The sequence below is a fragment of the Mesobacillus sp. MER 48 genome, assembly GCF_023714225.1.
GTDB lineage: Bacteria > Bacillota > Bacilli > Bacillales > Cytobacillaceae > Mesobacillus > Mesobacillus oceanisediminis_A.
Genome location: NZ_JAMAUR010000002.1, coordinates 806811 through 864481, shown reverse-complemented (window position 1 = coordinate 864481; position 57671 = coordinate 806811). Strand labels below are relative to the sequence as shown.

Genomic DNA, 57671 nt, shown 5'->3' with positions numbered 1-57671 from the left:
TGGACAGTTCCGCCTCGCCATGGATGATGAGTCATTTTTCCAACCAGCTTGGCAATACGGTCGGAGTCCCCTTTACAATTGGAGAGGAGGACTATGGGTTGTACCTGAGGCCCAATAACAAATTGTTATTCTCCGATGTGCATGTCATTTTCGCCTGGTTTTTTGTCGCAGTTTCCATCGTGAGTATTACCGGGGTAATCTGGTTTGCCAAACATTTGATCCAGCCAATCACCAAGCTGACAGAGGCAACCAGGGAAATCACCAGGGAAAACTTCAACTTCCCATTGAACATCCATCGCAAGGATGAAATCGGCCAGCTTGCCGAGAGCTTCAGCACGATGCAGGTTCAATTGCAGCATAATGATGAAGCAAGAAAATCCTTTATCAATAACGTGTCCCATGATTTTCAATCACCGCTGATGAATATCCAGGGATACGCGGAGCTGTTAAAAACGCAGGCGCTCGACGACGAGCATCGTGAATATGTTGAAATCATCGACCAGGAATCCAAGCGGCTGTCCAACTTGACGAAACAATTGCTGCTTCTTACCTCGCTTGATCAAAAATCGTATCCGATGAAACGTGGAATTACAAGGATTGACACGCAAATTAAGGAAACTGTCAGAAGGCATCAATGGCGATTGGAGGAAAAGGAGATCGAAATCTCTTACCACCTCCCCCCTGCCACGATTCTTGCTGATCCCGAACTATTGATGACGGTATGGGACAACCTTTTAACAAATGCGATTAAATACAATCAACCTGAAGGCAGCATTTTTATCCAGCTTGCGCAAACCGATGAAGCCATCAACATCACATTCAAGGATAGCGGAATCGGAATGAGCCTGGATCAGGCCTCGAAGATTTTCGAACGATTTTACCGTGTCGATGCCGCACGCAAAAAAGATGGAACCGGTTTGGGCCTGTCGATTGTCAAACATATTATTGAATTGCACAACGGAAAAATTGAAGTGGAGAGCGAGCTTCAAAAAGGTACGACTTTTACAATAAAGCTCCCTATAGAAAAACAGACGGAGGAATAAAAAATGGAACAAACTTGGAGTATTCGACTAATACGATTCGCAGCGATCTTTGGACTGATTGGAACTTTCATGGGCTCACATATGGCGGGTGCCGGCGACTATGCCATGCGCCCAATCCACGCCCATATTCTGCTTGTCGGCTGGCTATCCGTATTCGCCTGGGGTATTTTTTACAAAAACTATCAAATCAAATATAAAAAACTCGTATCCATCCACAGCATTACCGGTATGGTCGGTGCACTAGGACTCACTGTCGGAATGTGGATGTACAACCTCAACCCATTCAATCTGGGCGAAACATTCGTAATGGTCCTTTTCATCGTCGGCGGATCATTGCTGTTGCTGGCCTTTATCCTGTTTGTCGTCGTTACGTTTTTTATTGAGAAGAACTAGGATAATGTAAGCTGGCAAATTCGCTAATCTGGGACTGCATTGAATAAGAAATGACCCACTAAATTAGAGAAACAGGTTCGGTTTTAAATACGTTTAAACAGTATTCTTCTCATATAGCTTGCAAATAACTATATTTCCAAAGAAACTCAGAGGCTTAATAGCCCTGAGTTTTTTTATTTTACCAGATCAGTCACCTATTGAGTTTTTTGCTCTCCTAAGGAGATGCGTAGGTGAAACTCAGCGAGCAAGAACTGATTAAGCTTTACCTTAAGCGCTAAAGATGGACACTAGTCGGCGCGGGCTCATGAGCTCTTGAATATATTGTTAAATGACTATATTGAGAGAAGGTGATATCATGAAAACTTTCATCCAATGCTGTATAGGAGCTGGGCTGGCTTTATTGGGTTTTATAGGAATAGGCTATGGTCTTGGGGTTGCAGGCGCTGCAGCTTTAGAAGGAATAGCGAGGCAGCCTGAGGCAACAGATAGGATCGCGAATGTTCTGTTCTTTTTAGTTGTGATTCCTGAATTGATTTTGGCTTTTTTATTAGCAAAGGTTGCATTAAGGATTCATAATTGTGGAGATCATAAAGATTGAGTCAGAGAGTAGTGGTTTTACGCCACTACTTTTTGCAGTCTGGGGATGACCAATGAATATGAAGAAGCACGCAGATACTTTATAAATATTCTTCAATCACTTTTTTCTTCTTTTACAATATAGCTCCCTCAATAAAAGAATCGAAAACCCTGGAATGTCCTTTAACATCTTCTCTTCATTAAATTCATATTGCTTTTTACCAATACTGAATAGATTACAAAAAGGAGCAGAAACCTTCATGAGTTCACTGTTCCTATCCAATCAATAATTATTCGTTTCCTGTAGTCTCACTTTTGAAAGCACGCCAGAAAGAAAAGGTAGTAATGCAACTAACCCAATTGCCCAATTGACCCCTAAAATATCTGCAATGATACCAGCCATTAATGCACCGAATGCATAGCCGCTATCACGCCAGAAACGGTAGACTCCCATTGAGGAAGCCCTCCATTCTGGTCCAGCAACGTCGCTTATCGCAGCCTGCAATGTTGGATAAACCATTGCAGTTCCCAGCCCCAGTAACATTGCCCCTGCAATCCACAACCAATATTGATCAGCAGCGAGAATTAACCATAATGCAGCAGCTTGTGTCCACATGCCGTATGTTATTAGTACTTTTCTGCCAATCTTATCGCTTAATGTCCCAGTGAATAATTGAAAGATTCCCCAGGCAGCCGGATATACAGCTACAATCGTACCTATTTGCCCGACAGTTAACCCAGCGGCAGTGAAATAGATCGGAAATAGACCCCAGGCCATTCCATCCTTCAAATTCGTGGATAATCCAGCAAAGCTGATGCTTGATAGACTTTTATCCTTCCAAGTTGTTTGCGCAAATACTTCTTTTGCTGATTTAGTCAGCTCAGAAGTTCCTGCTCCATTTCTTAAGATTTGAAGCTTTAAATGCTCTCCTGTATCCTTAACAATTAATGATAGCAGAATCCCTACCACTACAATGGCGATTCCAACATAGAATGGCTCTGGCCTTAATGAATAAGATGAGGCAATATATCCTGAAACAGCAGCCATAATCGCCACACCAGAATAACCAGCAAACTCATTCAAACCTACTGCGGTACCGCGCTGGTTTGTCTTTGATATATCAATTTTCATATTCACCGTCATCGACCATGCCAGTCCCTGGTTAATCCCGAGCAGGATATTCGCTACAATGATGACCCACCATGCATGTGCAAATATAATGAGGATTGGCACGAAAAGACCTACAGACCAACCGAGTAATAATACTTTCTTACGTCCAAGCCGGTCCGCAATTTGTCCTGCGAAATAGTTTACAATGGCTTTAGAAAATCCAAAGCTGATTATGAAGGATAATGCAGCACTGGCAGATGCCAGACCGAACTGTTCCTCTCCCAGCAAAGGAAGAACTGTCCGTTCAATCCCGACCATCGAACCAACAAACAGGTTGGTTACAACTAATAAGACGAACTGAAGGATGTTTTCCTTAATTCCGATTTTAGGTTGCATCAATATAACCCTCCATGAAGAAAGCTTTAAAAAATCAGGCTTTTAATTATTACCTTCCTTGATTCTCTTTTCTCATTTCCTTGAAATTCTCTGGCTGTGGCAGAACATTTTCCGTCATGAACCGGGCAAATCCATTTACAAGCACTCCGCGGAAAGACTTGCGCAGCCAAACTAATATGATGCTGGAACGGATTCATTTTAATATTGACGAAATAACATTTTTCTTGCTCCTATGATTTAATGTTGGATCTGCTTCCACTCATTTATTCCCGCATCAAGTAAGGTGGCACGAAAACCCTTTGACTTTAAAAGTTCTACCGCTTCAGTCGCATAAACACAATATGGTCCGCGACAGTATGCCACAATTTCTTTATCCTTTGGCAATGAGTCAAGGTGGTCTTCAAGTTCCGAAATAGGGACTGATAAGGCATGAGGCAAATGATCGTGCTTATATTCTTCAACTGGCCTTACATCCAATAAGGTAATTACATTCCTATTCAATTTTTCATCTAATTCCTCAAGCGAGATAGAACTTAGTGAATTTTCTCTTAGAATGTGGCCTTCCCTAACTTTATTTACATCTGATATGCGGTCCTCCGCTGTCCCTCTTAAAGCCAAAACAAACATTAACACCTGTTCACTTGCCAGTCGATAGATCACATAGTTTTTATCCTTTGAGTATGTGACGACCTTCGCATCAAGCAAGGTTTGCAAATGTTTGGATGTATTAGCTATGCTCATTTGAGTATCCGCTGCTAAAGCTTCCACTGTTTTTGGCCCTTGAGTTAGCAGGTCAAGCAGTTCAATTCTCTTTGGGCTGGAAATCGCTTTTCCAATCCGGGCGAACTCTCCGTATACGAAATCTTTAAATTCCCGAGCTTCTATATAGACCACCTCCAAAATCCATTCGACTATTCAACTGATTGGTTGAATAGTATCACGTGAATTTATTTTTGTAAATGCGTTTAATTTCCAACATTAATAAAACCATGCCATAGTTTTACCTTTTGGCATGGTTTTAGTATTTAAGTTTTTTATTTTCATCAGTTTACTACTTAATCGATTTCTTCTTAGGTTAAAAAAAGCTGTCTAAACGACAGCTCCAATTTCGATTTTAATTTTTCCTTTGATATTCAATTTGCACCAAATAACAAAAAGCGGAAATATAAATTGCTCCTAATATCCCTCCGACCTCTTGACCGTTTTACCATATAAAATGAAAATGGCTAAGCAACGTCAACACTACTTCTACGTCCTAGGATGAATAACAGGCATTGATTATGGCTCTTTAGGACCAATCAACGCCACCCCAAGAGGATTGCAACTTTCGCAACAGAACAATTTGGCCGAGATGATACGTATCGTGCATCATGATATTGCTAAGTAAACGCTCAATGGAGTATCTGTCAGCTGCATAAGGAGCTTTTAACTTTTCATCGTCCAGGTCCGCAATGACCGTTTTTAATTCATTCATAACTTCATTAAGGCGCTGCACTGTCCTAGCCCATTCAATTTCGTCTTCTGGATTCCCTGGATTTCCAAAGGTTGTTTCATTTTCTTCTGCCTTTTGTGGATTCTCTGTACCATTAATTCGATGGATTACGTCTTCATTCCAAAATATCAAGTGGTTAACAATCTGCCAAATCGAATTGCTAATTCCCGAACTTGTCCATGCTGCTTCAGCTGCGACGACTCCATGAAGCGCCTGATCTATTGATGCAAACCATTCGTTCTCGTGGAAATGCATGTCGTGTTGTTCTAAAAATATGTTGGTTACACCTTTCATACTATCAATCTCCTTACTGTTTAATGTAATCTTTAAAACTTAAAGCAGGAAAAAAAATGATTATGGTATAAATTAATGGTCCTAAAAATTAATTGGTTCCTACAATATTTCACACTACTTACTGACCTAGTTCTACTTCTCTCCAACATGGCAGGATAATTCGAAATTTCCGGAGGCAATAACTTCAGTACAAAGTGTCATTCTTTCGCATAAAATAAGATTGTCTCCCATTTAACTAAACAATTTTGTCTCCCTTCTTTTATTTTGAAAATACACATTGATAACTATGACTTATTCGGCTAATCCAGCTTTCATTCCTTCATCACGACAAATAAAGTACTCTATATTGGAAAACTTTTAGCTATCTACTCTAAAGGGTACATTTTATTTTTTCATGCTTTAAGTTAACTTCCTAAACATCCCTTTATCATTTTATTCAGTCCCCCTTGAAGGTAGGCTTAAGATAATTCTCAAACTTCTTATTGAGGCACTTGGCATCGTAACTTGCCTGTTCAAGTAGAATAAAATGAATCCTTCCTAATGGCCAATATTCCCTATATAACCAGTTATTTCATTACCTTCCTCTTATATACAGTATAAATATAGATTGATATATTCTAATTATTCCGAAAATGAAAGGGGTCCCGTATGAAAAATTGGTATAACAAATTTATAGTTTTCTTTATTGCTCTAGTAATGGCTTTGGGGGCGTACGCAGCCCCAATAGATGCTGTTGCTAATTCAGGAAGCCCCGCCGCTGAAAGAGTTTTATCCATTGAGATTGAGGAAGCAACAATATTTGAATTGCAGCATGCTATGCAGAGCGGCAGGTTAACCTCTGAGGAATTGGTTCAATTCTATCTCAATCGGATAGAGGAGTATGATGACAGCATTAACTCAATCATTACGCTTGACGAAAATGTATTAGAAGAAGCGAAACAACTAGATAAAGAGAGAAAAGCGGGAAAAGTTCGCGGAGCCTTGCATGGAATTCCGGTTATATTAAAAGATAACTATGATACATACGATATGCAAACTACTGCAGGATCTCTGTCACTTGAAGGCTCCGTCCCTCTAAATGATGCATATCAAACTAAAAGATTAAGAGATGAAGGTGCAATCATCTTAGGCAAAGCGAATCTGCATGAATTTGCTTTCGGATTCCAAACCATCAGTTCCCTTGGCGGACAAACCTATAATCCATATGATTTAACAAGATACCCAGGAGGATCAAGCGGTGGTACGGCAGCCGCGGTTGCTTCCAACTTTGCCACTGTCGGATTAGGGACAGACACTGGCGGGTCCATCCGAATACCTTCGTCCTTTAATAACCTTGTCGGACTGCGCCCTACTATGGGACTTGCAAGCCGGGATGGAATCATTCCGCTTGCACTATCCCAGGATGTCGGCGGACCGATGGGTCGTACCGTTGAAGATGTGGCTATCGTGCTCGATGCCATTGCTGGCTATGATCCAGCAGATCCTGTTACAGAGGCCAGTAACGGAAACGTTCCCAAAACCTATACTCATTACCTTAAGAAAAATGGATTAAAGAAAGCTCGGATAGGCGTTATTCGCGACCTGTATGGGAAAGATCCTCAAGTCAATAAAGTAATGGATCAAGCGATTGCGGACATGGAAGTACTTGGAGCAGAAGTGTTCGAGGTAACAGTCCCCAATCTTAGTTCAATTCTTTCTTATCCAAGCTTAAGCGGATACGAATTTAAATTTCAGTTAAATGACTATTTGGCTGCCCTTGGACCGGATGCACCTGTAAGAACGTTATCAGATATTATCGAAAGCGGGAAGTTCCATCCAAGTCTGGAAAGTGGCTTGAAATCCCGTAATGAAAGAGAATCATTAGAAAATGATCAGGAATATCAAGACATTATTACAAATCGTCCTAAATTGGCAAGGGAAAGCTTAATGGCAACGTTTAATGAACATGGGCTTGATGCACTGCTCTATCCAACTTCGAGTGCTTTACCGGCACAGGTAGGCAAAAGCCAGGGTGCAGGGAATGCAAATCGCTTAAGTCCTTATTCAGGATTCCCCGCAATCTCGGTTCCTGCTGGCTTCAGTGACAACGGCCTTCCAGTCGGGCTCGAGCTGCTGGGAAAAGAATTCGACGAACCAACATTGATTAAACTAGCCTACGCTTATCAAGAAGCAACCAACCATCGAAAGGCGCCTGAACTTAAATAAGAACCTCCATAGAAAAGAGGTCAGTCCAACCATCCTCGTAAGTTTTTGAAGCAATAAAACCTGTAAAAGTAAGTGTTTTATAATGATGCGATTATTCAATAAGAATAATCGCATCTTCCCTTTTTAGCGGGAGTTACGTGTAAAGAAGTTTTATTAGAATGCTTCAATTTTCAATTACAATTTCTCCTTCACCTACTGGTATTTCAAAACCACTAAGGTAGTCAGTTAATATCTGTTCTGTGATAGTAAAGGCAGCATTTGCATCAAAACGTTGGCTTCGTAACTTAAGTCGTTCACGCAAATCGTTTGGATGGACTTTCAAATAGAATAGTTTCCATTCACCGCCAGCCTCTTCAATTATCTGTTTATATTGGTTCCTTCTTGAACGTTGCCAGAAACTAAAGTCAATTACCACCTGTCGTTTATCCTGAACTAACTCTACTAGTTGATTCCTTAATTTTCTTTCTGCATTTTCCTTGTATTCCTCATAATTTTCAACTGGGTAATCAATGCCATACCGACCATTAGTAGCCCAAATTTCTTCATCGATTGAAAGACGTACAAATCCTTGTTTTTCTATTTGCTGGGCTAATGTAGTTTTACCGGAACCTGCTACCCCACACATCATTATTACTAAAGAGGTATTACCGTCTCGTTCAAGATTTATCAGGCCATCTAAATATAATTTCTTAAACATCGGCGTACTCCCCCTTATTTACAACTTTAATTAAATTTACGCACCCGTTTTAAGCAAACAATAAAATGGCCTTTATAGTAAAATATTAGTACTTTAAAAAAGGAGCTCAACGTATGAATATATTAGTTTTAGGTGCAACTGGTCGAGTTGGAAGTCAGATAGTTTCTTTTGCTCTTCTCGACAGACATCATGTTACTGTATTAGTCCGCACTCCAGAGAAAATCGAAATAAATAATGAAAATTTAACTATTATTCAAGGAAATGTTTTAAATAAAGAAGATATAGTACAGGCAATGCATGGGATTGATGTGGTAATCAGTGCGTTAAATACTGATGGCATATCCACTTTATCAGAAAGTATGCCATTAATTATTGAAGCAATGGAAAACGAAGGTATTAATCGAATAATAACGGTTGGAACTGCAGGTATTCTGCAAAGCAGAATTACCCCAGCAATTCTCCGTTATCAATCAACTGAATCAAAGCGGAAGTCAACTCGTGCTGCCGAAGAACATCATAAAGTTTACGATCTGCTCAAACAATCTAAGCTCGAATGGACTATTGTCTGTCCTACTTACTTGCCAATTGGAGAACGGCTAGGCAAATATCGAATAAGCAGAGACTTTTTGCCAGAGGGTGGAACCGAAATATCTGTACAGGATACAGCAGAATTTACTTATAAGCAAATAAGTACAAACGACTATAAAAAATCGCGAGTAGGAATCGCATATTAGTAATTCTAATACTACTTATCATTGGAAATAATTTCGAAAAAGGAAGCGCAATTTTCTGCTTCCTTTAATACTTTTTTATAAGTAAACTTAATATGGGTATAGCCAAACTTTTTCCGTTAACCTTTTATAACATTTAAAATAATCAGAAATATTTTTTCGTCATTAAATTCCCCTATATTTATCACCTGATGTACTTCGACCTTTTCACCTTCTTTTAAGCTTACTAAATTTATGGCAGATTCTATTGCCTTTGTAAAAGAAAAGTCTTCGTAAACCCTCTTTATTGCCCATTCAATAAATATCTGGTTATTAATCCTCAACTATTATTACCTCATTTCATAAGTTTTAGGTGTAATAGAGGTTTTCGGATTTTAAACTGTGATTCCTTATAGAAAACCTAACTTTGTTCAATTACCCTCTGCCAAGTGATATGGTATTTTATACCCTTCGCATCCCATGATGGTATATTTGTTTCCTTCAAATGAGATATTCTTGCAAATAAAAGTGCTTATCTCACCACTGCCAAACTCATCTCTAGTCGAATCGTTTGTAACTTCTAGTTGCTCTCCGTTATATTTTAAATCAGTTAGAATTGGGTCTCCTTCCTTCGTGTAATTAACTACACGAATATGATCCTTTTGCCCAGTTTCTGTGTTATTAATAAAGTCTTTTAATCTAGTTTCATTAACTAGTCCATCACTGTTTCTATTCACAATGTCAGATTCTGTAGGAACATAGTTTTTCTCTATATCCCCACACCCCACAATCAACAAAAAGATCATACTAATAGCTATAAAAAACAAATATCTTCTCATAAATTTCCCTCCAATCCATCAGCCATTAAAAGAAAGTTCCACTTCTTAATTTACATCCACTTTTACACTTCACTACAACTATACATCTATTACCAACTTAATATTAACATATATATCCATTTATGATTTCAGAAGCATTTATATGTATTCATATTCATCTTAAGTGGGAAGTGAATAAAAAAACTCGTCAAGACTGACGAGTTGATTTCCTTGTTTACTTTGCTATCCGCTTGTTCTTATTTTAGCCACTATTTACATAACACTTAAAAAATATCCCTATGTTCAGGCTCGGAATTCCAGGGGCTTACTCTCCTACCATCCCGTCCTTATCAGCATCGTGCATATATGGGTATAACCAATGATCACTCGTTATTGGCATACTGAAACCTGCTGCTTTGGCTTCTTTAATCGTCACCTGTCCATTACCGTCAGTATCAACACTAGAAACATCATCGTTTGTGTTGGAACTATTTGAATCAGAAGGATCACTGCCTGTTAAACCAAGTGATGCGTTTACTTCATCTGGGTTCACATTATCAAATTTATCAATGATCTTGTTACCCATTAAAGTATAGGTATACTGATAGCTGGAAGGAATCTGGGTTTCCGTATTCGGATATGTGATAATTGCTTCAAAATCAGTGGCTCCACCAGCGCTACGGATCACCTCTTCCATATAAGCTTGATCACCATGTCGGTTGAGAGTAATATCTTGCGGTGTAATATTATAAGCATTCGATACCCCTCCGAGAGAATCAGCAATGATGTGTCCTTCATCTAAAACGTCACTTTCAACACCTGGAACCTTTGCTTCGTCAGAATAGTATCGTCCAGAAGATAATACAGGTTCGTTACGGTCATCTTGTAGAATGATTTCATCAGCAATGACACGCACTAGTTGACCGTATTCATTAGTAAATGCCCAATATTCACGTTCCCCATAACCAATATCAACGACGACATTAGGTTCACGATATCCAGACAAATCACCGCCATCAACTTCAATAAGTTTGTAGCCTGAGAACAGCTCATTATTTTGTTGGGATGGCGTTTCCTCCACATCAACATCCGTAGTGTTAGTTTCTTCTTTTTCACTATTTGTATTAACTGTGGTTACTTCTTGTGGTTCTGTTTCTCGATCCGTATCCGATGCATCTTCTACATTGGTACAACCAACCATAGAGATAATCGTTATAAGTAAGATTAAATAGTTCAATTTCTTTTTCATTTAGGACTCTCCTGTAATTGTTTCCTATAATCATTCTATAACTCTTGGAATGTAAACATACTTAACTTCATAAACCTATTGATTATATTATAATCCAAGATTAACTTAATTACATTAGTGTTCAGTATGAAGAATCACATCAAGGAAATAAATATCTAATCTTTTTATTTGAGAACGAATTATTCATGGATATTTTAAAGTGATAGTTAATTATCTTTCACAAGCAAAATTATCTTTATCTCTATCCATTTTAGGTTGATAGGCTGGATGATCAGCAGGCACACCATTTGGATATTTTTTTCTTAGTTCAGTGCAATTGGCAAAGACCTCTGATCCCCCACTTGAGGCTGCTTCTTCCTTTGCTTTGGCCTCTGCTTCTGCCTTTGCTTTAGCTTCTGCTTCTGCCTTCGCTTTGGCTTCTGCTTCTGCCTTCGCTTTGGCTTCTGCTTCTGCCTTTGCTTTAGCTTCTGCTTCTGCCTTCGCTTTGGCCTCCGCTTCTGCCTTCGCTTTGGCCTCCGCTTCTGTCTTCACTTTGGCCTCCGCTTCTGCCTTCATTTTGGCTTCTGCTTCTGCCATTGCTTTGGTTTCTGACTTTGCTTTATCATCAGAACTTTTCTCCTCACTCTTATCCTCTGCTTTGGAGGCCTTCGAACTTTCAGATGAACAAGCACCTAAACTAAAAATTAAAAATAAAACCAACAAACCTACTAAATACTTTTTCAATTAAATAACCCCCATAATTTTTTTCTATCATTGAATAATAAAGTGAACACCCCTTATTTCGTATATCTGTTCGCATAACTGGAGGCCACAAATGAATCAGGCTTTATTTGTGCTTCGAGCCCGACCGATTCGATACGCTTAATCATTTCATCCACATATATTCTCGTTTTATTTTTTGCCCCCAGGCCCAGATCCAAATGTCCCACCATCTTGAAACTGGCACCTTTTTTAACATATGGAAGCAATAGGTCGATTATTTGTTTTTGTTTTTGCGGAGTGAACATGCAGGCAACTTCTTGCGTGAAGTTTGTTTCCAACGAAATCTTCTCCTGCAAGGCTTCAATTTTTCTTCCTATATCAACTGAACGGTAGCAAGCCCATACACCTTTTCCTTCACGTTGTATGACAACTCCTGTGATGAAACGGGTGTAGTAACCATGCACTTGAGAGTCGGTGCCAATGATTAATCTGTGGTTGCCATTTGGCTGCACTTTGATGAACGACAATATATGCTGGAAGACCTCTTCAAAATCCATATTCCGTTTTGACAAATTCTGAAAACCTTGTTGAAGTTTCATTTCATTCACCTGCAATTCGGAGAATAGTCGTACTCATTTATATGCTACGATAGAGGTGGATATCAGCATTTCTGCTTCTTTATAATCTGATTCGATGGTGAAGCATGTCGTTCGCCAAGATATTTACTTTACTCCTTCAAAATAACTATAGTTACTAAAAGGTCAATTAAAAAAGCTTCCGGATGCAACCGTAAACTTAATATACAGCATCTGCTTGAAGTGCAGAGGCCATCATGTTGAATGAGAAGTGACCAACGCAAACTATTGGCGTTGCAGGGTAGGTCATTTCTTTTTGTTTGCAGAAATACCTAATGCGAGTACGTAAAATAATCACAATCTCATGGCAACTTAATGCCATAATATTTACTTTTCGATTTAAAACTGTTTATAATATACATGAATAGTCCATATATTAAGAAAGAGCTTCCGGGTGCAACCGGAAACTCAGGTGTACAGCAAGCTGCTTGAAGTGCAGCGGCCACTACTTGAATAAGAAATGATCTACTCAAACAATTGGCGTTGCAGGGGTAGGTCATTTCTTTTTGTTTGCAGAAATACCTAATGCGACTACGGCAATGACTAGAGTTGCAAAACTAATCATCATATTCATTGCTTCGTACGTAACCATCAGCGGCACCCCCTTTCCTAAGAAAGTGAGGAATGGCCGCTGCCCACCCCGCATTTACTGTACCTAGATAATTATACCATAGGAATGTACGTTCGCACATAATGCAAACATTGTCTTATGTCTACTAAATAATAACCATTTCAAAATACGATAGGTCTCCTTTCTTTCGATTTCCGAAGAAAAAAATAGACCTGTCATCCTTCCTGTTTTATAGTGTAAGTATTAAGTAAATTCTAAAAACAGGAGGTTTTTACATGGAATATCGCCGCTTAGGCAACACGGGGTTGAAAGTAAGTGAAATTAGTCTTGGCAGCTGGCTTACATATGGCGGGTATGTGGAAGAGCAAAATGCGGTTGATTCGATTGATTTAGCGTATGAATCTGGAATCAATTTCTTTGATACTGCAAATGTCTATATCCGGGGCGAGGCTGAAAAAGTGGTCGGCAAAGCATTGTCCAAATACCCTAGAAGTTCGTATGTACTAGCAACAAAGGTATTTGGAAAAATGGGTGATGGCCCGAACGATCAGGGGCTTTCACGCAAGCATATCATTGAGCAATGCGATGCAAGCCTGAAGAGGCTAGGAATGGATTACATTGATATCTATTATTGCCACCGATACCATCAGGAAACCCCGCTGGAAGAAACATTGCGTGCTCTTGATGATTTGGTAAGACAGGGAAAGGTATTTTATCTTGGTGTCAGCGAATGGACAGCTGAACAAATTACCGAAGCGGTCCATCTTGCTGATAAAAAGCTTCTAGATAGAATTGTCGTCAACCAGCCGAATTACAGCATGCTGCACCGTAACATAGAAAATGAGATCATCCCTGTCAGCGAAAAGCATGGGATTGGCCAGGTTGTTTTCTCTCCACTAGCACAAGGTGTGCTCACAGGAAAGTACTCAAAAGACCAGATGGCACCTGAAGGCAGCCGAGCAGCACAGCAGAATACAAATATGTCCCACATCCTTACACAACAAAACCTTGAAAAAGTGGAACAGTTAAAATCCGTGGCAGCTGAAGAAAATTTAAGTTTAGCACAGCTCTCTATTGCATGGATTTTAAGACAGCCAAACGTGTCAAGTGCAATTGTAGGTGCAAGCCGCCCACAACAGCTAGAGGAAAACGTAAAAGCCTCAGGCGTGAAATTGTCAAATGATGTTCTAGATAGAATCAATGAAATCCTTAACGGGTAATAGAATACAAAAAACCAAAGGCTTCGTTTTCACTCGTGAATCCTTTGGTTTATTTTTTATGGTTCAAAGAGATCTTTGGTCTTCAAAAGGTATACCTTTAATCCTGTTTCGACCTGGGTTTTAGGCTTGCTCAACAAACATGACTGAAATAAGCACCCTGTTTATAGCCCACCATTTCCTGAATGGATCTAATTGCTTTCAGAAGCCGGTACCTTTTATCGATCTTCTATTAGTACTAGCTATAATTTAATCTACCGACCAACCTTCTGCAATGCTTGCTGTAATGTGTTAAAGGTCCTTACTCCCTTTAAATCAATACCAAGCTGGACAGATGTCATGGCTACCTCCGGTTTAATACCTGATAGAACCGTTTCGATGCCAAGAAGAGATGACACCTGAATGATTGAGTAAATTTGCTGTGCTACCATTGTATCAACAACGGGGACACCTGATAAATCAATATATAGCCTGTCCACTTTCATCTCGATGCATTTGGCTGGAACAGTCTCCAATATCTTTTTTGCCCTTTCGGTATCTATATCCCCTATCAGCGGCAAGACAGCACTCGTATCTCCTAACGGAATAATCGGGGCACCTAATTCAGTGATTAAATCATGCTGGGCTTTCATCCGATCCCTTGTGATGAGATAGTATTTTTTCGAAAATTCCTGGATCAACAAATCAAATGCCGAATGAATCGAATGATTCCAGTTTAGTAAGTGGTCCTTGGTAATGACATCTCCCTGTTCAGCGATATAGAAGCCTAAAAAATCCATTATGACTATTCGAAAGCGGTGGACAGCTTCAAGCACTTCATAAATTGGAGTTCCTAAATCTGCCCGACTCTGCGCCACCATCGCTGCCCATTGCTCGTGATTTTCATGATATTCTTTCTTATCATCCAGTAATGAGCTGGCGATTGTCTTTGTAGTCAAAGCGTTCTGCTCCCTCAAAAGCATTTCGTACTTTTGATCAGCATCAGCAGAATAGATGGAATCTGCCCTTCTCTCTCTCATCTGTAACCATTGATCAGCTAGTGCCGTTTTATTTTCCATAAGTGCTTTATACAATTTTTCATTCCAATTTTTTGTCATTGGTTACCCCTATTTTCTCCATTAAATTCGTATGTAAATGTAATTGATCCTTTTGTTTGTTAATTCATTTCTTTCAAAAAGGATATGTGAGACTAGGTATCATTATATTTGACGGATATTCGATTATGTAAAGCTTCTCTGTAAATTACACGAATTTAGGAATGTCTGAATACTATTGATTTTACTAGATAAGGTAAATGGTGTCTAATTAAGCAGAATGTTCATTGACAACGCAAAGCCTATAATAAAACACTTACAGACAGTATCTCGAAAAGAGTCAATTTACGACCATAAAGAAAGGCTGTAACCTCGCTACTTGGTTCAGCCTTTAATTGTTTATTCTCCATAAGGAATATATCCTGCTTCTTCAACTAAATATTGTCCCTGGGGGCCCTGCATCCATTCAAGCATCGGTTTGATTGTCTTTTTCGGATTATCTTTTACTGTAATCGCGTATAGATTGACGACATATGGATAGGTACCGTTTGCAATATTATCTTTTGATGGCTCGACCCCGTCAAGAGAGAGTAGCTTGATTTTTTCATTCGGATTCATGCCTGTAGCAAAAAAACGGAATGAATAACCTAATGAACGTTTATAGTTCCGATAGTTTGCCACTTCCTCCATCAGATCTCCCATCCCTGCTACCTCTTCTTTCAAAGCTGGCATTAACGGCGCATCCCTCATGAATTTTATCATGATCGTCTGGCTGCCGGAATCCGCTGGCCGCTGGAACGCAAGGATTTTCTCATCAATTCCGCCAATTTCACTCCAGTTGGTGATCCTGCCAGAATAGATCGATCGGATATTTTCCGATGATAAATCATTAATCGGATTTTTTTCATTTACGAAAAATACAAACGCTTCCTTTCCAATCGGTGTTAGTACGAGTTCCTTCCCTTTATTTTCAGCCAGACTTTGCTGCGCCGCTGATGGCTGGGCACCGAAAAAGATGTCCACCTCACCAGACAGTAGTCTTTCATATGCATAAATCGTATTGGTGAAACTCACAATCTCCTCACCAGTAGGAAGTGTGGACTTGACAGAAATGTTTTTATATGTAGCATTCGCGAAGGCTGAATAAACGGGAAAAGCAGCCTCTGCCCCATCGAGCACCGGCATCTCATTAAGGTTTTCAACCGTGAAGCTTTCTGGTTCTTTTAGCTTTGGGAGCTTGTTATTCGGATTTCTGACAGTATACGGCTCCAGGTCTACACTGGAAAAACCGTTCCCATACTCGAAGCCATACGACGGTGGCAAAACGTGCTTTGCCCTTTCCATGTAGATTGCGCCGCTAATGGCAAAGAAGACGAGGAGGAGTGAAATGCTTCCCCCCATGTAAATCTTGTTGATAGGTACCTTCGTATTTTTTCGCCGCTCTGCTATGAAAAAGCCAACTAAAAAGAAGAGATAATAAGCAAACGGGACCGCAAACGCAAATAGGAATTTACCCATCATAGCAGAAATAAAAGTGTTCGGCAGGAATGGGAATAGAGCGAATACGAAAAGAGACCAAATATCATGTCCGAAGAAACCTTTCGATCCAATCATCCCTATAGTGGCCAGTAAAACTGTTATAAAGAGCGGCACATAAACGGGAAGATATCGTGCATAAAAGCTTTCGGCACTGGATCTTTTTGCATGATAAATACCTGTGGCTAGTGCAGTGATTGAGACAATCAAAAGCAAAGCTGCCGGTCCAAATTTCACAATCGGTAAAACACCTATCCCCAAGAACGACAGAAAAATCGGCACAACCACAATATAGACAATCAAAGAACTTACATCTTTTTTCATGTCCCCACATCCCTAACGATTATTTATTTAGTGTAATTTTACACTAAATAAATAATTTGGTAAATAAGAAAATGATTAGAAATTTTGAAAATGGAAAATTAAAGACAAAATCAATTTTAAATTGATTTTGCCCGTTTTGTTTCAACGCACTAGTTATAAGCCTTAACGATCTCTACAAACAATTTGATTGCGATCGGCAATGCGTCTTCATCTATATCAAACTTCGGATGATGATGCGGGTAGGCGCTTTTTTCACTTCCCATGCCGACAAATACGAAAGCTCCTGGTTTATGAAGAAGATAATGTGAGAAATCTTCTGCTCCCATACCTGGCTGGACAAGCTCGAATTGGTCATCGCCATAAGAAGATTGGATGACATGTTCGACAAAACTGCTTTGTTTTACATCGTTAACCAGTGGAGGTGTCCCCAAAATGAATTCGACTTTTCCCTTTGCCCCAAATGCCGAACAGATCCCTTCGGTAAGCTTTTCAATCTGTGAGCGCATCGTCTGGACTGCTTCAAGAGTTAAGCCTCGAACCGTTCCATGAAGCGAGGCGGAACCGGGGATTATATTATAGGTAGAACCGGCTTCAATTTTTCCGATGGTAATAACACCCGGTGTAATGGGATTAAGTTTTCTGCTGACGATTCCGTGCAGAGCCTGCATGACATGGGACGCCACATAAATCGGATCCACCGTTTCGTGCGGTGATGCCCCGTGCCCGCCATAGCCCTCAATCGTAATTTCAAAATCATCGCAAGAAGCCATTTGCGGTCCATGTGCTAGACCAAGCTTTCCCATTTTCATTCCTTGCCATAAATGGAGGCCAAAAATCGCATCCACACCTTCCAGAACTCCCTGATTGACCAGATATTCCGCTCCACTTGGCGTGATTTCCTCTGATGACTGGAAAATAAGCAGAATATTGTGGTCTACGGCTTGCCTGTTGTTGACTATCCATTCCGCCACTGCAAGCAGCACGGCTGTATGGCCATCATGCCCGCATGTATGTGCGACGCCCGGATTCTTTGACAGATAAGGTTTATCTCCCTCCTCCTGCATCGGTAAAGCATCAATGTCCGCCCTTAATGCAAGTGTCTTTTCTCCGGTTATTCCTTTTATATACCCAACAACACTCGGAGGCTCGAAGTCCAATATCTTAATTCCCAGAGCCTCAAGCCTGTTTCGAATATACTTACTAGTTTCATATTCCTCACCAGATAACTCCGGATTCTGATGTAGATAACGACGGTCCTGCACCGCCTGCTTTATTAGGTGATCCGATAAAAATGACATCCCTTTTGTCCCCCTATGTATCTATTTCCACTAATTTATAAATATACATAACAATAATGTAATTATACATCTTTGTTTTTAATAATTGAATAGAAAATCATAATAGGGGACACACCATTGGTGTTGGATGTTTTAATAGTTTTCTCTCCTGTTATTTTGACCGAAGATGATCTTACAACGGACATTTCCTTGCTAGTACACCGGGATTTTGTCCGCAGAAAATCTTACTTCAGACAAAGCTTTGTTGCTACCAACAGAAAAAGGCGACAGTACTTTCCTGTCGCATGTGTTGAATCTTCTATTTTTATAAATTATAACTCTCAATCTGCTTATTCGTTTCTTCCAGTTTTATGTCCACTTTACTTGCTTCTTCTATATGTTGCTGAATCAGTTCGTTTACCTGGTCAAACAGGATTTTTGTTTGAGTAAGTTCATCCATTACCTGGTGTGAGCTGTCCTTCTGATGCTCGATCTCCACGATAACTTCTCCAACTTCTGACTCTACTTCCTGGATGACCGAGGATATGTATTCCATGCCAGCTGATGCTTTCTTGCTTAAATGAATGCTTTGGTGAATTAATTTTGCGCTGGACGTTGCTGAATTCATGTTTTCCTCTATTTCATTCTGGATGTTGGCTGTTAGCAAACCGATATCATTCGTGCTTTTAGCTGTATTCTCGGCAAGCTTGCGAACCTCTTCGGCTACCACCGCAAAACCTTTGCCATGCTCTCCTGCCCTCGCTGCCTCAATCGATGCATTCAAAGCAAGGAGATTGGTCTGATCGGCAATTTCCTTTATGACCTGGACAATCATTTCGATTTCCCTAGAGCGTTCATTCAATTTCTTCATATTCTGGAATGCCTGATCTGAAATTCCCCCGACGCGATTAATCAGTTGTTCGACCTGCCTGACCATTTCGCCGCCTTCAGCAGACTTCAGAACCATCTCTTTTGATGAACTGATTAATCCGTGGCCTTTACTAGCAAGCCCTGCTGCATGATGGACAGAATCCTGACTAATCTCATTCACTTTATCAAAGTGGGTTTTTATCTGACCGACCATACTCCCCATTACATAATGTTGATCATTAACCAGTTCATGCTGAGAAATCGTGTTCCCCAATTCCCGCGCGAATTTTTCCATAAAAGCCTGAAAAAAAGCTTCCTTTTCTCCAAACTGGACATACAATTCGTCTACTTTATTTTGAAGTGCTTGTTTTTCCCCTTGCGCTACCTTTAACCGCTTTAACGATGTCAGCATTCTATCTTCCCACGCTTTCTCCCTATTTGCATGAAAATTATAGCAACAACACCTCTTGGAAGTTGTGATATTTATCACACTACCCAAAGAACTGGCCACTATTCTAGTAACCAGCTAAAAAAACTCGGTCTATACCGCGCAAAATAGGGACCATTCACAGTAAAATCCTATTATAATTTATGATTCAACTGTCGGCCAATAAACTCTTTAAATGCCCTTATTGGTTTCCTTTGTGAAGCACTTCTCCACTTTACGTACTCCAATGCCAGAATACATAAAATCAGCCAGATGCCACCAGCGAGATAGCCGGCAATGACGTCGCTCGGATAATGCGCCCCAAGATAAATCCTGCTGATCCCGATTAGGATGGTAATCAGTCCGCATAGGTAAAAAGCGGTCCATTTGATTCTTTTTTTCAAATCGGAGCGAAGCAGATAATAACCCATGAATCCGTAAAATAGCAAGGAACCCATGGAGTGGCCGCTCGGAAAACTGTACCCGATTGCGTCAATTGTTTCATCGATGGAAGGCCTTTCCCTTCCAAAATAAAGTTTCAGCAGCTTGGTCAGCAGGCCTCCTCCTCCGATGGCAGTGATAAAAAATACAATGCTCCATTTGTCTCTCTTTTTTAACCATAAGAATGAGAGAAATAGTATTGAGAAAAGAGTCAGAAACCAAATCGAACCTGATTCGGTTATCCAAAACATGATTCCATCCAGCAAGTCAGTGGCAAACCGATTGAAAAATCCAATGATACTACTATCGAAACTTTCTACTTCGGATTCGAGCATTTCCTCCGCTAGATTTGCGAATAAGTAGAGAAAAGCGATGGATGTACCCAGACCTGCAGCGATCAAAAAGACTGGGAGAAGTGTATTTTTCGCTTTTGTTTTCTTGTGTTCATTCATTTACTTGTTCCCTCCAATCTACACAAATGAAATTCCCTTTTTAAAATGAAGACAAACAAAAAACAGCAGCTTAGCCAACTGCCGTTCGTTCTTCTTGTTATTTTCCATAGGATAAAATTGCCTGTTGGACGGTTCCGTAAGTGTCCAGTTTGGAAAAATCGATGCCGGTATTAATGACGTCAATTGCGAGGTCTGCCCGAATTCCTGTAAGCATCGTCTCGATTCCAATCAGTTTCAGGACTTTATGGATATTGAAAATCCGTGCTGCAATTTCTCCATCAATTGTAGCAATCCCGGAAAAGTCGATGATCAGCGTTTTGATTCTCAGCTCACTGATTTTCGGGATCACATGAGTCATGATATAGTCGCTTCGTTCAAAATCGAATTCGCCAATGAGCGGCAGAATTGCCATGCCCTTTTCAATCGGGACAATTGGCGATGAAAGCTCAGTAATGGTTTGCTCATTCTTTTTGTTCATCGTTTTTGTTTGTCTTTCTCGTTCGATAATCGTTTCAGTGATGCTTAAATCCAGCAGATAACTGAGACGGTTATTGACAAAAACAATCTCTTCAGTCGAAAGTCCTTCGCCAATCGACACTTTCGTCAACATTTCAATCAGCTGCAGACGCGTTTCCGCATACGGTTTAATGATGCTCTCAAGCTCTTGGGTTGCGTACTGAGCTTGTTTTTCTTTGATCTGTTTTTGTTCATACCATTGATTGAACCTCTCTGCTACCGTCTCATTCGAAAGATTAAGTGTCTCCCCAAGAAACCCAAGGAATTCCGTGTTCGTCTTTATGGACTCGTAAACTAATTCGTCAGGCAGTTCTATGTCAAGTTTTTTTAAATTATAGTCAGTAATTTCCTTACTGATCTTTTCAGCATTTTCAATAAGGTATCGGGAAAATCTTTCGATTGGGTTCACTTTTTCAGCTCCTAATATTTGGTCCGTTTTTTCTTTTTAAGATTATACCATGTTTGTATCGATAGATAATAATTTTAAGTAATGCATATTAGAAATTAATGACAGAGACAAAAATAATACGACAGTGCAAAAACTGTCGTAGATAATTCCTCTTATAAAAAAATTGATTATAATATTTCCGCGTTTTTCCGCTGGTTTGCGTGAACAGCAGCTTCTTTTTCTCCTCTTCCTTCACTCCATTTAAAAACGATGACGCCTGCTAATATGATTAGAACTCCTAGCAATTGCTTTTCGGTAAAAGGAACTTTTTCGAGTCCCATCCAGCCAAGTGAATCCCATAATACTGCAAATCCGAGTTGCGATGTCAACACGATGGAGATGGCGAATGTCGGTCCCAGAAACCTGATTGCCTGCACAATTCCAGTTATAACTCCAATTCCCAGAAAACCGCTGAACCAATACCACCCTTGCATATTTGCCAAATTAAAAATCTCCCGGCCTTCAAAAAACAGGCCGATGAAGAAGGAGGCCAGAGAACCGAGCCCTAACACCAAGGTTGTGGTCGCCCAGGATCCTGCTTTTTCATTGACCTTGCTGTTGAAGATATTTTGCATGCCGACAAGCGCACCTGCAATTATGCCGGATAATAAACCTATTAACATTTTATAGCCTCCCATTTATCACTCGTAAAGATTTTCCTTTGCTGCCAACTTCAGTCCTTCCAAATCTTTGATCAGGATCGTCCCCTTGTTTCGTTCTACCAGTCCGGCAGCACTGAATTGTTTGATGACCCGATTCAGGTGTCTGTAACTCGTTCCAATCAGATTGGCGATATCAGTGAGGTTGGATGTGCTGACATTTCCATTTACTAGTGCGTCATTTTCATCATAAGCGACTGATACAAGATAACTTGCTAACCGTGTCTCTACCGGGTACATAATATTATGGCGCATGAATTGTGATTTGATATAGAATTTCCGTGTAATGATTTCAAGCAAAAATTGTATGAATGGCGGATGATTCTTCAAGAATTGTCTGGCAGCACTTTGCTTTACTCCGATCATGATGACTGGAGTCACAGCTTCCACGGTATTGATAGTGTCGATTTCCTGGACATACTCAATATCCCCTATCACTTCGAGTGGCGTTTTAAACGACAGAATCAATGTCTTTCCCTCTTCTGAAGTGGTATAAATCTTCACCTTTCCTTTAACCAGAATATATAAGAACTCAGCAGCCTCTCCCTGAGAGCAAATCAATTCCCCTATATTAAAATGGTAAAGTGATAAGTAAGGAAGGATTTCTTCATTAAACAAAGGAGCAATCTCATCCAATCGTAAAAAGTCATTAAGTTGGTCAATATATACCATTTTCACATCCTCAATCCTTCCCTTTTGTTACATACCGAGAATCATCACCCCGGCAACCATCAGGGTAATACCGATGATCTGCGACATCTTCATTTTTTGCTTTTTAACATCGAACCAACCATTCTTGTCAATTAGGACCGTCATTCCAAGCTGGGAAATCAACATAGCAGAGACGGTCAGGGTGACACCTATATAATGGATGGCTGTCACATTCCCGAATACGACAATCGCTCCAAATGTACCGCCAATTAAATAAAGTGGGCGTACCTTCGAAAATCCGTGGAACTTCCCTTTCCCAGAAAACAATAAAATCACTAAGGCCAATAAGAACCCTGCAAATTGGGTAATCGTCGCCGTTTGCCATGTGCCAATATCCTGACTGATTCTTGAATTGGCTACCCCTTGCAAAGTGATGAAAGCTCCTCCTAAAACCGCAAAAACAATACCCTTCATTTACTTTTCTCCTTAATCCTAATGTATATGTTCATTAAAAGACAGATTAGAGATTTCAGGAAGGACATATGTCCCAAACTTTAAGTGAAAAAGGCTGAACCAGGAGCCAAATTCTCCAGTCCAGCCTTTTATTATTTCTTTTTCACCAATTCATACCCATTTTGCTGGATGGCGTATTCTACGCCTTGCTGCAGACTGGAAAAGGATTGGATTCCATCAAGATTAATGTTTGATCTTAAGATTTGAATGCTCAGCTCTGATGAAATACCAACGATGAAACATTTGGCGCCAATCAGGCGGATTGCCCGGATTAATTTTTGTATTCCATGAATGGAATAACTATCGACCTGCTTGATTCCAGTTAAATCGATCAGCAAATATTTAGCCTTCAGTCTGGTGACTTCAGTAAGTGATTTCTCTAACATGTTGCTGACCCGTTCTTCGTTATACTTGCCAATTAATGGGATAACGAGAATATCCTTTAGCACAGGAATAATTGGGGAGGAAAGCTCTTGAACCAATGAGGACAGTTCTTCGGTCCGCTCCTTTACCTTGTTTTCCAGATCGATGATGCTCTCCTGGTCTTTCTTTCTCGCTAATAGATGAATATTTTGTGAAATCGTAATGTCCGATGGAAAAATTTCCACTTCATCATATTCATGACCGTGCAGCTGGCTTTTCGTCATTTTGTACCACATATCCTGCTGGAAAAGTCCGCTGAAAATGCCAGCCCAATGACTTGGAAGCAGAACGCCCACTTTATTTTTATCAGCGAGTTTAAAAATCCGGTGCTCCCAGCTGTTCCGGATTCTCACAACAGCCCTTTTCTCTTCATAAGAGTAATCATGAATCTCAAAAACTCCCCAGCCAGCACTCTTATATATATCACTATATTCATTTAAAAGCTCGACGACATCTGTTCTGCCTTCATAATACGAGCTTACAAGATGTCCCATTCGATACCCGGTCACTTCATAGACAGTCTTCGAAACATCATTTCCGGATATTTCTTCAATCGTTTTCAGAAACAGCTCAATCGCCGAATCCCAGAACAACAAAGCAGGTGCTCCATCAAATGTAAGCTCTCCTCCCAGGCTATTCCAAACGAACTCATTTTTATTAACTTTTAACTGATAATTAGGATTCCCCATATTTCGACTCCCTTAATATTCGGCTTAGTACCATTCTATATGAACGATTTGGAAGAATCCAGTGGACCAAGATGCTCCTAGAAAGTTCTTAAATATAATGACCTCTAAATGGACCGATTAATTCATACTTAAATCCCACCAAAAAAGCGCATAAAAGCAGCTTGCATTGGATGTAGCTATGTGAACAGCTTAGCAATGATGATAAACAAAATGGAAAGCGAAAAGAAACAAATCATGGCATATCCAAAATACCTAAAAGGCTTCGGTAACTTTTTTAGATCTACATCCGCAGGGTATCCTTCGATTTTACTCATGTGGTCCAGAGCGTCATTAATTGGCTTTTTATTCTGCATGTCACCCACTCCTTTATGATTCAAGTCCTCTTTAACACTATTCGTGGTTAAAGAGGCATATCCTTCTCTATTCCCAATTATTTCAAGAAGGTGATTTAGGTATGCTGAAGCCTCAACTCATCCAACTATTCAGAATAGAAGCATTGAAGCTTGGTATTCTTATAGTAAAATAGCAACTTTTTTAAAAAAGAAGGTTCAGTGAAGAAATTACGTCAATTACTGGCTGTTCTTCGACAAAGTATAACCCCGATCAGTGCTGCCATTCAAATGCTGACCATCAAGAACAAGCTAGCTGGCGGGCCTGTGTTGACATAGCCCTTGAGGCTAAATCAGAATTTGAAAAAGGGACAAATAACAAGACATTTCGTCATATGATCGATAAAAAATACGAAGGCACAGGGATGGATTCTACACCTGCCCCTATGCCTGACGAAGTGTAAAACACGCTAATCTTTAGCGTGTTTCTTGTTTTCTTTCATCATCGCTAATTCAACAGACCTCCCCTGTATTTGTTAAAAAGGGATTCTGCAAAACAGTGTCAATGAGTTGTTGTCCATTTGGAAGGATGTTTCTTTTCAATAAAGTCTGCAAGCCAAATGTTTGCGGTAAAAACAACCAAATAAACCACAAAGGATAACAACAAGTTCCAGCCGGTGTATGTAAAAACATGAAATTTAACAGAAATCCATTCAAGCATTATAGCGATTCCGGACCAAAAAACGATATAAGATAGAAGTTTTACTCCTTTGGGTTTGAAAAAATGATAAAAGTTCACTACAAAATAAGGCAGAGTAGGATACGTTACAAAGTGCAATAATTCATCAAATAGTTCATGTGTGTTATGGTCGATCGTATAGTATAATTCATAAGGTTTTACACTAAGGGTTATATCAGCAGTCAAAGCAAGAAAGACATTAAACAGCCAAATGATAATGATGGTTACTATAGACAAGTATCTAGGTAATTTATACATTAGAGCCAAAGTAAGAACGGTAGAACAGAGGATAAAAATCTCATTAGCATCAAATTTCTCAGGAAGAGGTAAAATCATATCGTTTCCTCCTCTTCTTTATTAATGAATTTTTCTAAGTAAAAGGAAAAGAGCGCCAATAAAATAATAATCAGACTATATCTCAAATAAGAATAAAATCCATTCCACTCAACCCATTGTAAATATTTAATATGGACAAAATATATTTCAATTGAAACAAGTGCTGTTAAAAAGATTAAAGAATAAATTGATTTACTAAAAATAGTTCTATTAGAGAACAAAATATAGATTAACCATATAAGTAAGGCAGGCTTAAGAGTTAACTCGGGAATTTTTTGAGTCCAAAAAATTAAATGACTTGATGGGTCTTGCTTGGTTAATTTTAAATTTAAATTAATGATTAAACCTGTATTTGTGATAAGAATATTGGATAAAAAATAACAGCCCCAGAAGTTCGTGACGTTCATTCTCTTGGTCAAGAAGTACAGGGAGGTTAATGACAAGATTGCCAATATCAAAAAAAGCACAACCGTATGCATTTAGTCACCATCTTTGATTACTTTTCATTAATTTATGCATAAATGACCGAATTAAACGGTTTCTAGAGAAATACTCAAAAAAGAAAAAATATCTCCCTCAAATTGAAATTTTGCAATTCTTGTCTTACTTCCACTATAACTTTAGCTAATTCAATTTTGCCTTCGGTATCGTATCTTTTGTCCATCTGTTCTAATACACTATTTTCCATAATACACACACATATTTTTCAGGTTCTTTAGCGGCCAGAATAGCAAATTTTGTGCCTATTGCAGGGTTCTAGCCCTTTTATCTATATGCAAAAGGACGTTGAAAGTCTAGTTTCGACGCCCTTCTACCTGAGTTTAGCAAAAGTCTCAGCCAACTATTTTTTTAGAAGTAAATTCACAAAGTACGGTGCACCTATCAACGCAGTCATGATTCCTGCAGGGATACCTTCTGGTTCCAAGAGGTTTCTGCCGATCGTGTCTGCGAACAGTAACAGCCATCCGCCAATCAGTACTGCTATTGGCAGGAACAATTGGTTTCGCGGACCAATCAATGCTTTCGCAAGGTGCGGTGCCATCAATCCTATGAACGCGATCCCACCTGTGACTGAAACAGCCGAAGCGGCCAGGGCAACAGCTGTTAGCAGCAGAACGATTCTTTCTTTTTCAATCGATACTCCCACTCCAACGGCAACAGGATCGCTTAAGCTCAGAAGGTTCAAGCGATTGGCCTTATAGATTGTGAACGGAATCAGGATCAGCAGCCATGGCAAAAGGGCCACGATGAACGGCCAGTCTGTTCCCCAAATGTTTCCGGCAAGCCAGCGGGCGATGAAATCTACCTTTTGTCTTTCAGCTGCTGAAATAACCACAATCATTGCACCTGACAATGCCATCGAAAATCCTATTCCTACGAGAATCAATCTTACCGGCTGAAGGCCGATTCCCTTTTTATACGAGAATAAATAGATCAGTACAGCCGTCAGCAACGCGCCAGTAAAAGCAACTATGGGCAGCATATAGGCAAATGAAGCAGCGTCGATTGGGAAAAAGAGAAAGAAAACGGCAATTCCCAGTCCTGCTCCGGAGTTGATTCCGATGATTCCTGGATCAGCTAGATCATTCCGGGTCAATCCCTGTAAAATCGATCCCGAAATTGCCAGTGCCATACCGGCAAGGAGCGTCACGATAATTCTTGGCAGTCTAATCTCAAACAAAACAAACTCTTCTTTAAATGTCCCATTCCCGAATATCGTAGGCAAAATCTGGCCATACGAGACGGAGGAATAGCCTAGACCCAGACTAGCAATTATGGTTAGTATAATTAAAACAATTAAAGTCGCAACTATGATTCTTTGTTTTTTTATAATAGACGGATGGATCATGTGAAGCTCTTCCCTCCTTTACGGACAATGAACAGGAAGAACGGCAGTCCGAGCATGGCAATAATCGCGTAGATCGGTGTCTCATAAGGAGCGTTGATTGTTCGCCCCACCGTATCTGCGATGAGCATGAACGAGGCGCCGAATAAGGCTGACATCGGCAGGACAAATCGATAATCTGTTCCGACAATCATCCTGACGATATGCGGGACCATCAGACCGATAAACGCCATATTCCCTACTAGCGCAACAGAGGATCCTGCGAGTAAAACAATCACGATGAATAATACCAGTTTAATCAAATTTGTCTTCTGTCCAAGTCCTACTGCCACTTCTTCACTCAAGCTTAAAATCGTCAATTGCCTCGATAAATATAAAGAAACGAGCATCCCAATCACTATGAACGGAATAATGATTTTCAGCTGAGTCCATGAAGTGCCCATCAGGCCGCCGGCTGTCCACATCGAGACATCTTTTGAGATTTTGAAATATAGACCGATTCCCTCGGCGACCGCGAACAAAAAGGCCGAGACAGCGGCACCAGCCAGGACAATCCGAAAAGGAGAAAATCCGCCCTTCTTCAATGCGCCAATCCCAAAAACAAGCACTACACCGACAGCTGCACCAATAAAACAAGCAATCGTAATAGCCAGGTAGCCAGCTCCAGGACTAAGCGCCATAACCAGTGCCAATGCTGCATTCGCACCTGCTGTAAGTCCCAGCAATCCCGGATCAGCCAATGGGTTTCTCGTCAATCCCTGCATGATCGCACCAGCTACAGATAGGGCAGAGCCGACAAAAATCGCCGCAACCTCTCTCGGCAGACGAATCTCCCGGATCATGGTAATTGTATCTGTTTTAATAGTTGAAGTAAGCGCCAGCCAGATCTCCTTGATGTTCGTATCAGCTGCACCAAAAACCATGGCAGTCATGAAACTTGCGGCCAGGACGAGGATTCCGGCAACAAACTTTGTTAGCATGGGGAGAGAGCTGTTTTGGTTGATCATATGCATCTCATCTTTCTGATAGCAAGAAGAGGAATTCTCAAAGAATTCCTCCTGCTAGTTTTTATTGTTCCAAGAACGATTTTTTAAAGAATTCCAGCTGATATTCAAGCGTTAGAGGGTCGTTGAAATAGAACTCCTTCGCATTAACTTCGAATACACGGTTATTCTTTACGGCAGGAATATTTTTATAAGTCTCGGTTTGCTGGAAAGATGTATCACCCTCTGCATTCTTGCTGAATACAACATAATCTCCAGCGTATTCAGATAACACCTCCGGGGAAATCGCATAGTACCCAGGCTCCAGTGCTGCTTCCTTTACTTTTTCAGGCATATTCAATCCCATTTCCTGATAAAGGATTTCTGTTCCTCTTGCCCAGTTGTCACCAAACACATAAAGTTCCTTGTCGAAGTTTTCGATTACAGAAACAGTAGCATCAGCACCAATTTTAGCTTTGATTTCTTCTCCTGCAGCTTTGGATTCTGCTTTGAAATTATCAATCCACCCCTGAGCCTCTTTTTCTTTGTTTAAGACCTTGCCGATTTCCAGGTGCTGCTCCAGGTAACCAAGCTTTCCGTAAGTGAATGTTACCGTAGGTGCAATTTCCTTCAGCTTATCGACATTTTTAATATTAGATAGACCGATGATGAGGTCAGGATTTAATTCAATGATCTTTTCAAGGTTTTCATCTGTCACTTCTTCGACTCCCTGTAATTTTTCAAAACGGGGATTCATTTTTGACCACGAGTCAACGCCCACGATTGGCACATCAAGAGCCATGACATTTCCGGCAAATGAAGAAAGGACGATGACTCTTTCCGGGTTTGCAGGCACTTCTACAGGGCCATTTTCAGAATCATATGTAATGGTCTGGGGCTTATCTTCTGCTTTTTTCCCGCTTGAACTTTCTTTCTTTTCTTCTGCTCCGCACGCGCTAATAACGAGCACCAGCATTAGCAGGAATGGCATAAGTAATTTCTTCATTTTCTTCTTCTCCTTTTAGTAAGTTGTACGTGATGCAAATCGGCTTATTTGTACGAGGATCTTTCCCGATTGCAGCGTCAATGTTGAAGACTTGCCTGAGCACTTCCTTAGTGATGACTTCTTCACTTGTTCCTGTTTTAACAATACTCCCGGCTTTCAGGGCAACCAGGTGATCAGCAAATCTTGCCGCATGATTCAAATCATGCAGCACCATCACAATTGTCCTTGACTGCTCTTTGTTCAGCTTTTGCAGCAGCTCGAGTATTTCAAGCTGATGTGCCATGTCCAAATAGGTGGTCGGTTCATCAAGGAAAATCATTTCTGTTTCCTGTGCGAGTGCGAGTGCAATCCAGACACGCTGTCTCTGTCCTCCGGATAATGAATCGACATGCTCATATTTATAACTAGCCGTTCCGGTCACCTCAAGGGCCCAGTCAATGACTTCGATGTCCTTCTTCATCAGCCTCCCGAATCCTTTTTGATAAGGAAATCGGCCATATGACACCAATTCCCCTACTGTCAGGCCTGCGGCACTTTCAGGAGTCTGCGGAAGAATCGCCATCTTATGTGCCAGGCTTTTCGTATCTTCTTTTGAGATACTCGAACCATCCAGGTAAATCGAGCCTGACTGATGAGGAATGATTCTTGACATCGATTTTAGCAAGGTCGATTTACCGCAGCCATTTGGGCCAATGATAATCGTGATTTGCTGGTCAGGAATGTCTAATGTCAGGTCATTTACAATTGTTCGTTCCCCGTAACCGACGGACAATTGGTCTGTGTATAAGCGGACCATGTATCATTCCTCCAAAGTTTTTCATTTTCTCGTTGATAATGATTATCAATATCGTTTACAATGAATACTATAAAGCTATTACTTTTATCAGTCAATGACAGATTTGTGAAAATTTAAATCCCGTCAATTTTATTACCGTATACATTTAGATCATTTCAAGGAGGGTTCGCATTGGAAAACAATGAAATCTACGACATTACGATTATCGGAGGCGGGCCCGCAGGACTGTATTCCGCCTTTTATGCTGGCCTGCGGGAAATGAAAACAAAAATTATAGAAGCCCAGTCAGATTTAGGCGGTAAGATTCAAGTCTATCCTGAAAAAGTGATTTGGGATGTCGGCGGAATTGGCCCTATTACAGGTGCAAAGTTAATTCAGCAATTAAAGGAACAGGCTTTGACTTTCAGTCCAGTAGTTGCCCTGAATGAAAAAATTGAATCGATCAGCAAAGATGGGGACTTGTTTTTGCTAAAAGCTGTATCTGGAAAGATCCATTTTTCAAAATCGATCGTTGTTGCCATTGGCAGCGGAATCTTAAAACCTCAAAAGCTCAAGATTGAAGGAGCGGAAAAGTTTGAGGTGTCCAACCTTCACTATATGGTCAATTCCCTTAAATATTTCAAAGATAGGACCATCGTGATTTCAGGCGGAGGCAATTCTGCGATCGATTGGGCGAACGCCCTCGAGCCAGTCGCAAAGAGAATCTACCTGGTTCACAGGAGAGAGTGTTTTTCCGGGCATGAATCACAAGTTACCCAGCTGATGAACAGTTCTGTGGAATGTTTGTTCCAGTCAAGCATCACCAATTTAATTGCTGACCAGGACCATTCATCCATTGAAATGGTTGAGATCATGAATCAGGATACTGGTGAGGTTCGGCGTCTTTGTATTGATGATGTTTTGGTTAATCATGGATTTGATCAGGACGCTTCCCTGCTTCAGGATAGCGAGCTCGAACCAGCCATGATCGATGGCTTTTATATTGATGGCACACCGACAAGTGAAACATCTGTACCAGGCTTATTTGCAGCCGGTGATATCTTAAAATACGAGGGCAAGTTAAATTTAATTGCCGGGACCTTCCAGGATGCAGCCAATGCCGTGAATAAAGCAAAACAATTCATTGAGCCGGCAGCCCCCCAATCAGCAATGGTGTCATCACATAATAAGGTATTTTCAAATCGAAACAAGGAAATGATTCTTCAACTGGTTAAGTGAATTTATAAAAGCAAATAGAATCTTCAACGTTCTGGTCAATTCATTCCAGTTCAAGACTTTGAAGGACAAACCTTGAATTGTTAAAATGGAAATAAAGATACCAGGAATGAGGAGACTTCCATGTCTAAATATAAAAAACAACAACGTCAAAAAGACCGCTGGGAAAACAAGTATGATTCGCTCGATCTGAAAAAGCTGCTGACGATCATGAAAGATAACCGACGCGATATTCAGAGCAATCAGCAGCTTTATTATGATCCTGTTCAAGATCTTCATGATATCGAAAAGTATTACCGGGGAGCGCAGGATTTAGATTTGTCCGGTCTTGCTCTTTTTTATAAGTTTCATACGATTATTTTCCAGTCCCACAAAAATCAACTACCCTACTTCCTGGCCAAGGATTTGTACTTATATACATGGGTTGACCTATATCCGGATGGAACCGCAAAAAGCATCTACTCCAGCCAGATGAAAGACCCCGAGTCGCTGCTGATCGAGGATAACGAAACATTGCGGAAGAAATACGATGAATTCAGAAGACGTTCTCGGCAAATCCAGGTGAATGGCTTTGATTCAATCAGGGAACTGAAACTGTTTGAGGAACATTTTAAAATGAACACCGAGCATATCGTCCCCCAGTCCTGGTTTGCAGGTGCTGAGCCGATGAAGGGCGACCTTCATCACTTGTTTGTCTGTGAGCCAGATTGCAATATCACCAGGTCAAACTTCCCTTTTGCCGACTTTGATTTTTACAATCCCGAATCAGATGATGAAACGATCCAGAATAATTGTGGAATAAGCACAGGGTACGAGTTCGAGCCTGAACACGGGAAAGGAACATCCGCACGGGCAATGCTTTATTTTTTCCTCAGGTATCCAAAAAGAGTAAAGAACGAATTCAAGAAAAAGGTGAACATCCCGCTTCTAGTCCGCTGGAATGAGGAATTCCCTCCAACTCTCTATGAAAAGCACCGAAACCAGGCCATATTTTATATACAAGGTAACCGCAATCCGTTCATCGACTTTCCTGATCTGTCAAAGAAAATCGATTTTCCAATTTGATGATAAAAGGCTGAACCAATATGATTTTGGTTCAGCCTTACTTTGTGTGTAGTTCTTAAACGAAAATCTATCTTTGATCATCTCAAAGATCTTCCTCCTAGTCACAATTGTAGCCGAAAAGAGAATGACGATAGCAAAAAATATCTGAAAGATAAAAACCAGCAACCCATAAGGAAGCGAGGGGCTTCGACAAACCTGAATATATAATTAAACACTTTTAAATAGATAAAAAAGAAGATCACTAATATCACAAAAAAAAACGATTTGCTTCCACATTGATGCTCCCCTACTTTTTCATATTATTTTAACAAAAAATAACAAATATAAGGTTACCTTATACATCATTCCCGATAACTTGTTATGGATGAAAACCATTTAGAGGCATATGTTGCTCCATCTTCTTCCCGTGAATCCCCTGTCCCCTTTTTTTAGTGCACATGTTGCTCCATCTTCTTCCCGTGATTCCCCTGTCCCCTCTTTTTCGGGCACATGTTGTTCAATCGTCTTCCCGTGAATCCTCTTTCTGCTCTTTTTCGGGCATATGTTGCTCCATCTTCTTCCCGTAAATCCTCTCTCCGCTCTTTTTCGGGCACATGTTTCTCCATCTTCTTCCCGTAAATCCCTTCTTAGCTCCTGTTCGGGCACATGTTCCCCGCATCTTCTCCCTGTGAACCCTTTATCGTTTCTATTTCGGGCACATGTTTCATCCATCTACCCAAAAACTACGGATTCTCCTCACTATTGTAATTGTCCACCCGCCTAAGTTAATTTTTGGTAAAGTTAATACATATTAGATACTGATTAATCATGACACAATCAAGTAAGTCAAAGAATTTTACGAAAAGTGAAACCAGAATGCCACCTTCAAACGACTTACTAGTGAAAATAAAATATGGAGGTTGCCCAGTTGAGTGAGGAACAGAAATTATTAAATCAAATCCGGGCGGGAAATGGGGAAGCGTTCAGCCACCTTGTGGAAAGTCTTCTTTCCTCTGCCTATAGGACGGCTTATCTTATCCTTGGTTCGCGGGAGCTGGCTGAGGATGCTGTCCAGATTGCCCTGGAGGATTGTTATCTAAGCATAATGCGGGATGTGGAGATCCGCCATTTTAAAGCATGGTTTTACCGGCTTGTTTATACTCGTTCGATTGATGTTTACCGAAAACAAAAAAGAATTCAGTTTACAGATATCGATGAGAATCCAGAGGCAATCACCAGATTAAGAACGGAGTCAGCTCAGGAAAAGGCCGTTGAAAAGGAAACAAAACAGGAACTGCTCCAGCTGATCACTACCTTGAAAGATGAACAGCGGATCCCTCTGCTGCTGTTTTATTTTGAAAACTTTTCAGTTAAGGAAATCAGCCTGATTCTAGACGAAAACACCAATACCGTGAAGACTAGGCTAGCACGCGGCAGAAAAAAGCTAGCAGAACTGATAAAAAATGATCAACTTTTTCAAATGGAGGAGAAGTCATATGGGCTTTGATAAGAATGAATTGAAGACCCCTGTTTCGCTTGAAAAATTCTCAAAAGACTTACCAGGCCGATTCGCTGCTGGAGAATTCGAAGATGCTCGGGCAGATCGAGTTGGTCACGAACTTGAAGGTTTTAATCAAGCTCTAAAAAATCAATGGACTTTTGGGAAAAAGGCTGGAGTCACTATAGCCGCAATCGCAGCTAGTTTTCTGCTTTTTGTCGGTTCGGGATTTGTTTCCCCGACAATGGCGAAGATGATCTCTAAGATTCCGCCGTTAAGTGCCATGTTTGATAATAATCCTCAGCAAGACCTGACAGAACAGCTGACACAAGCTTTGAAAAAAGAAGGATATCCTGTAAAGCTAGTGAACCAGTATGTTGGCGGCAAAAACGAAGGCATCATGGTGCATTTGGATACCTCTGAAAAGCAGGTCAAAGTAATGGAACCAGGAGTGAAAAAAATCGGACTTTCGATTGTCCAGGCCGAAGAATTCAAAGGGACAAGAATCGAAGACTACTTTATAAAAGTAAGGCAGTACCATGAACCATCTAAAAAGTGGAAACAAGAACAAGCAGAAATCGAAAAAGAAAGTGAGGAAGTATTCGAAATCGTTCAGGCTGCTCTGAAACCATATAATTTTAATAATAATATTATGTTCGGTATTGATCGAGTTGAACTTGAAATCCCAAGCACGGAGAAGCAGGAAAAAGTCGATGAAATTAAAAAGGCTGTTGAAGATGCCCTCGCTGCAAAGGAAAAGGAATATATTGAGGTCAAAATGAGGAAATACAATGTAGCCAAACGGGAACAATATTCACGCTGGAGTAACGCGGTCTCGGGTATTAGCCATGAATTCATGACCTTTAAAAAATATAAGGTATCAGGCGTCGGACATAAAAGCGAAGATGGCTTAATGACCATTTTCATCACAATGACTATTAAGAGCACTGACGAAGGCGCAGCCGAACATGCCACCGACCTGTACACTATGGCAGAAGAATTCATCAAGTCTGATGAAATATGGCCAGAAGTCAAAGAAGATCCATATAGAATCGTAGTAAGGACAAAGGATAAGAAAGAATTCATTGACGGACAGAAACGGTTTAAATAAGGAGGAGAGCATGAGCAAAGAGTTAATCCCTTTGCTCCTTTTTTCAGAGTACATTTCCCTACTAAGACAGGCTAATTTCAGGAGTTAGTTGTTTTTGGCTCTCAATTTGATTTTTTCATTTTTGATACATTGAATTTAGTGTTTTAGCAGACTTTATCATAGAGAAATAGAGCCAGGCCCAAACAAAATGTTTGGCTTGTATGCAATATTGAATCATAATGAATACTGCTTGTTTATTAGCAGCGTTTCGAGAAAAATTTGAGGAGGAATGATAGCATGATTTCACTAAAAGGAAAAACAGCTATTGTAACCGGGGCAGGCAGAGGGATTGGACGAGCAGTTGCGATTGCTTTGGCTAAAGAAGGAGTTAATCTAGGATTAATTGGCTTAACGATGTCCAATCTTGAAAAACTGACTGAAGAACTCGAGCAGTATGATGTTAATATTTCCGCTGCCTCAGCAGATGTATCTGATCTTGAAGCGGTACAGCATGCCGTGGAGCATATCAAATCAGACCTGGGTGCGATTGATATTCTAGTCAACAATGCAGGAATCGCAAAGTTTGGCGGCTTTATGGATTTATCCCCTGAAGAATGGGAAAAGATTGTCCGCGTAAACCTGATGGGAGTTTATAACGTTACAAGAGCGGTTCTGCCAGAAATGATCGAAAGAAAATCCGGAGACATTGTGAATATCTCCTCCACTGCTGGCCAAAAAGGAGCGCCAGTCACTAGTGCTTACTCTGCTTCTAAATTCGCAGTCCTCGGACTGACAGAATCACTGATGCTTGAAGTCAGGAAACATAATGTGCGCGTAACGGCTTTGACACCAAGTACTGTGGCAACCGACCTCGCTGTCGAAAGCAATCTGATCAGCGGGAACCCTGAAAATGTCATGCAGCCAGAGGATTTAGCAGTCCTTCTTGTTGCAGGATTGAAACTGCATCCAAGAGTTCTTGTGAAAACAGCTGGATTATGGTCAACCAATCCTTAAGTCTTGGAAGACCAGTAGCTATGACTAAAAACCACTGATGATAATAGAAATTAAAAAATCGCTTAACGTCATTGTTAAGCGATTTTCATTTATTTTCATTAAAGGTAATAGCGGAAATGCCTCACCCTGTGAGTACATCTTCCCTTGGATACTTAATTCGTGATTCAGTTGCATTTGCAAGAGAAAAAGCCATTGTCAATGGGCCTAGCTTCCCTGCAAACATAACAAATATAATCACTGCTTTCCCAATTGCGGTAAGTGACCCTGTTATTCCCATTGATAATCCTACAGTACCAAATGCCGAAATAACTTCAAAAACAACTTGAATGAATGGAGCTTCTTCCGTAATATTCATAATAAAAATCCCCAAACAAATTAAAAAAAGTGCAATTGTCGAGATCGCCAATGAACGCAAAACAATCGTAAGGCTGATTGCCCTTTTTCCGAGCACGGTTTCTTCTTTTCCTTTAAGGAACGTAATGACCGAAAATAATATGACCAAAAACGTTGTTAGTTTTATGCCTCCCCCAGTAGATGCACTTCCTGCACCTATGAACATAAGGATTAAAAATAAGAAGATCGTATCTTCCTGTAAGGCCGATATATCTAGGGAGTTAAATCCCGCAGTTCGCGGTGTTACTGCCTGGAAATAAGAAGCCCACAATTTATCACCTAGTGAATTCAATCCTCCGAGTGTATTGGGGTTATGGTATTCCAGGATAAAAATAATGAACATTGCCACGAGGTTAATAATGAATGTACCGATGATCATCATCTTGGAGTGGAGGCTCAATTTACGGAAGCGCTTTTTCCTCCACATGTCAGCTAAAACCGTAAATCCGATTCCCCCAATGATAAATAGGAATGTAATCACAATATTGATGATTGGATCCCCCACGAATCCCATCAAACTGTCGGACCATAATGCAAAACCGGCATTGTTAAACGCTGAAATGGAATGAAAAAAACTATAATAAAGCCCTTTACCCCAACCAAATTGGGGCACCCAGCGGATAGCCAGCAGGAGCATTGCAATTGCTTCAATCGTTAAGGAAAAGATGAACAAATTCCTGACTAACAAGATAACCCCGCCGATAGATGTTTGATTTAATGCCTGCTGCACGACGATCCGCTGTTTGATTCCAATTTTCTTCCCTAACACCATATAGATAAGGATTGCAAAAGACATGATTCCCAGTCCTCCCAATTGAATCAGGGAGACAATCACTATTTCACCAAATAGAGTAAAGGCTGATTCTGTATCAACGACAGCCAGACCTGTAACTGTCATAGCTGATGTAGCTGTGAACAAAGCATTCAGCCAGGTAATTGAGTCCTCCGTTGCAAAAGGCAATTTCAACAAAATCGTGCCTATGAAGATAAACACAGCAAAGACCAAAACAAGTAGCTGAGAAGGATTCAGGTTAATGACGCGGTGTTTCACCTATACCCCCTCTTTCTCGAAACGGTTAATATCAGAGTTGCGGCCCATCACAATCAGTACATCTCCCATAGAAATGACCTCTTCTGCAGGAGGGGAAACAATGATTTCCTGCCCTCTTAGAATGCCTACAATATTGCATCCATATCTTGCCCTTATATCCAGGTCCGTTAATGTCTTATTATGTATTTTTTTCGTAGCAACAATCTCAACCATGCTGTACTTTTCCGACAACTCAATATAATCAATGATCTTATCTGAGAATATATGGTTCGCGATCCTTTTAGCCATATCCCGCTCCGGATGGATCACCCTGTCTGCTCCTACTTTTTCAAGAACTTTTGCATGATTATCATTATGTGCTTTGGCCCAGACCTTGGGTACACCCATTTCCTTTAAGATCAGGCATGTCAAAACGCTTGATTCAATATTCCCTCCAAAAGAAACAAAAACATGATCAATATTTTTTATCCCGACTTGTTTAAGCCCTTCTTCATCAATACCGTTGAATTGTACGGCATGAGTAACATATTGGGAATACTGATCAACTTTATCCTGATCAATGTCAATTGCTAAAACCTCTGCACCTAATTCATAGAACTCTTTTACAAGGCTTCCTCCAAAACGGCCCAAGCCCAAAACAGCATATTGCTTTTTCACTGCTCCTACACATCCCTTCTATTTAAAAATAAAAAAGACCATCCTAAACTAAAGAATGGCCAATGGCGTTCATCAACCCTTCTCTCTATGGCACCTGCGGAGTTAGCTGTCGGATTAGGGAATGAGAGTATCCCTTCCTAGCTTTAATATGCTAAGATTCACCCCAAGATAAACAATGTTTATCAGAAAATGGTTCCCCCGCTCAAAGATTCGGCAAAAAGGTCTATATGGGAATAATATAATAAGCTACGCCTTTCTTTTTCCTTTGTCAAACATTTCTTGGTCATAGTTTACGTTTACTGCTTTGAACAAAGTCTACCTTACGGAGTCTTGTGAGACACTGGAGGCTTACCTTAACCTAAAAACAATCCCAACGAGGAAACTTATTTAAACTCCTCTTTTAACATAGCAAATAGAAAATGATCTCTCCATTGTCCTTTTACCTTCAAGTTTTTAATAAAATGACCTTCCTGCCGGAAACCTATTCTCCTTAAAAGATTGACTGAACCAGCATTTTCTGCATCACATACTGCATATATCCTATGGATATCCATAGTATTAAACCCTAAATATAATAATCCGTTAACAATTTCAATTCCGTATCCTTGTTTCCAGTAGTTTGAGTTAATAAAATATCCGATTTCCGCTGTTATAAAGTCTTGATCTCTTACCATAAACAAAGCATTACCGATGACTTTTTTAGTATTTTTTATTACAACCGCTAAAACATAGATTTGTCGGTTTTCTTCGTTTTGAAAAGCAATCTGCTTTTTAAGGCTATGTAATGTTTGTTCTCTGCTATTAGGACTCCAAGTTAAATATTTAACCACTTTTTGATCTGACTTAAATTCATGAATATCTTCATAATCCTCTTCACTAAGTTCCCTCAGGATAAGCCTGTTTGTTTCCATTGGTTGAATTTTAGCCATTCATATACGACCTCCACCCAGAAAATTCATAGAAGTACTCACCTTTAATTCTATAAAAGATGCCTCCATCACACACCTTGATTAATATAATGAAGGCGGACTATCAGCCATCGTATTAGCCAGAATTAAATAAAGCAGTACATTAGCGCCAGGCAATAAAATGAAAATTAGTCTTACTGAAAAAGAAGAAACTCCAAAATACTCAGCAATGCCCCCACAGACGCCACTTATCGACTTATCTTTTGAAGACTTTCTTAACTTTTTATTCATTTAAATCATCCTCTTATCGAAACTAAAATGAATACTGCTTTTTAGTCAGCTTTCTTTTGATTATCTCTTATTTCTAACAGGGTGAAATGAATATTATTGAGGGAAACCAAAATTATTCCTAACATAGCAAAGGTTACGATTTCCTTTGTGATGAAGGAAATAACACCAAGAATGAATAAATACAGCGTATATTGCCAATTCTTCATATTCAAACAACCACCCATCTAGGATTTATGAGTTACCCATTACTTAATGTCTCAACTTTTTAGTTGTTAATTTTACGCTTCTCCCAAAAAGTGCGAAAAATAAAATCATGTAAATGATAAACATGATTGCAAAAAAGAGACTGAATAAACTTGGAATCACTGTTTTCATAACGTTCGCATCTTGCGTAAACACAAAAACTGATAAGCCGCTGATGGCCAGTAAATTTCCCACTGCCATTAGGAGAACCAATCCTCGTGAATGTTTGTAGTGCGACTCACGTAAGGTTTTTATTTTCTTATACAGATGCAGTGCAAAAATTATAAAAGCCAGAAAGAAGATCATCACCATTATGTACAGAGGAATCAATGAAGGAGTTAATTGGATGTTGAATATGTTTTCAGCAATTCCCCTTTCATCTAACCAAAATGCCAAGTTTGCTATAAATAGAACAATACAGATTACCAGGAAGTAAAATTCACTGATTAGCATTCGAAAAAACATACTTTTAGTTGACATAGGCAACTCACTTTCATTTTGTTCAGAAGTTCTTAACATATTATACCAACTTGAAGGATTTTATTGGTAAAATAATTTATAAATATATTCTGGAGGGTCCGTTTTGTTAGATTTATTTTTATATAATTGGCAAGTTAGAGATGAGTGGTTTAACTTGTGTAAATCTATACCGCAAGGGGAGTTAATAACTGAACGAATTGGCGGGATGGGAAGCATTCTGAAAAACCTAGTACATGTGATTGATTGTGAATTATTATGGATAAATTATATGCTTCCGGAACCTCAGCATTATCCAGAAAAAGATTCTATCTCCAGTTTGGATGAAGTAATTAAGTACTCAGATTTCACAAAAAAGATTGCAGAAGATTTCATTTATCACTTACCAGATGATTACGAGAATAAAGTCATTACTATAAAAAATAATAGAGGTAAAGCTTTTTCATTTACATATGGCAAAATCATCCGGCATATCATTACACATGAAATTCATCATATCGGCCAGCTCTCAATTTGGTCGCGGGAGTTAGATTTAAAACCTGTTTCGTCCGATTTGATTGTCAGAGAACTCATTAATATTAGAAATAACGGTTTTTAATATTTCAATAGAATTAATCGGATCATTTTCAAGCTCTAAACTGTGGTTTCCCCCACCAATCAATTTTAATGTAAGATTTTGATTCTTTCTCAATTTTTCAAACCGCTCTTCAATAAAACAATAATGATCATTATCTCCAATAATACATAGTCCTTTTTGATCACTATTAACCATTGCATTAAATACAGCATCATTTTGCAGTAATGGAGTCAGCCAGATTAGTTTTGCACCATTTAACCTCTTATCACCAAGCATATAGCCTAAAGCTTTTGTTCCGATTGATTTAGCCACGATACAGTATTGGCTGTATGTTTTCCCATTGATTGCTGTGTCTATCGCAAGTTGTACATCTCTTGCGAAGTTCCTTTCATTGAGGACAGTTATCTCATCCCTGTTAAGTGAATAGTTAATGTGTAATACATCGAAGCCTTTATTGAAAAATAAAGCCGTTGTGTAATATAACAAAGGAGCTTGAGTCGTGTAACCAGCCCCAGGTAAGACAATAACTAAATTATTTGTCTCATTTTTTTGTTCAATCAATCTAAATGGGATACTTTTACGATTATTAGTCATTATTTTCTCGCTCCATAAAAAGTATTGTTATTCTGTAAAATGCAGGTCTCGGCCTTTTCTTTTCTCAAATTCTATCCTTCAAGTAATTGCATATAATACAATCCATCCCCATTATCTGTTTCTACAAAAATGATCCCCGTCTCACCATCATTTGTATCGAATAAAACAGTTCCCTTAGGTAATTTTGTAGCTGAAAGATTGGTAAAGAACAAACTGGAGGTCGTGACTTTTTTTATTTCCCCAATCTTTTTTCCTTTTTGTTGTCTATCTTTATTTTCCTCAAACCATTCATGTTCCGTAACATTACTATAAATAAATCCATCATATTTAAGAATATCAGCATTTTCATTCTGTTTTAGAACATCTCTGGCAGTCACCCTTCCGCCGTCTGCATTGCAGCCAGTAAGTAAAACAATGAAAATTAAAAGCCAAATTAAATATTTTTTTATGATTGCTCCCTCCCTTCCGCTCAATTTCTTTTTCGTGACTAAATGCTCCGTTTCCCGATCACATTCGGCATACTAAACCGCTCCCAGGGGTATACTCAAACAGATGCTCATATATGGGAGGTTTTACTAGTGAAAGAAAGTTCTTCAACGGAACGTTATATGCCTATGACTTCATCAATGAGCGGGATGATTCAGAATGGTGAAAATGGTGTTTACAGCCTTACTGTCCAGATCGTAAATGTTTGTTTTGTGCGCATTTCAGAAACTCCGGGGGACTGGGTGCTGATTGATGCAGGAATGCCTAAGTCCGCTGATAAAATCATCGACGCCGCAGAGGAGCTTTTTGGTGAAGGCGCAAGACCAAAAGCAATCATTCTGACGCATGGACATTTCGACCATGTTGGCGCGATCATCGACTTGATTGAGCACTGGCAGGTTCCTGTTTATGCTCACCAGCTCGAGCTTCCTTTTTTGACAGGCAAACAAGATTATCCGAAACCGGATGCTAGTGTGGAAGGCGGTCTGGTCGCAAAGATATCCCCTGCCTTCCCGCATGAGGGGATTGATCTTGGAGGAAATATACAAGCCTTAAACGAAGATGGCACAGTGCCGCATATGGATGGCTGGAAGTGGCTTCATACTCCAGGACATACTCCTGGCCATGTTTCATTGTTTAGGGAATCTGATCGTGTCCTCATTGCCGGTGACGCGTTTGTCACGGTCAAACAAGAATACCTGTATAGTGTGCTGACTCAAGAACAGGAGATAAGCGGCCCTCCCCGCTACCTGACAACCGACTGGGAAGCAGCCCGCTCCTCCGTTCAAAAACTCGAGGCACTGCAGCCTGCCTATGCCATTACTGGACACGGAATCCCAATGGCAGCAGAGACACTAAGAGAAAACTTACGAAAGCTCGTTGATGAATTTGATGATATCGCCATTCCTGACTACGGTAAATATGTAGATGGAGAAAAATAACCGATATAAAGGCTTGCCGTTTAGGCAGGCCTTTCCATTTTTTTACGAAGTAGGATCCACTCTTCACATGAACCTATATGGTGGTTAATTGCTTTTCAAGGATTATTTTATGCAAGCCTTTTTCGTCAATATAGGTATCGATGACATCAAAACCACTCTTAATATTTAAGATTAGCATCCCTCGCCACTTGTTCATCGTTTTTGTTTGGATTATTCGGTATCCTTTTTCCATTAGATGTTTATGCTGCCTTTGCATTAACTCCGATGCAATTCCATGTGCTCTAAAGTCTGGATCCACCCCGCCCAGCCAACTATAAAATTTATCTTTTTTTAGTTCATATCCAATCTTATATCCTACCACTTTTGTGCCAGTGATCGCGGTGATTATTAGCAGTTGTGGTTTAATTGCCATTTTCGCGGCTAAATCCTCCGATGTATTGAATACTCTACTGTGTAGTGAAATCAATTCAGTTAAGACCTCTTCATTCGGCAGCGAATTATATATCAAATATTTTATAGTCAATATCATTCCTCCTTAGATCAAGAAAAGAGGGGCACCATTCCTTTTCTTACTATAGAAAAAAATACTTAAGAGCTGGTAGCTGCATGTCCATAAACGATGGTGCAATTCAGTACCGACAAGAGGCACTTTAACTGAAATTTTTCAATCTATTACTTACTGTTCCTGTAATTCCCTTAGTAATTGAAAAATTTGTCCCCTATGGTGGGATTCATGTTCAATTAAATGGTAAACAACCCATTCAGGGGTGACTTCATATTGTTCAAGTACACGCGGTTTTCGCCAATCGTTCAAGTCTATAGAACGAAAGTAGGATAGGAACACTTCACGGACTTTTTTCAGGCGATAAAGATGTTGCTCTAAGCTTTCTCCCTCAATGTGGGTCAGGTTACTGGCAGTGCGGCTTTCTAATGGGAATAACGAGCTAACTTCGGGATCCCAGTCGGTTCCGAGTACCTCGACATATAACCAGTCAGCCTCTACCAATGCAATGTGATACAAGAGTGAGCCAATTGAATGCCTTCCGTGCATTTTTCTGTCTAATAATTTTTGGTCTATTCCTGTTAATTTTGTTGTAATTGTATGGCGCACATCCTCCAAGCACCATAACCACCTGCCGATTTCGGGTTCATATCCTCTTAATGAAGATACCTGCAAAGATTCTCTATTCAATGATTCATCCTCCCTTTTATAATGTTAATATTCTATTAATATGATACTGTGCATCTATTTACTAAACCCCTTATTTTAAAATCTTTCATTCTTTAATGGTCAAAAGGAAATCATTGCTCCTTTTTTATCAAAAACTGCTGTTGGATTCCAGGCAACTTCCCAAAGGTTGTTTTCAGGGTCGGAAAAATACGCTGTTCTTCCTCCCCAAAAAGCATCACTTGGCTCTCTTAGTATCGTTCCGCCTGCTTTTCTTATTTCTTCGATGGTCTCATCTACCTCTTGAGGATTATTGACATTTATAGCAAAGGTAACACCACGATAACTTTTTTCATTATGATAGAATTTGACACCTGCATCCTTTTCCAGTTCTTCAATTGGAAAAAGCGAAAGCATCACACCAGCTGTTTTAAAAGCTGCATATTGATCAGAGCTGATGACTGTTTCCTCCCACCCAAGTTTTTTATAAAAAGCACGAAGAGAAGGCAGGTTGAATGCTCCAATCGTAATCAAGCTAACTCGTTGCATTATCAATTGGTTTTCCTCCATTCAGTTTTTTATGGATCAAGCTATTCCTTTGAAATAAATAGAAGGACCCGAAACCCTAGCTCAATAAGGAATTCCACAAATATAGTGTTAATCCTTCTTAATTAGAATTTATCATCTTATTCCACATAAGCTCCCTTATGTTTAGGTACATTAATTCAGAAGCTTATACATTTTTCATCTAATACAGGAATGTTGCACGTATCTTCAATTAGGGGTAGCGTCAGGAAAATGCGGATTTACATCAATAAGGAAATTACAAATTAAAAAGCCCAACTTCTCTGCAAAACAAAATAGAGAAAGTGAGCTTTTCAGTTACTTCATTATTTTTATTTGAACTAATATAAAACTGCTAAGTATATTTTTTAGTTCAGCTATATATTGAATTCATTAACTGGAAGTAGTATTCAGATTTATGAGTCTTATTCAGGTTATACCAGGAATGTAATGTATCTGGGCCAAATACATCTAATTTTTTCAGTACTTCCATCGCAAATTCCAGAGGAGCTATTCCTGATGCAGTAACTAAATTCGCATCAGATACCGCAGATCCCACCTCATAGAACTTTTCTCCTTTATAGTTAGGACATACCATTTTAGTGTATTCTAAATTATTACTTGTATGCTTTCTAGTATCTAAGTATCCCTTATTCGCAAGGGCCTCAGTTGCACCACAAATTGCAGCAACAACAGTGCCAATCTTTAAAGCTTGGCCTATTCTTTCCAAGATAGGTTGATGAATTTCTTCACTCCAAGAAGTCCCTCCTGGTAAGATTAAAAGATCTTTACTCTCAAGAGTACATTCATCAAGGGAAATATCTGGTTTTATGCTCAGTCCTCCCAAAGTAGTAACCATTTCCTTATTAGCTCCTACTGTAATTACTTTTAAAGGTCCTAAATCTCTTTTGAAATATCTTCCTGAGTTTAATTCAGCAATTAAATATCCATATTCCCAGTCCGACATTGTATTAAATACGTATAGAAAAGCTTTTTTTGTTTGCATCCAAGAACACTCCAATCACAATTGATATAGCTAGTATAATAAAACTTCCCTGACAGTTAACGTCAGGGAAGTTATTATACTTGATGAAATTTTATTAAATCCGACAGAACTTCAATAAGTCTTTTCTTAAGACTTATTGGCTCAATAACTTTAATAGATTTATTGTACGGTAAAAGTAAATAAGGTACATATGTATGTATCATATCTTTTTCAAGAAGAAAAACTGCTTGATTTGAAGTCCGTTCTTGTAAATAATGTCCTAAAAACCAATGTTGGCAAATATCAGCCAATACACTTTTATCCCCATTAATAACCAAAGAAATAATCCCTTCCTTATCTTCCATAGTTGGAAGAAGACTTTTTATAAAAAAGTCACGTGCTGAAAAATTTTCTGGCCGGATAAACTTATTTTCGGTTAGCATTAGACTTTCAATCCGATCTACTCTAAAACTTCGGATATCATTCCTAAGATGACAAAATCCAATCACATACCACTTATTATTCCAATAGATAATTCTGTACGGATCGACCAATCTATAATTTAATTGCTTTTCGCCACTTTTATGGTAGAGAATTTTTACTGAGTACCCGTCAGCAACGGCCTGCTCCAACTCCTTCAAAAAAGGTTCCATAGAGAGTGAACTTAATCGACTTATTACTTCAAGACTAGTTAAATGTTGGTTTATCTTTGTTTCCTGCTCTTGATTTGAGTATTTACTTAGTTTTGAAATGGCCCTATTTAATGCTTCACCTCCATAATATCCGGCTTCTTCTGCAAAAACAGCAGCGTGAAATAGTGAAGTTTGCTCCTCAAAATCAAAAAAAAGAGGAGCCTCAATAAAATTGTTCATTAAAGTGTATCCACCGTTATGTCCTGGTTCTGAAATTATAGGAACACCACTTGTTGAAATTGTATCAATATAACGATACACAGTCCTTATATTCATCTCTAACTTTTCTGAAATTTGTTTTGCAGTAATTTTTTCACCTGAACGAAGCATCCATAGAATTGCTAACATATTGTCAATCTTAGGCATATAATTCCACCTCAATGGTGCTGTATTTTATTCTTTCCAGCATTTTTTTCATTTTTCTTTTTATACCCTGCACCTTTTTAGTCCGCATTTTTCTCCTTTTACAGTATTATTTTTGTTCAACTAACCTGCCCTATAGGGGTAGCGTGGAGAAAACGTACATTATATGGAAATCATTGGATTTAGCATTAAATCCTTTATTAAAGTACGCCTTCTTGTAGCCATAATGTTCAAACTCATTCAATCAATCCCCTACTATTCTTTCAAGTGATTTGAAATCCTGCGAATAAGTGAGTATTCGAGAGATAATCGTATCTAACTGAGGGAGTTCAATAAGGAATTCAACAAAAAAGGTGCTTAATCCTTCTTAAATCAACGCACCCGTTTGTTAAGGACTTATGTCACAACGTTTGGATTCATTTTGATGCTATCTCCTATATAAAATTTCTTTCGAAATTTATTGAACTTTTAATTCAATATATTTAGAATATAAAACAAGGGAGGATTTACTATGAAACAGATTTATTCGCCACTACCACAAGAAAGGTTTTTAATATCCGTTGAGGCCTCACCTGTATGGGAGATTGCCCTGGGTATTGCAGCCTTTACTCATAGTAAGTTGCGTCATACCTTTGAGCAAAATGAAAATTGGTTGCAACACCAATCCTCTATGCCATCAACATTAGTGAGTAACCTAAAAGAAATCGAGGATTCGAATTTATGGTATGCGTTACTTATGTTGCAAAATAAACTTTGCTCTTCCAATGTTCAAGACTTTTTGAATTCATTAAATGAGTTGGAACCAGAATCGTTTTATGAAACAGTCTTACCCTATAAGGACCGTAAATATGAGGCTATAAGGAAAAACACCGCAATGAATTATATGAATGGAGATTCCTTTTTTCAATATGCTTCTTATTTTAAGGATCATGAATATCTTAATGATTATGTCCTTTCCTTTCGTCAAAAAGAATATAAGGACATAATTGGATTGTTAACTGAAACAATTCTTGTATGGTCTCAGTGGATCAGTGAACAAAAGGATTGGGCGAAGTGGTTGCAAGCCCTGTCCTTCGAAAATCAAAAACACAGAATAATTGATAATTCTAGACCATTGGAGGAAATCGAACGTATTACAGGAGGAGCGAAGTATCTGCCAGAACCATCTGTATGGCAGGTAAAGCTTGTACCGCATGTATCCTATCGTCCATGGATTTTGGAACTACGCTCTCCTGACACAAAGCTGTTCTTTTATCCATTAAACGAAGATGCACTTTTAGAACCTGGTGTTCCCCCTCAAGAACTCATACAAGGTCATAAATCATTGGGAGATGAACTTCGCTTAAAGTTGTTGTTTCAAATCACAAAAGGACCCATTTCTCTACAAGATTTGAGCATTCATTTTAATGTTTCAAAAACAACCCTTCATCATCAACTTTCCCTGTTAAAAGCAGCTAAGTTCATTAAGGTTGATAAAGGGATTTACTCAGCAAACGCTTTGAAAATCCAATCTTTTTCCAAACGTCTTAATCAATATCTTGGAGAAATTTATGAATAAAAAGGGGTATTCAAGATCGTTCATATCTCTTTGGATTGGAGAAATTGTTTCTGAGTTCGGGGGAGCTGCTGGCGGGATTGTAAATGGGCTTTTATTGTATGAAATTACGGGGTCGAAGGAATGGATGGGAGCTCTCTGGTTGATTTACTTTCTTCCTTCCTTAGCACTTCAGGGAATAAGCTCACCTTTTCTTAACCATGTTATTAAAGAAAAAATGCTAAAAAATATACAACTAATTCGTTCAGGAGCATACCTTCTGCCTCTCTTAGGCTATTTGAGTGGAGAGGATTACATAACAATAATAGGTTTGATTATTTTACAATGTTTATTAGGTCTAGTTCAGCCAATATATGCAAGTCTTTCTTTCTCACTATTGCCTGATTTATGTACTGAAAAAGGGCTAGTACAAGCAAATAGTTTATTAGACGGAACCCTTAGATTAATGAGTTTTATTGCGCCTGGTATTACATCATTACTTCTTTTAGTCAGTCCTATTTATGTTATATACGTTATTTCTAGTCTAATGTTTTTACTAAGCTATATATCCTTATTACAAATACCACAGAAGAGTGTTGAAAAAATTCCAACGTGGTCCAAAAAGTTCTGGTGGGAAGAATTAAAAGCCGGGTACTTCACATTTTTTCAATACCCGCATTTATTAAAACTAACGATCTTATCTTCAATTGTGCAGTTTGCCGTAGGAGCAACCATGGTAATAAATGTTCCTTTTATTCGTGGGGAACTCAATGGACAAGCTTGGGAGTATGCTGTATTCTCTGGCACTTTTCCCGTTGGATATGCTATAGGAATGTTACTGCTCACAAAGTTACCAAAAAACAATCTACTAATGTATGCTGGTTTAACCGGTGGTGGACTTTCCTTTGTTTTGCTTAATTTCGTTCCAACTATCCCATTAGCTTGGGCTTGTGAGTTATTAGGAGGAATATTATTTCCACTGTTTAATTCACAAAGTGCTGCATACTTTCAGAGAGAAGCACCTAGAGAGCGACTTTCACAGTTAAGTTCAATTCGTTTGCTCTTTTTAAGGCTTACTATGCCATTGGGGATTTTATTTGCATCTGCTTCATTCTTGGGAATTAGCACACGATTAACCTATTTGTTAATAGGAACATTCATTGTACTTCCTGGTTTATATTTTCTTATAAAAACAATCTTTAATAAGGACTCATATGCTAAACAAATTAGAAATATTGGTTAACAAAAAGTGCAATGCTTGCTTTTAAAATGCATTGCACTTTTTGATTGATATTAAAACTAGACTTTCTTAATAAAGTTAGTAGAAATATAATAAAATCAATATACGACGTTTGAAAATGACTGTTAATTCATTAATATGCGTTAATCCTTCAGGGACTAACGCTTGCTATTTTGTTTTATCAAGGCTTTAAAATGGCCGGGGCTGACTCAATGTTTTCAATCCATATAGACTCTTGGCCGTCCAACCCCTTTTTCACCCATAAATCATTCCTATTGCCTTTTTTACGCAACCAGGTAATATAGTTTTCTGCCACTTGTGGCTGATAGTCGAGTTCATTCGTATTTGGATGGGAAATTTGTTGCTGTCTATCCGTTTTTATATCAATGGCATACAGGGTCGTAAACATTGTTGGAACAGGACCTTCATTCCAGTCTTTGTTCTCTTTCGCCCGGGCAACAATCACTTTATCAGGAGAGTACCACTCCAGGTCAAGGTCAACAAATCCTTCAGGTGTGTACTGCTTTTGCTGAAGTACTGCAGGCATTTCCGCGATGGTGGCTTTTTTATTTTCCACAAAAAACCTTCCTTCTCCAGAAATATAGGCAAGTTGATTCGCTGATGGCGCCCACTTCATCCAGTCTTTGAATCCCAGCATCTTTCCTACCTCCTGAAACCGATCTCCTTCATTGGATAGAACGCATAATGAATTGCTATCCATTGACCATGAGGCTGTTGGAATAACAATGAAGGCAAGCCATTTTCCATCGTGACTCCACTTGAAATAATCGGCATCAATCCCAAACAGTTCGGTTTCATCCGTCTTAATGGTATAAAAGGATTTCATCTTATTTTTATCCAGATTCGCGGTCACTGGTATTCTATACATCGGAATCGGGCCCCACCCTGTTGGCCGCAAACTGGATTGTGAGGACACTATGAATTCCTTTCCATTCGGGAACCATTCAAAACCGCTGACACCCAGTGCCACATTCTCAAATCCCCTGGGCCTGCCGTTCTTCATCTTGGTAACATTCAATATCCCCTGTGAATTATAGGCTAGCTGATTACTGGTGGGCGACCATTTAAAATCTGAAGTTTCAATTTGATATGGCTGATAGCTGTCTTTTTCCTTCGTGTCATAAATAAACAGTTCTGATTTATTCCCTTGCTCATCGCCTTCAATATAAGCGATAAACCTCCCATCATAGGACCACTTAGGCGATTGCACATATCTCCCCTTCGTCACCTGAACCTCTTGCTCCCCTGTTTTGATCCATAACTGATGGTCACGTACAAAAGCAGCAGTGAACGTAACTTCTGCGCTTACTTTTATAGAGAAAAGATAACTAACACAAATAAAAAATAGAATCCTCAGTCTCAATGAACATCCCTCCTGTTAATAGAGTGTCCTGTTCTGAAAGGAGGATTCTAATTGGTATAAAATCAGTGTGTTACACTTTTAGGATAATTTTATTGCCTGAAGGATCGGTTGTCACATAAGAATCATGTTCTTTTGTAACTAATGCACCCTGCTTTTCCAGCTGAGTGACTATTTTATCTACCTTTTCTTTGTCTGACAGAATCAGTGTATAGGAATCTAACCCCACACTGTTTTCTGGCGGTGTTGGTGCACCCACTCCATTCCAGGTATTCAAAGCTATATGGTGATGGTATTTCCCATCTGAAATAAAGGTAGCCTGATGTCCATACCGGCATACTACTTCAAACCCAAGGCCATTTAGATAGAAATCTTCCGCCTTTTTCAAATCGGCGACATGCAAATGAATATGTCCCATTACCGTACCAGCAGGAAGGCCATTCCATGTTTCCTGCTCCAATCCTGAGAGCAGGTCCTCGAGATTCAACGGGTCCACCGTCATTTTTACCTCGCCGTTTTTCCATTCCCATTCAGAAGGCTGGCGGTCCCTATAGACTTCGATTCCGTTGCCATCTGGATCAGAAAGATAGAGTGCTTCACTCACAAGATGATCCGAAGAACCGAAATGCAATCCAATTTTCAAAAAATGCTGCACAATCTTCGCTAAATCCGATCGTTCCGGTAATAGAATAGCAAAGTGGTATAAGCCAGTTGTTCTGCCTTGCTTAGGAATAACATTTTCCGGCTGTTCAATCGTTAATAATACAGTTTTTCCATCCGCAGTAAAGCTTGCGGAAGAATCCGTCTGTTCCAATACTTGAAACCCCATGACTTTTTCATAGAAAGCGATCGAACGCTGTAACTCCTTCACCTTCAAGTGTACTTGACCCACAAATGTAATAGGCTTTTGATGAAAAATCATATTTGGACCTCCGTTTAAGTTAGTTACTTTATGTAAGTTAGTATAAAATTTAAAATAACTTTAAGCAAGTAACTTTTTTATTTCATTGATTAACAAAAGGTATATAATAGGATTAAGGAGTTGGTTTCATTGGATAAGTCAATATGCCCTAGATTTGAAAAAGCCATGGGGATCTTAGGCCAAAGATGGACAGGGTTGATTATGTATCAGCTCTTATCTGGCCCCCAGCGGTTTTGCACAATAGAATCAGCCGTAGGAGTAAGTGGCAGAGTCCTGTCAGAAAGACTGAAAGACCTGGAAAGCGAAGGAATCGTCAAGCGGGAAGTATATCCGGAAACACCCGTACGAATAGAATATTCCTTAACCGAAAAAGGCCAGGCATTAGAGCCGCTGATGAAAGAAATCGAAACATGGTCGCAAACATGGCTGTAGAAGCAGAGGGATAATACCTTCTGCTTTTTTTCATATACTTTTTTCAGGCAATTGCTGGTTGGGGTAATTTATCTCCGGTTAAAATTGGATATCTACCGTTGAAATGAACTTTATCGACTGTTGTACTCGATTTATCGACGGTTACAGCATTTTTAACGACGGTTACAGCCATTTTATCAACGGCTGAAGATGATTTATTAACGGTTGGACATATTTATTTACGGTTGCAACCAATTTATTTACGGTTAGATCCATTTTATTTACGGTGGGCCCCATTTTAAATGCTGCACTCATTTTTTACGGATGCATCTTGCCTAATTCACACCGAATTTGCAATCTCAACTAAGACTTCTGCAGTCACTTGACCTGAAGCTTTTTTATCAACGCTTAAAATATACTGCCAGCCCTCCCTTTCAAAAACAAGAAGGTTAAAGTTTGCCACATTGATATATTGCGCATTACTCCCATTCTGTAGTTTGTGAGTGTCATTAACACTCCATGGAATCTTGTGACTAACAGGCCGAATGTCTATTTTAAAATGAAGGCCAGGGAAATCCTCATTTAAAAACACCACCTCCAAAGAGTCGTTCACATCGCCTTCCAAGTTATTGAATCTTCCAAAGTGATGTGTGAAAGTTATAGGCGGAACCCTGACAGGAAGTTTTACATCCTTCTTAAAATGCTGCTCAAACTCCGAAACTGCCTCCTCGACTGTGGTATAGCCAATCTCGAAATAAATTTCTTCCAAAGGCCGCGGCTGGTTGTTAAAAGCATTCGCTGACACATTATTAACACCGCCGATTAAAATAATGAAACAAAACATCTGGCATATCTTCATACACAATTCGCATCATCCCTATCCTAATTTAAGCCTTATTTTTCCCAGTTTAATACTAACCATCCTGGCCTGAACTTTAAGCTTCCATTTTTTCATACATTTATCACATTTACACCTTATTATTATTGAGAAATTGAATCGAGGATTGGAGTCGTATGATGAAGAAAATATTGTCCTTATTTATAGCTGTTATGTTTCTTTTGGCCGCTTGTTCTGCTGGCCAGGATAAAAAAGAAGGATCGCTTGAAGATCCACCAGAACTTTTGGAGGTGTCGATTAGCACACCTGAAAAAATCGAACTCAATCAGGAGGTTACGATTGAAGCAAAAGTGACCCAGGGTGGGAAGAAAGTGACTGACGCAGATGAGGTGAAGTTTGAAATCTGGCAGTCCGGCCAGGATGAGCATGAGATATTACCGGCTCAAAATAAAAAAAATGGCATATATGCCATCAAGAAAACTTTTAACGAAGGCGGAAATTATTTCATCGCAGCGCATACGACGGCAAACCGGATGCATAGCATGCCTAAGAAAGAAATAGTTGTGGCCGGCAGTGAGACAGAGCCATCTTCTTTTGCTGACGGGGAAAAGGAAAATCATGAAAGTCATGCAGAACACGAACAGATCGATCATCATAATAGTGAAGTTGAATTCGAGTTCCTTATTCCTTCCAAAATTAAAAGTAACCAGCCAACTGAGTTAAGTACTAAAATTGTTCAGGAGCAAAAGCTTATTTCTGAAGCAAGGGTTCGTTTTGAAATCTGGCAAGAGAACGAAACAGCTCATCAGTTCGTGGACGCCAAAGAAATCTCTCCCGGCACATACAACACTGAATATACATTCCCTTCACGCGGGCACTTCAATGTGAAAATTCATGTGGAAAAAGGGAATATTCATGACCATACAGAAAAATCCGTAGATGTAGAATAATTGTAAATGCTCACAGAAATGTGGGCATTTTTCTTCAAAATGGCTTCCCTTTTCCCATAGCCAGATTATAGAATATGTTTATGAACATTTTTACTGGAAGAAGGAAAACCTGATGAAATTAATAAAGGAAATCAGAATGCGCAAGAATTTGCAAAGCCTTATCCTGTTCATGTTGTTCGCCCTGATCTTCACCTTGCCTGAAAATCATATTTTCGGTGACATCGCCCTTATAGTGATTATTTTTTTAATTGCTTATGTATCTTCCTATATCAATATAGTCCCAGTCTGGAAAGGTTTCCTTTATTCTTTCTTTGTCACACTCATTATCGCTGTTGTTTTCCTTGCCACAATATCTCTTTTTCCGAATATTTCTTACCTCCTGCTAATGGCCATCTTAGCCATAACCGGCTTCTTGTGTACATATCTGATAGGATAAATTTCTACTATTGCTAGCCTAAAAAGGCTGAACCTATACCCGGTTCAGCCTTTACTGTCAATTCGCCTTCTTGTCATACTCCAGCACAAACAGCGGCTCATTTTCCTTCCATTCAGCAAAAAGTACGTCTTCGAAATGATGGATTTTTTGCTTTTCCAGTTCTCGTTTCAGCCACTGCTCGTCCAACCCGGCTTCCTTCAAATTTGCCTGAACCACTTCCCCATCAATAATCATATTGATAGGCAGGCTTGGGTCGTCTGCTTTGATTTTCATGTCGCTATTCTTGGGTGTATCGAAATCCGCTTTTGGAAGGACGCTGATCATTCCGTTTGTTTCAATGATTGCGTATTCGACTTCCCTCAATGAAAAATACCCCTGCTGCCTGATCAAACTTTGAAGTTGATTGATGTCCAGCTTCGCTTTTTTCAACGCGTCGTATTTAATCTTCCCTCTGCGGACAACGATATTTGGCTCGCCCTCGAGCAATTTTCGCGAACCGAGGTACTTCTGGGTGATCGTCTCTGTCACATAGACAAGAATTCCCCACAAAGCAACCGCAAAGGCGATTTCACCTACCTTCACTTCATGATCATAGATGGCATTCCCCACCAACTCGCCGAGGATGATGGCTGAAATAAAGTCAAATGGGGTTATTTGAGAGAACTGCGTCTTTCCCTGCATTTTCGTCATGATAAATAAAAAGACAAATCCACTCGTCAGCTCGAGTGCAATAGATAGATAATGATTCACCATTCCCACTCCTTCCTCCCCATTATGGGAAAAAGCACAGAAATTGAACCATATAATTAAAAATTATCTTTATCTACACCTTTCGACATCCTTGTCAAAACAACGAGAAAGATTTTCCTTCCACATAAAGGTAAAATATGTAACTTTTATGAAATAAAAATCGTTTATAAGGTAGTAAACACTTTTATAAATATGAGAGGTTGTGTACTTATTTTTCAAGGGGGGAAGGGAAATGAAAAAGGTATTTGTTTGCATGATGCTGTTGGTTTCTATGGTGTTTTTCGAGGCACCTGCGCTGGCAGCGGGCGGGGAAATGATTATTATTAACAAGTCAAATAATCAACTCGCTTATTATAAAGATAATAAACTGATAAAAACCTTTAAGGTGGGTACTGGTCGTAAGGCATCATATACTCCTGAAGGCAAGTTCAAAATCGTCAACAAAATCAAGAATCGTCCTTATTACAGCGGGAAAATTCCTGGAGGGGATCCGAGGAACCCGCTTGGCAACAGGTGGCTGGGGATCAATGCCAGAGGAACCTGGGGCACGACTTATGCGATCCATGGTAACAACAACCCTAAATCGATCGGCGGATATGTGAGTGCCGGCTGCATTCGGATGTATGACCAGGAAGTGGAATGGCTTTATGACCAGGTAAAAGTCAATACTCCAGTTGTCATCACGACTTCGAAGAATTCCTTTAACGCGATTGCTGCTGCAAACGGTTATAAAGTCACCGGGCAGGCATCTGTTCCTGTAACCGCAGTACCATCAAGCACTGTCCTGAAAAAAGGCATGAGAGGTGCAGAAGTGAAAAGCCTACAGCAAACCCTGACGAAAAAGGGATATAGTACAAATGGAATCGATGGTGTTTTCGGCCCAGCAACAGAAGCAGCCGTAAAGAAATTCCAAAAATCGAAGAAGCTTAAGGCAGACGGAATCGTCGGACCAGCCACAAAGAAGGCTTTGGGGATGAGATGAGGCAGAATTTAAGAACACCAGCAAACGTTTGGGTGTCGAATTAAAAGGATGCTAGTAAACCGGCATTTTTAAAAAAATAACAGTAATCAAAATCGCTTAACGCATCAGCTGTTAAGCGATTTTCACTTTGATTTAGCAGCATCCCTACCTATTAATCACCTAACGATTCCATATGCGATGTATCCCCTAGCATTACCTTCTTAAATTGTTTCTCGTCATAATTGACGATCGTTAAACTTGTACCTAGAATCATTGGCGGATCCCACATTTTCTCTGTCGTTATATCCCAAAACAAAGACATTATTGCTCTGATTACTACGCCATGGGTAACAATTAATATCCTGCCATTTTTATTTTCTTCTATTATTTGATTCATTGCTTGATCTACTCGTTGTTTAAATGTCTTTAAATCCTCGGCATTATGTCCAAGATGATTATATTGATGTGGCTTGTTCCAAAAGTTAGCATATTCGGCTTGGAAGTCTTCCTCAATTTCTTCTTGGGTTTTTCCTTCCCAGTCTCCAAAAGATATTTCGTTTAGGTCATCGACAATCTTAAGCTGAATTGCCTTGTCTGCTTTAATAAGACCTGCTGTCTCCAATGCTCTCTTGCTTGGACTAGAGTATATAACATTAAATTTGATATCTGATAACCGCTTACCTAAAAGAACAGCATTACAGATACCACTTTCTGTCAATTCTGAGTTCAGCGATCCTTGCAGACGATTTTCCATGTTCCATTCAGTTGCTCCGTGACGAGTAATATAAATTTCTAACATACACTCTCCTTAATATTTTACTTTTAGAAAATTATAACATGGGTCTGCACTTGTTTCATTCCTTCCATTCCAAGAATTGCTGGCATGATTCCCTCCTTCTATGCATTAAACACAAAAAAGGCCCTCCCTTTTAACAAGGAAGAACCTATAGCTTTATTTTACACCCTTCACCAGTTCCCTCATCGCTTTAAGCTGTTCAGAAAGCTCCATGAACCATTCCTGGTCTCCGGTAGCTAATGCCAGATCGATGAGGTATTGAATCTGTTCTTTATTTTTCACCTGGGGTTCCGGCAGTTTTTTCACTCCGTTCGTTGGCATTGGTATGGTTTTGCCAACGAGTGCTTCATCATCACTGGAAGTGATTGTCGCATTGATCTTTTCATCCAAAACATCAACTGATTCTACATATCCGATGATCAATTCTCCATCTCGGGATTTCCCTTTAATCCAATCCCCTACTTTTAAGAATGAGTTATTCATATATGTCACCTCAATTGTTCTGTAATATTTTTTATTACATTTCCCTTAAACGAATGGGAGTCAAACCTCCCTATTCACAGCATTCTTTCTCTTGCCTGATCAGATCGACCACTTCTTTTATGGAATAATGCTTCAGGAATTCTCCCAAGTGTTCCTCCGCCCCCAGGAAAATGGCAAAAAGGACCTTGTGCATATTTGCACCGACCATACATTTTTCATTGGAATCAGGGCATTTTGGCTGCAGTGCGCCCTCTGATGTAAGTTTATAGATATCCCAGAGATTGACTTCATTTAAATCATTGGCAAAAATAAAA

The 57671-nt window shown here is 39.5% G+C and carries 63 protein-coding genes, 2 pseudogenes and 1 riboswitch (2 of these 66 cut by a window edge); of the genes and pseudogenes, 20 read left to right on the top strand and 45 right to left on the bottom strand.

What is annotated here, in order from left to right; all coding sequences use genetic code 11:
• The 3 genes from M3593_RS10665 to M3593_RS10655 all read left to right on the top strand — a co-directional run.
• A protein-coding gene (locus M3593_RS10665) for a sensor histidine kinase (RefSeq protein ID WP_251541515.1) crosses the window boundary here: on the top strand, positions 1 to 1043 show its 3' portion. The gene continues 349 nt to the left of window position 1, outside the view; the window shows 1043 of its 1392 coding nt (coding positions 350–1392); its start codon lies off the left edge, out of view; its stop codon occupies positions 1041 to 1043.
• A gap of 3 nt (positions 1044 to 1046) precedes the next feature.
• Entirely contained in the window at positions 1047 to 1436 is a 390-nt protein-coding gene (locus M3593_RS10660) for a hypothetical protein (RefSeq protein WP_144475784.1), read from the top strand.
• A gap of 355 nt (positions 1437 to 1791) precedes the next feature.
• Positions 1792 to 2034, top strand: coding sequence for an ATP synthase subunit c family protein (locus M3593_RS10655; RefSeq protein ID WP_222125061.1), 243 nt, complete (start codon positions 1792 to 1794; stop codon positions 2032 to 2034).
• 261 nt (positions 2035 to 2295) lie between these two features.
• Here the strand turns inward: M3593_RS10655 and M3593_RS10650 are convergent, their stop codons facing one another.
• From M3593_RS10650 to M3593_RS10640, 3 genes are all read right to left on the bottom strand, one after another.
• Entirely contained in the window at positions 2296 to 3519 is a 1224-nt protein-coding gene (locus tag M3593_RS10650; RefSeq protein WP_251542304.1) for an MFS transporter, read from the bottom strand.
• 237 nt (positions 3520 to 3756) lie between these two features.
• Entirely contained in the window at positions 3757 to 4413 is a 657-nt protein-coding gene (locus tag M3593_RS10645; RefSeq protein ID WP_251541518.1) for an ArsR/SmtB family transcription factor, read from the bottom strand.
• A 394-nt stretch (positions 4414 to 4807) separates the two neighbouring features.
• Positions 4808 to 5305, bottom strand: a complete 498-nt coding sequence (locus M3593_RS10640) for a DinB family protein (RefSeq protein WP_251541519.1) — start codon at positions 5303 to 5305, stop codon at positions 4808 to 4810.
• A 648-nt stretch (positions 5306 to 5953) separates the two neighbouring features.
• Between M3593_RS10640 and M3593_RS10635 the strand changes: the two genes are divergently transcribed.
• Positions 5954 to 7510, top strand: a complete 1557-nt coding sequence (locus M3593_RS10635) for an amidase family protein (protein WP_251541521.1) — start codon at positions 5954 to 5956, stop codon at positions 7508 to 7510.
• Positions 7511 to 7673: 163 nt separating this feature from the next.
• Here M3593_RS10635 and M3593_RS10630 read toward each other — a convergent pair whose 3' ends face one another.
• Positions 7674 to 8207 (bottom strand): P-loop nucleotide/nucleoside kinase family protein, encoded by a 534-nt coding sequence (locus tag M3593_RS10630; RefSeq protein WP_251541523.1) that lies wholly within the window; start codon positions 8205 to 8207, stop codon positions 7674 to 7676.
• Positions 8208 to 8320: 113 nt separating this feature from the next.
• On the opposite strand from M3593_RS10630, the gene M3593_RS10625 reads away from it, so the two are divergent.
• The gene (locus M3593_RS10625) at positions 8321 to 8941 is read left to right on the top strand and encodes an NAD(P)-dependent oxidoreductase (protein WP_144475789.1); all 621 of its coding nucleotides are present in this window, start codon (positions 8321 to 8323) and stop codon (positions 8939 to 8941) included.
• A 116-nt stretch (positions 8942 to 9057) separates the two neighbouring features.
• Here the strand turns inward: M3593_RS10625 and M3593_RS10620 are convergent, their stop codons facing one another.
• From M3593_RS10620 to M3593_RS10595, 6 genes and pseudogenes are all read right to left on the bottom strand, one after another.
• Positions 9058 to 9261, bottom strand: a complete 204-nt coding sequence (locus M3593_RS10620) for a hypothetical protein (protein WP_144475790.1) — start codon at positions 9259 to 9261, stop codon at positions 9058 to 9060.
• 87 nt (positions 9262 to 9348) lie between these two features.
• On the bottom strand, positions 9349 to 9756 hold the full coding sequence (locus M3593_RS10615) for a DUF4362 domain-containing protein (protein ID WP_251541525.1): 408 nt from the start codon (positions 9754 to 9756) through the stop codon (positions 9349 to 9351).
• A 304-nt stretch (positions 9757 to 10060) separates the two neighbouring features.
• The gene (locus tag M3593_RS10610) at positions 10061 to 10984 is read right to left on the bottom strand and encodes a DNA/RNA non-specific endonuclease (protein WP_251541528.1); all 924 of its coding nucleotides are present in this window, start codon (positions 10982 to 10984) and stop codon (positions 10061 to 10063) included.
• Between the two features lie 210 nt (positions 10985 to 11194).
• A pseudogene (locus M3593_RS10605) lies at positions 11195 to 11338 on the bottom strand (excalibur calcium-binding domain-containing protein); the annotation flags it as partial.
• Between the two features lie 422 nt (positions 11339 to 11760).
• Positions 11761 to 12285 carry a ribonuclease H-like YkuK family protein gene (locus tag M3593_RS10600; protein WP_251541530.1) on the bottom strand — a complete coding sequence of 175 codons (525 nt, stop codon included), beginning with the start codon at positions 12283 to 12285 and terminating at the stop codon, positions 11761 to 11763.
• A gap of 532 nt (positions 12286 to 12817) precedes the next feature.
• A complete protein-coding gene (locus tag M3593_RS10595) occupies positions 12818 to 12913 on the bottom strand; it encodes a putative holin-like toxin (protein WP_251541532.1) in 96 nt (31 codons plus the stop codon).
• Positions 12914 to 13167: 254 nt separating this feature from the next.
• Between M3593_RS10595 and M3593_RS10590 the strand changes: the two genes are divergently transcribed.
• Positions 13168 to 14112 (top strand): aldo/keto reductase family protein, encoded by a 945-nt coding sequence (locus M3593_RS10590; protein ID WP_251541534.1) that lies wholly within the window; start codon positions 13168 to 13170, stop codon positions 14110 to 14112.
• A 251-nt stretch (positions 14113 to 14363) separates the two neighbouring features.
• Here M3593_RS10590 and M3593_RS10585 read toward each other — a convergent pair whose 3' ends face one another.
• From M3593_RS10585 to M3593_RS10535, 11 genes are all read right to left on the bottom strand, one after another.
• Positions 14364 to 15206 carry an STAS domain-containing protein gene (locus tag M3593_RS10585; protein WP_251541536.1) on the bottom strand — a complete coding sequence of 281 codons (843 nt, stop codon included), beginning with the start codon at positions 15204 to 15206 and terminating at the stop codon, positions 14364 to 14366.
• A 336-nt stretch (positions 15207 to 15542) separates the two neighbouring features.
• Positions 15543 to 17003 carry a substrate-binding domain-containing protein gene (locus M3593_RS10580; protein ID WP_251541538.1) on the bottom strand — a complete coding sequence of 487 codons (1461 nt, stop codon included), beginning with the start codon at positions 17001 to 17003 and terminating at the stop codon, positions 15543 to 15545.
• Positions 17004 to 17152: 149 nt separating this feature from the next.
• Positions 17153 to 18301, bottom strand: a complete 1149-nt coding sequence (locus tag M3593_RS10575) for a M20 metallopeptidase family protein (protein ID WP_251541540.1) — start codon at positions 18299 to 18301, stop codon at positions 17153 to 17155.
• 304 nt (positions 18302 to 18605) lie between these two features.
• Positions 18606 to 19562 carry a methyl-accepting chemotaxis protein gene (locus M3593_RS10570; RefSeq protein ID WP_251541541.1) on the bottom strand — a complete coding sequence of 319 codons (957 nt, stop codon included), beginning with the start codon at positions 19560 to 19562 and terminating at the stop codon, positions 18606 to 18608.
• Between the two features lie 170 nt (positions 19563 to 19732).
• Positions 19733 to 20470, bottom strand: a complete 738-nt coding sequence (locus tag M3593_RS10565) for a phosphatase PAP2 family protein (RefSeq protein WP_251541543.1) — start codon at positions 20468 to 20470, stop codon at positions 19733 to 19735.
• Between the two features lie 97 nt (positions 20471 to 20567).
• Positions 20568 to 21395, bottom strand: a complete 828-nt coding sequence (locus M3593_RS24235; RefSeq protein WP_251541545.1) for an STAS domain-containing protein — start codon at positions 21393 to 21395, stop codon at positions 20568 to 20570.
• Between the two features lie 167 nt (positions 21396 to 21562).
• Positions 21563 to 22057 carry a DMT family transporter gene (locus M3593_RS10555; RefSeq protein WP_251541547.1) on the bottom strand — a complete coding sequence of 165 codons (495 nt, stop codon included), beginning with the start codon at positions 22055 to 22057 and terminating at the stop codon, positions 21563 to 21565.
• Between the two features lie 18 nt (positions 22058 to 22075).
• Positions 22076 to 22765 (bottom strand): Crp/Fnr family transcriptional regulator, encoded by a 690-nt coding sequence (locus M3593_RS10550; protein ID WP_251542305.1) that lies wholly within the window; start codon positions 22763 to 22765, stop codon positions 22076 to 22078.
• A 27-nt stretch (positions 22766 to 22792) separates the two neighbouring features.
• Positions 22793 to 23218 (bottom strand): DMT family transporter, encoded by a 426-nt coding sequence (locus tag M3593_RS10545; protein ID WP_144475804.1) that lies wholly within the window; start codon positions 23216 to 23218, stop codon positions 22793 to 22795.
• Positions 23219 to 23349: 131 nt separating this feature from the next.
• On the bottom strand, positions 23350 to 24369 hold the full coding sequence (locus M3593_RS10540) for an STAS domain-containing protein (protein ID WP_251541549.1): 1020 nt from the start codon (positions 24367 to 24369) through the stop codon (positions 23350 to 23352).
• A 176-nt stretch (positions 24370 to 24545) separates the two neighbouring features.
• Positions 24546 to 24722, bottom strand: a complete 177-nt coding sequence (locus tag M3593_RS10535; RefSeq protein ID WP_251541551.1) for an amino acid transporter — start codon at positions 24720 to 24722, stop codon at positions 24546 to 24548.
• Between the two features lie 302 nt (positions 24723 to 25024).
• On the opposite strand from M3593_RS10535, the pseudogene M3593_RS24230 reads away from it, so the two are divergent.
• Positions 25025 to 25162: pseudogene (locus M3593_RS24230) on the top strand (PCYCGC motif-containing (lipo)protein); the annotation flags it as partial.
• Positions 25163 to 25260: 98 nt separating this feature from the next.
• Here the strand turns inward: M3593_RS24230 and M3593_RS10530 are convergent.
• From M3593_RS10530 to M3593_RS10510, 5 genes are all read right to left on the bottom strand, one after another.
• Positions 25261 to 25773: a hypothetical protein gene (locus M3593_RS10530; protein ID WP_251541552.1), complete on the bottom strand. Its 513-nt coding sequence runs from the start codon at positions 25771 to 25773 to the stop codon at positions 25261 to 25263.
• A gap of 841 nt (positions 25774 to 26614) precedes the next feature.
• Complete coding sequence (locus M3593_RS10525; RefSeq protein ID WP_251541554.1) at positions 26615 to 27622, bottom strand: FecCD family ABC transporter permease; 1008 nt, start codon at positions 27620 to 27622, stop codon at positions 26615 to 26617.
• Positions 27619 to 28626 (bottom strand): FecCD family ABC transporter permease, encoded by a 1008-nt coding sequence (locus M3593_RS10520; protein ID WP_251541557.1) that lies wholly within the window; start codon positions 28624 to 28626, stop codon positions 27619 to 27621. The genes M3593_RS10525 and M3593_RS10520 overlap by 4 nt, the downstream gene beginning before the upstream one ends.
• Before the next feature lie 61 nt (positions 28627 to 28687).
• Positions 28688 to 29608, bottom strand: a complete 921-nt coding sequence (locus tag M3593_RS10515; protein WP_251541559.1) for an iron-hydroxamate ABC transporter substrate-binding protein — start codon at positions 29606 to 29608, stop codon at positions 28688 to 28690.
• Entirely contained in the window at positions 29559 to 30404 is an 846-nt protein-coding gene (locus M3593_RS10510) for an ABC transporter ATP-binding protein (protein WP_251541561.1), read from the bottom strand. The genes M3593_RS10515 and M3593_RS10510 overlap by 50 nt, the downstream gene beginning before the upstream one ends.
• 171 nt (positions 30405 to 30575) lie before the next feature.
• On the opposite strand from M3593_RS10510, the gene M3593_RS10505 reads away from it, so the two are divergent.
• Together M3593_RS10505 and M3593_RS10500 are read left to right on the top strand one after the other, a co-directional pair.
• Positions 30576 to 31622: an NAD(P)/FAD-dependent oxidoreductase gene (locus M3593_RS10505; RefSeq protein WP_251541562.1), complete on the top strand. Its 1047-nt coding sequence runs from the start codon at positions 30576 to 30578 to the stop codon at positions 31620 to 31622.
• A 120-nt stretch (positions 31623 to 31742) separates the two neighbouring features.
• A complete protein-coding gene (locus tag M3593_RS10500; protein ID WP_251541572.1) occupies positions 31743 to 32684 on the top strand; it encodes an endonuclease I family protein in 942 nt (313 codons plus the stop codon).
• A 428-nt stretch (positions 32685 to 33112) separates the two neighbouring features.
• Here M3593_RS10500 and M3593_RS10495 read toward each other — a convergent pair whose 3' ends face one another.
• Positions 33113 to 33289 (bottom strand): hypothetical protein, encoded by a 177-nt coding sequence (locus M3593_RS10495; protein WP_251541574.1) that lies wholly within the window; start codon positions 33287 to 33289, stop codon positions 33113 to 33115.
• Between the two features lie 302 nt (positions 33290 to 33591).
• On the opposite strand from M3593_RS10495, the gene M3593_RS10490 reads away from it, so the two are divergent.
• The 3 genes from M3593_RS10490 to M3593_RS10480 all read left to right on the top strand — a co-directional run bounded on the left by M3593_RS10490 (position 33592) and on the right by M3593_RS10480 (position 36265).
• A complete protein-coding gene (locus tag M3593_RS10490; RefSeq protein ID WP_186326718.1) occupies positions 33592 to 34170 on the top strand; it encodes an RNA polymerase sigma factor in 579 nt (192 codons plus the stop codon).
• On the top strand, positions 34160 to 35272 hold the full coding sequence (locus tag M3593_RS10485; protein ID WP_251541576.1) for a DUF4030 domain-containing protein: 1113 nt from the start codon (positions 34160 to 34162) through the stop codon (positions 35270 to 35272). The genes M3593_RS10490 and M3593_RS10485 overlap by 11 nt, the downstream gene beginning before the upstream one ends.
• 276 nt (positions 35273 to 35548) lie before the next feature.
• Positions 35549 to 36265 (top strand): 3-ketoacyl-ACP reductase, encoded by a 717-nt coding sequence (locus tag M3593_RS10480; protein WP_251541578.1) that lies wholly within the window; start codon positions 35549 to 35551, stop codon positions 36263 to 36265.
• Positions 36266 to 36386: 121 nt separating this feature from the next.
• Here the strand turns inward: M3593_RS10480 and M3593_RS10475 are convergent, their stop codons facing one another.
• From M3593_RS10475 to M3593_RS10460, 4 genes are all read right to left on the bottom strand, one after another.
• Positions 36387 to 37709, bottom strand: a complete 1323-nt coding sequence (locus M3593_RS10475) for a TrkH family potassium uptake protein (RefSeq protein ID WP_144475817.1) — start codon at positions 37707 to 37709, stop codon at positions 36387 to 36389.
• Positions 37710 to 38366, bottom strand: coding sequence for a potassium channel family protein (locus M3593_RS10470; protein WP_251541579.1), 657 nt, complete (start codon positions 38364 to 38366; stop codon positions 37710 to 37712).
• A 76-nt stretch (positions 38367 to 38442) separates the two neighbouring features.
• Positions 38443 to 38592, bottom strand: a riboswitch (cyclic di-AMP (ydaO/yuaA leader).
• Between the two features lie 157 nt (positions 38593 to 38749).
• Positions 38750 to 39295: a GNAT family N-acetyltransferase gene (locus tag M3593_RS10465; protein WP_144475819.1), complete on the bottom strand. Its 546-nt coding sequence runs from the start codon at positions 39293 to 39295 to the stop codon at positions 38750 to 38752.
• A gap of 81 nt (positions 39296 to 39376) precedes the next feature.
• A complete protein-coding gene (locus M3593_RS10460; RefSeq protein WP_144475820.1) occupies positions 39377 to 39565 on the bottom strand; it encodes a PspC domain-containing protein in 189 nt (62 codons plus the stop codon).
• Between the two features lie 826 nt (positions 39566 to 40391).
• Between M3593_RS10460 and M3593_RS10455 the strand changes: the two genes are divergently transcribed.
• Positions 40392 to 40883 carry a DinB family protein gene (locus M3593_RS10455; RefSeq protein ID WP_144475821.1) on the top strand — a complete coding sequence of 164 codons (492 nt, stop codon included), beginning with the start codon at positions 40392 to 40394 and terminating at the stop codon, positions 40881 to 40883.
• On the opposite strand, the gene M3593_RS10450 is transcribed toward M3593_RS10455, so the two are convergent.
• Positions 40818 to 41456: an alpha/beta hydrolase gene (locus tag M3593_RS10450; RefSeq protein ID WP_144475822.1), complete on the bottom strand. Its 639-nt coding sequence runs from the start codon at positions 41454 to 41456 to the stop codon at positions 40818 to 40820. The genes M3593_RS10455 and M3593_RS10450 overlap by 66 nt on opposite strands.
• Before the next feature lie 71 nt (positions 41457 to 41527).
• A complete protein-coding gene (locus M3593_RS10445; RefSeq protein WP_251541580.1) occupies positions 41528 to 41929 on the bottom strand; it encodes a hypothetical protein in 402 nt (133 codons plus the stop codon).
• Between the two features lie 135 nt (positions 41930 to 42064).
• Between M3593_RS10445 and M3593_RS10440 the strand changes: the two genes are divergently transcribed.
• Entirely contained in the window at positions 42065 to 42883 is an 819-nt protein-coding gene (locus M3593_RS10440) for an MBL fold metallo-hydrolase (RefSeq protein WP_186326736.1), read from the top strand.
• Between the two features lie 73 nt (positions 42884 to 42956).
• On the opposite strand, the gene M3593_RS10435 is transcribed toward M3593_RS10440, so the two are convergent.
• The 5 genes from M3593_RS10435 to M3593_RS10415 all read right to left on the bottom strand — a co-directional run bounded on the left by M3593_RS10435 (position 42957) and on the right by M3593_RS10415 (position 46658).
• Entirely contained in the window at positions 42957 to 43406 is a 450-nt protein-coding gene (locus tag M3593_RS10435) for a GNAT family N-acetyltransferase (RefSeq protein WP_251541581.1), read from the bottom strand.
• A gap of 153 nt (positions 43407 to 43559) precedes the next feature.
• A complete protein-coding gene (locus tag M3593_RS10430) occupies positions 43560 to 44075 on the bottom strand; it encodes a DinB family protein (protein WP_251541582.1) in 516 nt (171 codons plus the stop codon).
• A 99-nt stretch (positions 44076 to 44174) separates the two neighbouring features.
• Entirely contained in the window at positions 44175 to 44600 is a 426-nt protein-coding gene (locus M3593_RS10425; protein ID WP_251542310.1) for a VOC family protein, read from the bottom strand.
• Positions 44601 to 44988: 388 nt separating this feature from the next.
• Positions 44989 to 45621 carry a type 1 glutamine amidotransferase family protein gene (locus M3593_RS10420; protein ID WP_144475828.1) on the bottom strand — a complete coding sequence of 211 codons (633 nt, stop codon included), beginning with the start codon at positions 45619 to 45621 and terminating at the stop codon, positions 44989 to 44991.
• A 74-nt stretch (positions 45622 to 45695) separates the two neighbouring features.
• Positions 45696 to 46658, bottom strand: a complete 963-nt coding sequence (locus tag M3593_RS10415; protein WP_144475829.1) for a helix-turn-helix transcriptional regulator — start codon at positions 46656 to 46658, stop codon at positions 45696 to 45698.
• A gap of 508 nt (positions 46659 to 47166) precedes the next feature.
• On the opposite strand from M3593_RS10415, the gene M3593_RS10410 reads away from it, so the two are divergent.
• Together M3593_RS10410 and M3593_RS10405 are read left to right on the top strand one after the other, a co-directional pair.
• Positions 47167 to 48213: an ArsR/SmtB family transcription factor gene (locus M3593_RS10410; RefSeq protein WP_251541583.1), complete on the top strand. Its 1047-nt coding sequence runs from the start codon at positions 47167 to 47169 to the stop codon at positions 48211 to 48213.
• A complete protein-coding gene (locus M3593_RS10405) occupies positions 48206 to 49432 on the top strand; it encodes an MFS transporter (RefSeq protein ID WP_251541584.1) in 1227 nt (408 codons plus the stop codon). The genes M3593_RS10410 and M3593_RS10405 overlap by 8 nt, the downstream gene beginning before the upstream one ends.
• Before the next feature lie 178 nt (positions 49433 to 49610).
• Here M3593_RS10405 and M3593_RS10400 read toward each other — a convergent pair whose 3' ends face one another.
• Together M3593_RS10400 and M3593_RS10395 are read right to left on the bottom strand one after the other, a co-directional pair.
• Positions 49611 to 50813, bottom strand: a complete 1203-nt coding sequence (locus M3593_RS10400; protein WP_251541585.1) for a translocation protein TolB — start codon at positions 50811 to 50813, stop codon at positions 49611 to 49613.
• A 70-nt stretch (positions 50814 to 50883) separates the two neighbouring features.
• Positions 50884 to 51732: a VOC family protein gene (locus M3593_RS10395; RefSeq protein WP_144475835.1), complete on the bottom strand. Its 849-nt coding sequence runs from the start codon at positions 51730 to 51732 to the stop codon at positions 50884 to 50886.
• Positions 51733 to 51861: 129 nt separating this feature from the next.
• On the opposite strand from M3593_RS10395, the gene M3593_RS10390 reads away from it, so the two are divergent.
• Positions 51862 to 52164, top strand: a complete 303-nt coding sequence (locus tag M3593_RS10390) for a winged helix-turn-helix transcriptional regulator (protein WP_144475836.1) — start codon at positions 51862 to 51864, stop codon at positions 52162 to 52164.
• 319 nt (positions 52165 to 52483) lie between these two features.
• Here the strand turns inward: M3593_RS10390 and M3593_RS10385 are convergent, their stop codons facing one another.
• Positions 52484 to 52912 (bottom strand): hypothetical protein, encoded by a 429-nt coding sequence (locus M3593_RS10385; protein ID WP_251541587.1) that lies wholly within the window; start codon positions 52910 to 52912, stop codon positions 52484 to 52486.
• A 245-nt stretch (positions 52913 to 53157) separates the two neighbouring features.
• Here M3593_RS10385 and M3593_RS10380 point away from each other — a divergent pair, with 245 nt between their 5' ends.
• The gene (locus M3593_RS10380; protein ID WP_251541589.1) at positions 53158 to 53931 is read left to right on the top strand and encodes a FixH family protein; all 774 of its coding nucleotides are present in this window, start codon (positions 53158 to 53160) and stop codon (positions 53929 to 53931) included.
• Positions 53932 to 54043: 112 nt separating this feature from the next.
• Positions 54044 to 54367 carry a hypothetical protein gene (locus tag M3593_RS10375; RefSeq protein WP_251541591.1) on the top strand — a complete coding sequence of 108 codons (324 nt, stop codon included), beginning with the start codon at positions 54044 to 54046 and terminating at the stop codon, positions 54365 to 54367.
• Positions 54368 to 54424: 57 nt separating this feature from the next.
• Here the strand turns inward: M3593_RS10375 and M3593_RS10370 are convergent, their stop codons facing one another.
• Positions 54425 to 55117: a DUF421 domain-containing protein gene (locus M3593_RS10370; protein WP_144476068.1), complete on the bottom strand. Its 693-nt coding sequence runs from the start codon at positions 55115 to 55117 to the stop codon at positions 54425 to 54427.
• A gap of 232 nt (positions 55118 to 55349) precedes the next feature.
• Between M3593_RS10370 and M3593_RS10365 the strand changes: the two genes are divergently transcribed.
• Positions 55350 to 56099, top strand: coding sequence for a L,D-transpeptidase family protein (locus M3593_RS10365; protein WP_144475839.1), 750 nt, complete (start codon positions 55350 to 55352; stop codon positions 56097 to 56099).
• A 151-nt stretch (positions 56100 to 56250) separates the two neighbouring features.
• On the opposite strand, the gene M3593_RS10360 is transcribed toward M3593_RS10365, so the two are convergent.
• The 3 genes from M3593_RS10360 to M3593_RS10350 form a co-directional block, all read right to left on the bottom strand.
• Positions 56251 to 56877, bottom strand: coding sequence for a histidine phosphatase family protein (locus M3593_RS10360; protein ID WP_251541592.1), 627 nt, complete (start codon positions 56875 to 56877; stop codon positions 56251 to 56253).
• A gap of 153 nt (positions 56878 to 57030) precedes the next feature.
• On the bottom strand, positions 57031 to 57357 hold the full coding sequence (locus M3593_RS10355) for an IDEAL domain-containing protein (protein WP_285847967.1): 327 nt from the start codon (positions 57355 to 57357) through the stop codon (positions 57031 to 57033).
• A gap of 70 nt (positions 57358 to 57427) precedes the next feature.
• Positions 57428 to 57671: the 3' portion of an RrF2 family transcriptional regulator gene (locus tag M3593_RS10350; protein ID WP_144475842.1), read on the bottom strand. The gene runs 182 nt beyond the window's last position; only the last 244 of its 426 coding nucleotides appear in the window; its start codon lies off the right edge, out of view; it ends in the stop codon at positions 57428 to 57430.

Coding starts and splice junctions, on each gene's coding strand:
- M3593_RS10570 (WP_251541541.1), bottom strand. CDS start 19,562: ATGCTGACATCGTTAAAGCGGTTAAAGGTAGCGCAAGGGGAAAAACAA.
- M3593_RS10635 (WP_251541521.1), top strand. CDS start 5,954: ATGAAAAATTGGTATAACAAATTTATAGTTTTCTTTATTGCTCTAGTA.
- M3593_RS10650 (WP_251542304.1), bottom strand. CDS start 3,519: ATGCAACCTAAAATCGGAATTAAGGAAAACATCCTTCAGTTCGTCTTA.
- M3593_RS10495 (WP_251541574.1), bottom strand. CDS start 33,289: ATGGAGAAACATGTGCCCGAAAAAGAGCGGAGAGAGGATTTACGGGAA.
- M3593_RS10530 (WP_251541552.1), bottom strand. CDS start 25,773: ATGATTTTACCTCTTCCTGAGAAATTTGATGCTAATGAGATTTTTATC.
- M3593_RS10580 (WP_251541538.1), bottom strand. CDS start 17,003: ATGAAAAAAGATGTAAGTTCTTTGATTGTCTATATTGTGGTTGTGCCG.
- M3593_RS10630 (WP_251541523.1), bottom strand. CDS start 8,207: ATGTTTAAGAAATTATATTTAGATGGCCTGATAAATCTTGAACGAGAC.
- M3593_RS10515 (WP_251541559.1), bottom strand. CDS start 29,608: ATGAAGAAATTACTTATGCCATTCCTGCTAATGCTGGTGCTCGTTATT.
- M3593_RS10450 (WP_144475822.1), bottom strand. CDS start 41,456: ATGACTAATAATCGTAAAAGTATCCCATTTAGATTGATTGAACAAAAA.
- M3593_RS10510 (WP_251541561.1), bottom strand. CDS start 30,404: ATGGTCCGCTTATACACAGACCAATTGTCCGTCGGTTACGGGGAACGA.
- M3593_RS10640 (WP_251541519.1), bottom strand. CDS start 5,305: ATGAAAGGTGTAACCAACATATTTTTAGAACAACACGACATGCATTTC.
- M3593_RS10415 (WP_144475829.1), bottom strand. CDS start 46,658: ATGCCTAAGATTGACAATATGTTAGCAATTCTATGGATGCTTCGTTCA.
- M3593_RS10655 (WP_222125061.1), top strand. CDS start 1,792: ATGAAAACTTTCATCCAATGCTGTATAGGAGCTGGGCTGGCTTTATTG.
- M3593_RS10410 (WP_251541583.1), top strand. CDS start 47,167: ATGAAACAGATTTATTCGCCACTACCACAAGAAAGGTTTTTAATATCC.
- M3593_RS10420 (WP_144475828.1), bottom strand. CDS start 45,621: ATGCAAACAAAAAAAGCTTTTCTATACGTATTTAATACAATGTCGGAC.
- M3593_RS10500 (WP_251541572.1), top strand. CDS start 31,743: ATGTCTAAATATAAAAAACAACAACGTCAAAAAGACCGCTGGGAAAAC.
- M3593_RS10615 (WP_251541525.1), bottom strand. CDS start 9,756: ATGAGAAGATATTTGTTTTTTATAGCTATTAGTATGATCTTTTTGTTG.
- M3593_RS10440 (WP_186326736.1), top strand. CDS start 42,065: ATGCCTATGACTTCATCAATGAGCGGGATGATTCAGAATGGTGAAAAT.
- M3593_RS10590 (WP_251541534.1), top strand. CDS start 13,168: ATGGAATATCGCCGCTTAGGCAACACGGGGTTGAAAGTAAGTGAAATT.
- M3593_RS10565 (WP_251541543.1), bottom strand. CDS start 20,470: ATGAATGAACACAAGAAAACAAAAGCGAAAAATACACTTCTCCCAGTC.
- M3593_RS10540 (WP_251541549.1), bottom strand. CDS start 24,369: ATGGGGAATCCTAATTATCAGTTAAAAGTTAATAAAAATGAGTTCGTT.
- M3593_RS10600 (WP_251541530.1), bottom strand. CDS start 12,285: ATGAAACTTCAACAAGGTTTTCAGAATTTGTCAAAACGGAATATGGAT.
- M3593_RS10595 (WP_251541532.1), bottom strand. CDS start 12,913: ATGGTTACGTACGAAGCAATGAATATGATGATTAGTTTTGCAACTCTA.
- M3593_RS10355 (WP_285847967.1), bottom strand. CDS start 57,357: ATGAATAACTCATTCTTAAAAGTAGGGGATTGGATTAAAGGGAAATCC.
- M3593_RS10625 (WP_144475789.1), top strand. CDS start 8,321: ATGAATATATTAGTTTTAGGTGCAACTGGTCGAGTTGGAAGTCAGATA.
- M3593_RS10485 (WP_251541576.1), top strand. CDS start 34,160: ATGGGCTTTGATAAGAATGAATTGAAGACCCCTGTTTCGCTTGAAAAA.
- M3593_RS10460 (WP_144475820.1), bottom strand. CDS start 39,565: ATGAATAAAAAGTTAAGAAAGTCTTCAAAAGATAAGTCGATAAGTGGC.
- M3593_RS10535 (WP_251541551.1), bottom strand. CDS start 24,722: ATGCAGAATAAAAAGCCAATTAATGACGCTCTGGACCACATGAGTAAA.
- M3593_RS10610 (WP_251541528.1), bottom strand. CDS start 10,984: ATGAAAAAGAAATTGAACTATTTAATCTTACTTATAACGATTATCTCT.
- M3593_RS10660 (WP_144475784.1), top strand. CDS start 1,047: ATGGAACAAACTTGGAGTATTCGACTAATACGATTCGCAGCGATCTTT.
- M3593_RS10545 (WP_144475804.1), bottom strand. CDS start 23,218: ATGAAGGGTATTGTTTTTGCGGTTTTAGGAGGAGCTTTCATCACTTTG.
- M3593_RS10425 (WP_251542310.1), bottom strand. CDS start 44,600: ATGCAACGAGTTAGCTTGATTACGATTGGAGCATTCAACCTGCCTTCT.
- M3593_RS10550 (WP_251542305.1), bottom strand. CDS start 22,765: ATGGTATATATTGACCAACTTAATGACTTTTTACGATTGGATGAGATT.
- M3593_RS10480 (WP_251541578.1), top strand. CDS start 35,549: ATGATTTCACTAAAAGGAAAAACAGCTATTGTAACCGGGGCAGGCAGA.
- M3593_RS10365 (WP_144475839.1), top strand. CDS start 55,350: ATGAAAAAGGTATTTGTTTGCATGATGCTGTTGGTTTCTATGGTGTTT.
- M3593_RS10585 (WP_251541536.1), bottom strand. CDS start 15,206: ATGACAAAAAATTGGAATGAAAAATTGTATAAAGCACTTATGGAAAAT.
- M3593_RS10575 (WP_251541540.1), bottom strand. CDS start 18,301: ATGTCATTTTTATCGGATCACCTAATAAAGCAGGCGGTGCAGGACCGT.
- M3593_RS10405 (WP_251541584.1), top strand. CDS start 48,206: ATGAATAAAAAGGGGTATTCAAGATCGTTCATATCTCTTTGGATTGGA.
- M3593_RS10360 (WP_251541592.1), bottom strand. CDS start 56,877: ATGTTAGAAATTTATATTACTCGTCACGGAGCAACTGAATGGAACATG.
- M3593_RS10375 (WP_251541591.1), top strand. CDS start 54,044: ATGAAATTAATAAAGGAAATCAGAATGCGCAAGAATTTGCAAAGCCTT.
- M3593_RS10520 (WP_251541557.1), bottom strand. CDS start 28,626: ATGATCAACCAAAACAGCTCTCTCCCCATGCTAACAAAGTTTGTTGCC.
- M3593_RS10525 (WP_251541554.1), bottom strand. CDS start 27,622: ATGATCCATCCGTCTATTATAAAAAAACAAAGAATCATAGTTGCGACT.
- M3593_RS10555 (WP_251541547.1), bottom strand. CDS start 22,057: ATGTTAATAGGTTTATTATCCGGCATAATTGCAGGTGCGCTTGTCGGC.
- M3593_RS10380 (WP_251541589.1), top strand. CDS start 53,158: ATGATGAAGAAAATATTGTCCTTATTTATAGCTGTTATGTTTCTTTTG.
- M3593_RS10465 (WP_144475819.1), bottom strand. CDS start 39,295: ATGGCTAAAATTCAACCAATGGAAACAAACAGGCTTATCCTGAGGGAA.
- M3593_RS10395 (WP_144475835.1), bottom strand. CDS start 51,732: ATGATTTTTCATCAAAAGCCTATTACATTTGTGGGTCAAGTACACTTG.